Raw genomic sequence first — 56,291 nt, 5'->3', positions numbered from 1 at the left:
CGGGTGCCACGGCGATCTCCACGGCGTACGCGGTACCGCTGGACGCCGCCCAGCTCAGCGGGGCGCTCGGCGGCTCGTACGCGATGGCGGTGACCAGTACCGGGACCGACGCGCTGTGGCTGTGGTCGCGGCAGGCGCCGTCCTCGGCGAACGCGCCGAGGCTGGTGCTGACGTTCGGCTCCTAGCGGGGCAATCCGGAGACCCCGGCGGAAAGTACGCGCCGGGGTCTCCTCCGGGCCGCCCGGTACGGCGTACGCTGCCGTGCCAGGCGGTTCGTCGCTTCGCCGCCGGGGGTCGCGAGGGCTGGGGGGCTCATGCGCGCTGCGGGAACCACAAGAACGGCGAGAACGCTTTCGGCCGCGCTCGCACTGACGGCGGCGTCACTGGCCGGGGCGGGGGTCGCGACCGCGCCGCCCGCCGCGGCGCTCACGGCACCGGTCGCGATGACCGCCGACCCGCTGCCGACGTGGCAGACCAACGGGGTCGTGTGGGCGATGGCCCAGCAGGGCGGCACCGTCTTCGCGGGCGGCACCTTCTCCGTCGTCCGGTCCTCCGGTGCGGGCACGACCACGCAGCCCGCCGTCAACTTCGCCGCCTTCGACGCGGCGACCGGCGCGCCCACCGGCTGCCGGCTCTCCTTCACCATCGGCTCGGGCACCGCGACCGTGCGCGCGCTGGAGGTCTCGCCGGACGGGCGGACGCTGTACGCCGGCGGCTGGTTCAACGCCGTCAACGGCGTCACCGTCAGCAGCCTGGCCGCGATCGACATCGCCACCTGCACCCCGGTGGCCTCGTTCCGGCCGTCGTTCTCGGCCACGGTGCGGGCGCTGGCGGTCACCGGCGACACCGTCTACGCGGGCGGCGACTTCACCTCGGTCGCGGGCCAGTCCCGGTCGCGCTTCGCCGCCCTGTCCACGGCCGGGGCGCTGCGCGCCTGGAACCCGGACGCCGACAAGCCCGGCCGGGCGATCCAGCTCACCCCGGACGGCGCGCACGCCGTCATCGGCGGGGACTTCGACACCGTCGGCGGCACCGGCTCGCACGCGCTGGCCGTCGTCGACACCGCGGGCGGCGCCCTGACCCGCGCCTACCCGGTGGGCTTCATCCCGCCGACGTCGGTGGTCAAGGACCTCACCGCCGACGCGACGGCGGTCTTCACCGCCAACGAGGGCACCGGAGGCGGGGTGTTCGACGGCCGCATCGCCCTGAACACCTCCGACTTCGGGCAGCGCTGGCGGGACAACTGCCTGGGCGCCACCCAGTCCGTCGTCGTGTACCGCACGGTGCTCTACAGCGGCTCGCACGCGCACGACTGCAGCAGCATGGGCGAGTACCCCAACCAGCGGCGCAAGCACCTGCTGGCGGAGTCGGTGGACGACCCGGTGCTGCTGCCCTGGTTCCCCGACACCAACGACGGCATCGGCGAGGGCCTGGGGCCGCGGGTGATGACGGTGGCCTCCTCCGGCGGCACCGACTACCTGTGGGTGGGCGGCGAGTTCACCACCGTCGCCGGGGCCGCCCAGCAGGGCCTGACGCGCTTCGCCTCCGGCCCCGACACCGGGGCGCCGAGCGTGCCCGAGGTGAACGTCTCCAGCATCCGGGCCGGTGAGGTCGCGGTGCGCTGGCGGTCCAGCCTGGACCTGGACGACGGGCCGCTGACCTACCGCGTGTACCGCGACGGCTCGGGCACGCCGGTGTACACCACCACCGGCCCCTCGCTGCCGTGGTCCCGCCCGCAGTTCACCTTCACCGACACCTCGGTCACCCCGGGCACCTCGCACTCGTACCGGGTCAGCGCGAGCGACGGCACCAACACCAGTGCCCAGTCCGCCGCCCAGTCGGTGACGGCGGCGAGCGGCACGCAGGCGTACCCCGCGCGGGTCGTCGCCGACGGCGCGACGCTGTACTGGCGCTACGAGGAGGCCTCCGGCCAGTTCGGCGCCGACTCCTCGCCGGGCGGCGACAACGCGGTCTACCTCAACGGGCCGCTGTACCGGCAGAGTCCGGGCGCGGTGCCCGGCGGCGGTACGGCCATGGGCTTCAACGGCACCAACGACTACGCCTACAGCGACGCCCGGCACCCGCGCCCGGCCGCGTACAGCATCGAGACCTGGTTCCGGACGACGACCACTTCCGGCGGCCGGCTGATCGGCTTCGGCGACCGCAATGTCGACGACAACCTGAGCGCGAGCTACGACAAGCACCTCTACATGACCAACGACGGCCGGCTGGTCTTCGGCGCGTACTCCGGCGGCACCCGCACCGTCGCCACCGCCGGCGCCTGGAACGACGGCGCCTGGCACCACGTCGTCGCCACGCAGGGCGGCGACGGCATGAAGCTCTACGTCGACGGGGCCCTGTCGGCCTCCGGCACGACCACCACCAGCCAGGACTACGCGGGCTACTGGCGGGTCGGCGGCGACAACCTCGCCGGCTGGCCGTCGCAGCCGGCGAGCAACTTCTTCTCCGGTCAGCTGGACGAGACCGCCGTGTACCCGCACGTGCTGACCGCCGCCCAGGTCGCCGCCCACCACACCCTGGGCACCGGCGGGGGCGGCACACCGCCGCCGCAGGACACCCAGGTCACGGTGGCGGCCGCCGAGGACACGTACGTCAACGCCGGGGCGCCGTCGAGCAACTTCGGCACCTCCGGGTCGCTGGCCGTGCGCGGCAGTTCGGCGTACGTCAGCTATCTGCGGTTCGCGCTGCCGTCCGCGCCCGCCGGGACCGTGCTGAAGTCGGCGGCACTGCGGCTGCGCACCAACTCCGACCCCACCGCGGGCTCCGCCGACACCGTGAGCGTCGTCCCGGTCACCGGGGCCTGGACCGAGACGGGCGCGACGTACACCAACCGGCCGGCCCTGTCCGCCACGGTGCTGGGCACGCTCAGCGGCGCGACGGCCTCCCAGACCACGTACACGGCGGCGCTGAGCGCCTCGGGGCTGAGCGGGTCGCTGGGCGGCTCCTGCGACCTGGCGCTCACCAGCGCCGGTACGGACGCGCTGTGGCTGTGGTCGAGCGAAGCGGCGGGCACCGGGAACCGTCCGGAACTCGTTCTGACATTCGGCGCACCTTAGTGCTCACTTTTTCTTCAAACCACGTCCATCGGACGTATGCCACGCCCTACCCTGCCGTGCACGGGCACCGAAGGGGAGGCCCGGGTTCTGGGGGCCTTGGGGGGCACATGAGAAAGCTCAGATCCATATCCGCCGCCTTGACCGTGGCGGCGGGTTCGCTGGCGGCCGGCGCGGTGGCACCGCAGCCGGCCGGGGCGCTGACCGCACCGGTGTCGATCACCGCCGACGCGCTGCCGACCTGGCAGACCAACGGCATCGTCTTCGCGATGGCGGAGGCGAACGGGACGGTCTTCGCGGGCGGCACCTTCTCGTCGATCCGGCCGTCCGGGGAGGCGGCCGGCGGCGCGGGCGAGCAGGAGGCGGTCAACTTCGCCGCCTTCGACGCGGCGACCGGCGCACCGACGGGCTGCAAGCTGTCGTTCACCGTCGGCTCCGGGACGGCGACCGTGCGCGCGCTGGCCGTCTCGCCGGACGGCACCACCCTGTACGCCGGCGGCTTCTTCGGCGCGGTCAACGGGACGCCGGTCAGCAGCCTGGCGGCCGTCGACACCGCCACCTGCACCGTGAAGTCCGGCTTCGGGGTCGCGGTCAACGCCACCGTGCGCGCCCTCGCCGTCAGCGACGACACCGTCTACCTGGGCGGCGACTTCTCCTCCGTCGGCGGCCAGGCGCGCAGCAACTTCGCGGCCGTGAGCACGACCGGCGCGGTCACCCCCTTCACCGCCGACGGCGACGCGCCGGGCCGCGCGCTGACGCTGACCCCGGACGGGACCAGGGCGATCCTGGGCGGCGACTTCGACCGCGTCAACGGGACGGCCTCGCACGCGCTGGCCGTGGTCGACGCCGTCAGCGGCGCGGTGGTCAAGGGCTACGGCTCCTCCTTCATCCCGTCCACCTCGGTCGTCAAGGACATCGCCACCGACGCGACCGGCTTCTACACCGGCAACGAGGGCACCGGCGGCGGCGTCTTCGACGGGCGCATCGCGATCAACCTGAGCGACCTCAACCAGCGCTGGCGGGACACCTGCCTGGGCGCCACCCAGTCGGTCGAGGTCTACAAGGACGTGCTGTACAGCGGCTCGCACGCGCACGACTGCAGCACCATGGGTGAGTACCCCAACCAGCGGCGCAAGCACCTGCTCGCGCAAGGCGTGGACAACCCGGCGAAGCTGGGGTGGTTCCCCGACACCAACGACGGCCTGGGCGAGGGCATCGGCCCGCGCGCCATGAGCCTGGCCTCCGCCGGCGGCACCGACTACCTGTGGGTCGGCGGCGAGTTCACCACCGTCAACGGCGTCGCCCAGCAGGGTCTGACCCGCTTCTCCTCCGGTCCCGACACCGGGGTGCCGACCACGCCGAACGTCAACGCCTCCAGCGTGACACCGGGCTCGGTCGACGTCCGCATCCAGACCAGCCTGGACCTGGACGACAGCTCGCTGACCTACCGCGTGTACAAGAACGGCGGCACGACCCCGGTGTACACCACGACGGCCTCGTCGCTGCCCTGGGTGCGCCCGCAGCTCACCTGGACCGACACCGACGTGACCGCGGGCGCCACGTACACCTACCGCGTGACGGCGAGCGACGGCACCAACACCACCGTCAAGTCCCCGACCCAGACGGTGACCGCGGCGACCGTGCCCGAGGCGTACCCGACGCAGGTCCTCGCCGACGGGGCCACGCTGTACTGGCGCTACAACGAGACGGCCAACACCTTCGTCGCCGACAACTCCCCCGCGGACGACGGCGGCAACCACGTCGGCGGCCCGACCCGCGGCGTCAGCCCGGGCGCGCTGACCGGCTCGGCCAGCACGGCCGTCACCTACAACGGCACGACGCAGTGGTCGTACAGCGACGCCAAGCACAGCCGCCCGTCCGCGTACAGCATCGAGACCTGGTTCAGGACGACCACCACCTCCGGCGGGAAGCTCGTCGGCTTCGGCGACCGCACCTCCGAGATCAGCGCCACCACCGACAAGCACGTCTACATGACCAACGCGGGCCGGCTGATCTTCGGTGTGCGCAGCGGCAGCAACCGCACCGTCACCACCTCCGCGGCCTACAACGACGGCCAGTGGCACCACGTCGTCGCCACGCAGGGCTCGACGGGGATGCGGCTGTACGTCGACGGCGCGCTGCAGGCGTCCAGTTCCTTCACCACCGGGGGCACCGACTACACCGGCTACTGGCACGTCGGCGGGGACAACCTGTCGGGCTGGACCAGCCGCCCCACCAGCAACTACTTCGCGGGCTCCCTCGACGAGACCGCGATCTACCCGAGCGCCCTGTCGGCGGCGCAGATCGCCCGGCACTACACCCTGGGGAAGAACGGATGACCCGCGCACCCCGCCGGGTCCGCCTCGCCGCCGCCGTCCTCGTGACGGCGGCGGCGGTGCTGCTCACCGGCTGCTCGAGCGGCTCCGGCAGTTCCGGCACCTCCGCCGGCGACCGGGCCGCGCAGGGCGCACCGGCTCCCGCCGCGACCGCGACCGCTCCCGCCGCCCCGTCCGCACCCGCCACGGACACCGCCACCGCGCCTGCCGCGCCCGCGGACCCGGCCTCGGACGCCGTGCCCAGCGGGCCCAAGGTCCCCGAGGGCGAACTGACCCCGGTCACCGGCTCCTTCACCAAGAAGGAGAAGGCCTATCTGACCGGTCGGGTCCCCAAGGGCACCGACCCCGCCGCCGTGCTCCAGCTCGGCCAGGAGACCTGCGACCGCATCGCCTCGGTCGCCGCGATCGACAAGGACGCGGCCATCGGCGGCATCATCACCGGCCAGATCGGCGGCGCCCAGGGCGCGGTCACCCATCTGTGCCCGAAGCAGGAGTCCGTCCTCGCGGCCGCCGAGACGGGCTTCGCCGACGGTGCGTACAGGGTCGGTGCCAAGGCGGTGGCGGGCCGCGTCATCACGCCCGGCACGTACCGCGCGCTGACCCCCACCGCGGACTGCACCTGGACGGTGGGGACGAAGTCCGGCACCGCCCACCGGGTCACCGTCACCGCCGCGGCCGGGACCTTCGGCTCCCGCGGCTGCTTCGCGTGGGCCAAGGAGGCCTGATGACCGCACTTGTGAGCAGGCTGCCCCTGGTGGTGGCGATCCCGACCAAGAACGAGGCCGAGAACATCGCCTCGACCGTCGACGCGGTCGCCGGCCACGTCGAGGCCGTCGTGGTCGTCGACTCCGGCAGCACGGACGACACGTGCGCGATCGCCGCGGCGCACGGCGCGCAGGTCGTCCCGTACACCTGGGACGGCGGGTACCCGAAGAAGAAGCAGTGGTGCCTGGAGAACGTCCACCCGGACGTGCCCTGGCTGCTGTTCCTGGACGGCGACGAGGTGCCGACACCGGAACTGCTCGCCGAACTGCGGGAGGTCTTCTCCCGTCCGGTGACGGCCGCCGCCTTCGACATCCCGCTGCTGTACTGGTTCGCCGGACGCCCGCTGCGGCGCGGCCACACCGTCGTCAAGCGCTCGCTGCTGGACCGCACCCGGGTCCGCTACCCGGAGGTCGACGACCTGGCGGCGCCCGGCATGGGCGAGCAGGAGGGCCACTACCAGCCGACGGCGGACGGCCCGGTCGGGCAGCTCAGGGGGCGCATCGAGCACCGCGACCTGGACCCGGTGCGCACCTGGTTCGACCGGCACAACCGCTACTCCGACTGGGAGGCGTGGCTGGAGCACCACCCCGGCACCAAGGAGCAGGTGCGCGGGCTGAAGACCCGTCAGGGGCGGCTGTTCCAGAAGGTGCCGTTCAAGCCGCTGCTCTTCTTCGGCTACACCTATGTCGCCCGGCGGGGCTTCCTCGACGGCCGCGCCGGCTTCGACTACGCGCTGGCGCTCAGTTTCTACCGCTGGCAGATCGGGCTGAAGACCCGCGAGCGGGCGCCTTCCTAGCGTGCTCGTACACCTCCTGGAGGGTGTCGAGCACGGCGTCCAGCGACAGTTCGTCCCGGATGAGGCGCCAGGCGGCCCGCGAGGCCGCCTGGTTCGCCGCCGGCTCCAGCAGGCCCAGTACCGCCGCGGCGACGTCCTCGGGGCGGTGCACGACCCGTCCGGCGCCCGCCCGCTCGATGTCGGGGGCGAGGCCGTTGGACTCCCGTACGACGACGGGTGTGCCCACCGACATCGACTCCAGCAGTGACATCGCGAACGGCTCGTCCACGGAGGGCAGGACGTAGACGTCGGCGGCGCGGAAGGCCTCCAGCGCCTCGGCGTGGCTGAGCGGGCCGACGTGCCGCACCGCGTCCGTCACCCCCAGCGCGCGGACGGCGTCCAGGGTGCCGGCCAGTTCCCCCGAGTCGGGGCCGGCCAGGACGAAGCGGGCGCCGGGGTGCCGCTCCAGCACCGCGGGGATCGCGGCGGCGAAGTCGCGCGGGCGCTTGCGGGTCTGGAAGCGCGCCAGGTAGAGCACGGTCGGCGGGCCGCTGCGCGTCCGCGGCTGGTGCAGCGCGGTGCCGTTGGGCAGCCGTACGGGGCGGGCCAGCCTGCCGGGACCGGCGACGGCCTCCAGCTCGTCGCGCTCCCACGCGGTGAGGTGCAGGACGGCGTCGGCGCGGCGCAGCAGCCGCTTGGTGGCCAGCGCGTCCAGCACCTTGGCGAGCGGCTTGTCACTGGGGTCGATCATGCCGTGGGTCTGCAGCACCAGGGGGCGGCCGCATTGGAGTGCCGCCACCGCCACCGGCAGGGTGATCAGGTCCCGCATGAGATGGACGTGGACGACGTCGGCGGAGCGCACCAGGCGCCGGGCGCCGGCCAGGAGCGACGGCGAGGTGATGCCCGAGACCTCGAAGCGCGGCAGGACGTACCGGGCCTGGAAGACCCGTGCGGGCACGCCTTCCACCGCGCCGGGCAGCCGCCCCGGCGGGAACCCGTCGCCCAGGGTAACGAGTTCGGCGTCGACACCGCGCCCGCGCAGGCCCCCCGCCAGGTTGAGGGCGACCCGGGTGGGGCCGCCGAAGGCGTTGGTGGGCGTGTGCAGGGTGACGACGTGCAGCACCTTCATGGCTGGGGCTCCTTGAGCGGGCGCGCGCCGTCGGCCGTGTGCAGGGTGAGCTCGGGGAGGTCCCCGGCGAGCACGGTCCCTGCGGCGACGACCGCGTGCCGGCCGACGGTGACCCCGGCGAGCACGATCGCGCGGGCCGCGACCCAGGCGCCGTCCTCCACCGTGATGGGCGCGTTGCGGTAGCGGAAGTCGACGGCGCGGTGGTCGTGGCTGCCGGTGCACAGCAGCGCCTCCTGGGAGACGCAGACGTCGGCGCCGATGGTGATGGGCTCCAGGTTGAGCAGCCAGGCGCCCTCGCCGATCCAGCTGCGGTCGCCGACCGTCAGCTTCCAGGGCCACAGCACCCGTACCCGGTGGCGTACGAGCACGCCTTCGCCGATCGTGGCGCCGAAGGCGCGCAGCAGGGCGACCCGCAGCCGTGCCGGGCAGAACCAGGCGGCGAAGACCGTGTTCATCACGGCGAACCACAGGGCCTGGACCGCCTTGCCCCGCCCCTTGTCGTACCCGGCCAGTGTGAAGGCCGACAGATCACGTGCCGTCACGGCGCACCCCCCTGTGTCCCCCGCACCGATGCCCTCCCCGGCATCGTCCGCACAGATTATCGGCGCACACGGTTGCTGGGCAGCCGGATCTATAGACTGCCGGAGGGGAATCGTTGGGGGGCTGTTGCATGGCAGTTCAGACGCACGAAATCCGGCCGCGGGGCCTGCCGCCGGGGGAGGTGGAGGTCCCGGCCGTCTCGCCGCGGGCGCTGCTGTCCCGGGCGCTGGCGGTGCCGCTGATCCTGGGGCTGTCCCTGTTCCTGCCCGCGCTGGTCGCCGTGCAGCCGGGGCCCGGTGTCAAGGACAGCGTCTTCTGGCTTCAGGTGGTGTTGACCTGCTACGCGGGCATCCGCCTCGCGGTGATGGCGCTGACCGCCCATCGCAAGCTGATCCAGGGCTCGTTCTGGCTCTTCGTGTACGTGGCGATGGGCGTCGCCCCACTCGCCCAGGACGTGCTGGACCAGACGCCGACGCCGGTGGTCGGCACCCGGGCGGACCTGCTGGTGGCGGTCGCGCTGGTGCTCGTCGGGTGCGCCGCGTTCGACGTCGGCACGCTGCTGTCGCGGCACCGCCCCGTCCGGCGGGCCCGGCGGCGGGAGCGCTCGGCGTCCTTCCACCGCAGGCGGGTGTTCCTGCTGGCGGCGGTCGCCTTCGTCGGCAGCGCGCTGCTGGTGGTCAAACTCGGCGGTCCCGCGGTGTTCTTCAGCAGCCGGCAGGCGATCACCGACACCATCCGCGCCGACGGCGCCGCCTCCGCCGAGTCCAACGTGGGCTCCGCCTTCCTGCGCGGCTTCGGCACCGTGCCGGCGCTGGTGGCCCTGCTGATCTTCACACGCTGGCTGGTGACCTCCCGGCGGGCCCGGCGCCGGCCGCTGGTCATCGCCACGTGGGGCGCCCTGCTGCTGCTGAATGCGGTGGTCAACAACCCCGTCTCCAACCCCCGTTACTGGTTCCTGACGGTGCTGTTCTCCTTTCTGTTCACCGCCTTCCCGAGAAGTCCCGCGATGTACCGGGCGGCGCTGGCCCTCGGCGTCGCCGGCGCCCTGGTGGTCTTCCCCTTCGCCGACCGCTTCCGCTACGACGCCGGCGGCTACAAGCCGGTGGAGACCACGTCGGTCTTCGAGCCGCTGGCGGTCAAGGACTACGACCAGGTGGGCATGTTCGCCAACACCGTCACCTTCGCCGACAGCGGGCCCGGCCACTTCTACGGCCGGCAGATCGCCGGCTCCGCGTTCTTCTTCGTCCCGCGCTCGGTGTGGCCGGGCAAACCGCGCGACACCGGGGTCATGATCGGCCAGTGGATGGGCATGAAGAACGTCAACCTCTCCTCCCCGCTGTGGGCGGAGTTGTGGATCGACTTCGGCGCCGGGGGCGTCGTCGCGGGCTTCCTCGGCCTCGGCTACCTCTCGGCGCGCGGCGACCGCGCCTACGCCCGGCGGACCTCCGTCGACCGCCGCCCCGGCAATGTCATGGCGATCGTCATCCCGCTGATCGCCGGGTACTCCTTCATCCTGCTGCGCGGCCCGCTGCTCCAGGCCTCGGGCCGCATCGGTGTGGCACTGATCTGCTTCGCCCTGGTGACCACCCTGCGCGCCGACAGGCGACGGCTGCTGGGCTGACCGGTCGCGCCGCTTACTGCGCGGAGGCCCCCGCGGCGGACGGGGCCAGCGCGTCCAGCGCGCGGCGCAGCTGGGTGCTGGAGGTGTGCACGGTGTACGGGAAGTAGACGACCTCGACCCCGACGGTGGCGAAGTCCCGTTCCAGCCGCAGCCCCTTGTCGGTGCCGCGCCAGTCGTCGCCCTTGAAGATGACGTCGAAGCGGACCTGCTGCCAGGTCTCCAGCTTGTCGGGGACGGTCTCGACGAAGGCGGCGTCGACGAAGCGGACGCTGCGGACGATCTCCAGGCGCTCGATGAGCGGGACGACCGGCGTGCGGCCCTTGGCGAGGGCGGCCATCTCGTCCGAGACCACCCCGGCGACGAGGTAGTCGCACTGACTGCGGGCGTGCCGCAGGATGTTCAGATGTCCGACGTGGAAGAGGTCGTAGACCCCGGGCGCATAGCCCACTCGGTGCGACATGGTGTCAATCCCCCCACAGGAGCACAACCTTCTCGCGAGTTGCGGAGTCTCAGACATTAGCGTGAAGGCAGCATGTTTCTCTGGTGAACGGTTAAGGTGAGCTACTGGTCACTTCTGGGGGGAAGGGGTCCGTCTCGTGCCCGAGTTCCAGGGCCGCACTCTGCTGCTGGTCTCCACCAACTACGCACCCGAGCACGCGGGTATCGGCCCGTACGCCACGCAGATCGCCGAGCACTGGGCGGCGCCCGACGGCGGCGGGGCCGAGGTCCACGTGCTCGCCGGGATGCCGCACTACCCGTCGTGGCGGCTCGACCCCGCCTACCGGGGTGTCTGGCGCGCCGAGGAGCGGCGTGCCGGCGTCACCGTGCACCGGCGCCGGCACACGGTGCCGCCCCGTCAGACCGCGCTGCGGCGCGCCCTGTTCGAGGCATCGGTGCTGGCGCACGGGCTGGTGGCGGCGCCGCGGATCCGCCCCGACGCGGTGGTGGCGCAGATGCCGAGCCTGGCGGGCGGTGTGATCGGCGCCCGGGTCGCGGCCCGGCACCAGGTGCCGTACATACCCGTGGTGCAGGACCTCATGGGCGCGGCGGCGGCGCAGAGCGGGATCCGCGGCGGGGACCGGGCGGCGGCCGTCGCGGGCGCGGCGGAGGCGTACGCGCTGAAGCGGGCCACCCTGGTCGGCGTCATCCACGAGACCTTCGTCGACAAGGTCGCCGCGATGGGCGTCGACCGCGGCCGGATCCGCCTGGTGCCCAACTGGTCGCACGTGGCCCGTCCTTCGCGCCCGCGCGAGGAGACCCGGGCCCGGCTGGGCTGGACCCGGGAGCGGACGGTCGTGCTGCACTCCGGCAACATGGGCCTCAAACAGGGCCTGGACGTGCTGGTGGAGGCCGCCCGCCGGGACCCGTCGGTGCTGATCGTGCTCATGGGCGACGGCAACCAGCGCGAACGGCTGCGGCTGCTGGCCGCGGACGTGCCGAACCTGGAGTTCGCCCCGCCCGCCGGGGACGCGGAGTTCCCCGACGTGCTGGCCGCCGCCGACGTGCTGGCGGTCACGCAGCGCGCCTCGGTGCTGGACATGAGCATCCCCTCCAAGCTGACCTCGTACTTCGCCGCCGGGCGTCCGGTCGTCGCCTCCGTCGCCGCCGAGGGCGGCACCGCGCAGGAGGTGGTGCGCTCCGAGGCCGGGCTGCTGGTGGCACCGGAGGACCCGGAGGCGTTCCTCAAGGCCGTCAGGGCGCTGGCCCAGGACCCGGAGGCCGCCGATGAACTGGGCGCCCGCGGCCCGGCGTACGTGACGGCGCATCTCAGCCGCGAGGCGGGATTGTCACGGATGAGCGCACTGCTCGCCGAGGCACTGGACACGACGACGCGAGGTGCCGATCCTGTGGGGTCGGACGCATGGGGGGTTCCACGCACGTGAGCGATCAACCGCACGGTTCGCAGATGTCCGAGGCGCAGGACGAACCGGACCTGCTCCGGGACCAGTTCCGGCAGCTCGTCCGCTACCGCGCGCTGCTCGTGACCGGTGTGCTGCTCGGCCTGCTGGGCGGCGGCTACCTGGCGGTGACGGGCAGCGACAGCTATGTGGCCACCAGCGAGGTGGTGCTGCGCGCGGCCACCACCGACCCGTTCGCCGCCGGGGCGTCCTCGCCCGACAAGTCGATCAACATCGGCTCGGAGCGGCAGACCGCGATGAGCAACGAGGTCGCCAAGCGCGCCGCCCAGCAGCTCGGGCTCTCCTCCCGGGCGATCCCCGAGCTCCAGTCCGACCTCCAGGTCACCAACCCGCCCAACACCGTGGTGCTGCGCTTCGCGTACACCTACACCGACGCGGACGAGTCGGCCCGCCGCGCCAACGCCCTGGCCACCGCGTTCATGGACGCGCGCAAGGAGAGCACCGAGAACACCATCAAGAACACGGTGCACGGCCTGCAGAAGCAGCTGGACCCGGTCGTCAAGCAGCGCAAGGAGCTCGACGCCCAGATCGCGCACCTCGGCGAGGGGCCCACCCTCGACGCGGCCACCACGGTGCAGGCCACGCTCGTCGGCCGCATCTCCGAACTCAGCAGCCGCATCACCGAGTTGCAGTCGCTCGACACCACCCCCGGCAGCTGGAACCGCGTCGCGAGCCCGCCGTCCGCGCCCTCCGGCCCCGGGCTGCCGATGATGCTCGGTCTCGGCGCGCTCGTCGGCGTCGCCGTCGGACTGCTCGCCGCCTGGGTACGGCTGGTCTTCGACCCGACCGCGCGCTCCGAGGGCGACGTGGTCCGGGCGCTGCGCGCCCCGGTGCTGGGCACGCTGCCGCGCACCAGGAACGGGCCGCTGCTCGCCGTCGACCACGCCGACCCCCGGCTCGCCGAGGAGTACCGTTCCGTCGCCTTCCGGCTCGCCTACGACCAGCGCTTCGCCGACCGGCGGCGCCTGCTGGTGGTCGCCCCGCGCGGCACCGGCGAGACGGCCGCCGCGGTGGCGGTCAACCTCGCCGCGTCCTTCGCCGAGATGGGCATGGACGTCCTGCTGGTCGAGGCCGATCTGCGCACCCCCGGGCTGTCGGCCCGGCTGCGCGCGGCCGACGGCTCCCGGCCCGGCTGGGCCCGCTCCCCCCAGCTCAGCGAGGGCGGCTGGCCGGCCGGCATCCAAGTGCCCGTCGACGCGGGCGAGTCGGGCTCCTTCGACCTCGTGCCGGGGCGCCGCGTACGCAATGTGGCCCGCGCGCTCACCTCCGCCGCGGCCGGCCGGCTGTTCGCGGAGGCCGACGAGCCGGGGTCCGCCGTCGTCGTCCTGGCCCCCGCCGTCCTGACGTACGCGGACGCCCTGGCGCTGGCCGACCGCATCGACGGCGTCCTCGTCGTCGCCGACCCGCACGCCGTGCACCGCGCCGACCTGGACCGGGTGCGGCAGCTGATCAGCGGCGCGGGCAGCACCGTGCTGGGCTCCGTGCTGCACAGCTCCCCGGGCGGCGGCCGGTGGGCCAAGCGGCGGCACGCCCGGCGCGCCCGCAAGGCCGCCGCGGCGCGCACCGCGACCGCCGGCACGGGCACGGAGACCCCCGCGACAGCCGCGACCGCGGCCACGACCGCGCCCACCACAACGGGAGGCTCCACGGCTCCCGCCCTGCCGGCCGAGGACAAGACCACCGACACCATTCCGCTGCGCACGGTGATCCGGTGACGGCGCGGCCGGCGCCCGGCGCCAAGGCCGCCATCGTCTGCTCCGTCCTCGACCAGGGCGTCGCCGCGCTCACGAACATCCTGGTGCTCGTGGTCGCCGCCCGGCTGTCCAGCGCGGCCGGCTTCTCGGTCTTCTCGATGGTCTACGCCGTCTTCTCCGTGCTCCTCGGCATCAGCGTCTCCTACGTCGGCCAGGCGCTGGTGCTGGAACGCGGCGAGGACTCCGCGGTCCGCGCCGCCTGCCGCTCCGCGGCCGGCTTCGTCGCCGCCGCCTCGGCGGTCGCCGGCGCCACGATGGCGGCGGTGCTCGCCCTCGTCCCGGGCACGACGGCACGGGCGCTCGCGGTCCTCGGGCTGGTGCTGCCCCTGGTCCTCACCCAGGACGGGCTGCGCTACTGCTTCTCCACCCTGCGCCTGCCGCACCTCGCCCTCGTCGGCGACGTGCTGCGGCTCGCCGTCGCCCTGCCCGCGCTCGCCCTCCAGCCCCACGGCACCGGGCCCGCCCGCCTGGTGGCCGTGTGGGGGCTGTCGGCGGTGCCCGCCCTGCTCGCCGGCATCGCCCTGCTCGCGCCACGGCTGCGCGGCGCCCCGACGGACCTGCGGCGCTTCCTGCGCAAGGGGCACCTCGGGCGCCGCTTCGTGGTGGAGTACGGGGTCGGCAACGCCTCCAGCCAGCTCGCGGTCGTCGGACTCGGCCTGTTCGCCAGCCCGTTGGCGGTCGGTGCGCTGCGCGGTACGACAACCCTGTTCGGGCCGATGAACGTGCTCTTCAACTCCGCCACCGCCTTCGGGCCGCCCCTGCTCGGCCGCGTCCCCGGCATGCGCGGCCAGGTCCGCGCCACCGCCGTGCTCGCCGGGATCCTGGCCGCCGTCGCCGCCGCGTGGACGGGCGTGCTGACAGCCCTGCCCGACCGCTTCGGCCGCCAGCTCCTCGGCGCGACCTGGCAGGCCGCGGAAGGCCTGCTGGCCGCCACCGGCACCCAGTACGCGGCCATCGCGGCCGGCACCAGCGCCCTGCTCACGCTGCGCGTCCTCCAGCCGCGGGCGACCCTGCCCATCCAGGTCGTCTTCTCCCTCGCCTCCATCGCGTTCATGATCTCCGGCTACGCCCTGGCCGGGGTCCCGGGCGCCGCATGGGGCCTGGCCGTCGGCTCCGCCCTCAAGGCCACCGTCCTGTGGACCCGCGTCACCCTCCTCCGCCGCGCCCCCGCCACGGCGGGCCAGGACCCCCGCCCCGAACCGACCCCGGCAAGCGCGTAACCCGACGCCCGGGGCGATGCCGCCCACATGCCGTTGCCCGGCCGCGCTTTGGCCGCCACATAGGGCCTGCCCGGCCACGTGGGCCACCGCGACCCCACCACGCCTGCCACCGGCTGGTCGCCGTACGTCGCCGTACGGGTCCTGACCGTCAGCCAGGACCCCGCCCGGCGAGCGCCCGACCGGCACCCGGGCGAGCCCACCCCGACGCAAGGAGCGGCCACGTCGCGCATCGCGTCGTCCGGCCGCACCTTGGCCGCCGCACAGGGGCCTGGCGCCAGAACCCCCGCGCGTTCCCGACACTCGACGCGAAGTCGCAGAGTGCCTGACCGTCGGCCAGGCCCCACGCCCGAACGCCCACCCCGACGGCCGCGCAGCCGGTCCCGACACCGCCACCCGACGCGAGGACTGCCATGTCCTACGGCCTGGCCGCGCGCGCGACCCCACCACGCCTGCCACCGGCCGGGACCCTCGCCCCGAACCGACGCCGGCAGGCAGGTGACCCGGCGTCCGAGGCAAGGCCGCCCTCATCCGAGGAACGCCCACGCCCGGGCCGCCGGCCAATCTGCGGCACGCCCCCAGAACGGGCTCGGGCCAATGAGCCGCGCCCCCGGCGTTGTGGCAACTGGGCGGAGCGACTCTGGGCCTTCGCCGCTCTGCCGCCGTGGTCACGGCATGTCACCGAAACGGGCCGGACGTTGACGTTTCCCGCACCCTTGCCACTCAGGTCGCCTCCCGGAGCGACAACAGTCCCGCGCCGCCGCCACGTTCGCGTCGGGCAGGAGACGACAACGGCCGGAAGCGGTCACCGGGCCGGAGGCCCGCGGCGTCACGGCACCGGGGCGAGGCGGGGGAAGAGCGGGGTGGGGGGCGGGAGGGTGCCGTCGGGGGCGGCGGCGCACTGGGCGGCGATGCGGGAGGCGGCGTTCGGGAGGAAGGGGGCGAGTTCCTCGCCGAGGGTGCGGCAGGCGTCGAGGAGCGCGGCCAGGACCGCGTCCAGGCGCTCCCCCGCGGGGGCGTTGCGGTCGCGGCGTTCGGCGCGGGCGAGTTCCCAGGGCCGGGTCTCGTCGATGCAGCGGTTGGCCTCGTCGACGATCCGCCACACGGCGGCGGCCGCGCCGCGGAAGTCGACCTCGTCCAGTGCCCGCGCGACGTCCGCCGCGGCGTCGCGGCAGGCGGCGCGCAGGCCTTCCGTCCCCGGTTCCGGGACCCCGCCCGCGCCCGCGGGCTGCGTGCCGCCGCGGAAGCGGTGGACCATGGTGACGACCCGGTTGACCAGGTTGCCGAAGCCGCCCGCGAGGTCCGCGTCGGCGCGGGCGACGAGCCGTTCGCGGGTGAAGTCCGCGTCGCCGGTCCTGGGGACCTCGCGCAGCAGCCACCAGCGCACGGCGTCGGTGCCGCAGGCGGCGGCCAGTTCGACGGGGTCGACGGTGGTGCCCGCGGACTTGCTGATCTTCCGGCCGTCGACGGTGAGGTAGTCGTGGACCAGGATGTCCGTGGGCAGCGGCAGCCCGGCCGACAGCAGCATCGCCGGCCAGTAGACGGCGTGGAAGCGCAGCACGCCCTTGCCCACCAGGTGGACGCGGCGCCCTTCGCCCGCCCACCACCGCTCGTACTCCGGCGATCCCTGGCCGCCGTAGCCCAGGCTGGTGACGTAGTTGCCGAGCGCGTCCCACCAGACGTAGACGACCTGGCCGGGGTCCCCGGGCACGGGGATGCCCCAGCCGCGGGCGCGGTGCTGCGAGCGGGAGACGGAGAAGTCCCGCAGCCCGCGGGCGAGGAGGGCCAGCACCTCGTTGCGGCGGGCGGCGGGCTCGATGCGCAGCCGGCCGTCCTCGATCAGCTCGCGCAGCACGCCGGTCCAGCGCGACAGCCGGAAGAACCAGTTCTCCTCCGCGACAAGCTGCGGTTCGGTGCCGTGCTCGGCGCAGCGTCCGTCGACGAGTTCGCCCGGGGTCCAGAACTGCTCGCAGCCGACGCAGTACAGGCCCTCGTAGTGGGTCCGGTACAGGTCGCCGACCGCCGCGCACCGGTGCCACAGCCGCTCCACGCCCGCGCGGTGCCGGGGGTCGCGGCTGGTGCGGATGAAGTCGTCGAGCGACAGCGCGAGCGGCCCGTCGAGCGCGGCGAAGGCGGCGGCGTTGCGGTCGACGAACTCCTGCACGGGGACGCCCGCGGCCTCGGCGGCGAGCACGTTCTTCAAGGAGTTGTCGTCGGTGCCGCTCAGGAAACGCACGGGCTCGCCGGCGCGGCGGTGGTGCCGGGCCAGCACGTCGGCCTGCACGAGTTCCAGCGCGAAGCCCAGGTGGGGGCGGGAGTTGACGTACGGGATCGTCGTGGTGACGTAGAAGGGGGCGGGTGCGGGACCCGGGGGGTGCGTGGTCATCGGAACCTCCTGCGAAGGGGGCGGGGCTCCGACGCGCACAACAGCCGAGGCCCCGGTCCAGGGCCTCGGACAACGCGACGCGTCCGACTCAGCAGCCCCGGCAGCGGGGCATCATGCGGCGAGCGGATGCGGTCGCGATCATGCCGCGATGGTAGCCGAGCGCGGGCCGGGGGCGTCGGCCATTTCCCGCCGGGCGCGGCTCAGCGCAGTTCGCGGAACCACTTGACCAGGAAGGCGGCCAGGTAGAGCGCGTACACCGCGAACAGGGCGGTGTAGGCGGCCAGGAAGACCCGCGGCGCGCCCAGGGTGAGGAAGAGCAGGCAGAAGACGCCGTAGTCGACGGGCAGCAGGGCGACCGCGCGCAGCCGGGACGGCGCGGGGGCGGCCTGCGCACCGGCCGCGGGCGCGGCCTTGGGCTTGAGCTTGTCCGCGAGCAGGCCCCCGCAGAAGAGCAGGACGGCGGCGAGCTGGAACCCCAGCGGCACCAGCAGCCAGCCGTCGGAGGGCAGGTCGAAGAAGCGGTGGAAGGAGATGAGCACGGCGGAGTGGACCGCGGTGATCTTCGCGGCGTCCACGACGTGGTCCAGCCACTCCCCCGCCGGGCTGCCGCGGCCCAGCAGGCGGGCCAGTTGGCCGTCCGCGGAGTCGAAGGCGAAGCCGACGACCAGGCCCAGCCAGACGGCGACGGCCAGCGGCCAGGACGGCCCGGCCAGGGCGAGCGCGGCGACCGCGCCCAGGCTGAACGCGGCGCTCACCAACGTGACCTGATTGGGTGTCAGCCGCACCCGGTAGGCGCCCGCGGCGAGCACCCGCCCGGCCGGCCGGTTCACGTACCGCGAGTACAGCGACACGCCCTTGGCGGACTTCTGCGCGGTGCGCAGCTCGCGCAGCGCACCGGCCATCGTTAGCGTCACGTATCCCCCCGCGCCATGCCTCATTCGTGCGCTTCACATCATGGCAGGGTCCGGTCGGATCAGGGACCGGATGTCATGTCACGCGGGTGAGCAGCACGGCGATGTCGTCGCTGCGGGGGGCCGCGCGGCGGGCCTGTTCGACGAGGGTGTCGGCGAGTTCGTCCAGCGAGAGGTCGCCCGCGCGGTCGACGTGCTCGGCGAGGGCGGCGGTGGCCTCGTCGAGGTCGACGCCGCGGGCCTCGACCAGGCCGTCGGTGTAGAGGACGAGCAGGGTGCCCGGCGGCAGCGGGATCTCGATCGTCGGGTAGCGCGCGGCGCGGTCGACGCCGAGCAGCGGCCCCGGCGGCACCCGCAGCAGCTCCGTGCCGCCGCCGGGGTGCCGCAGCAGCACCGGGGGGTGGCCGGCGGTGGCGAGGTGGGCGCGGTTCCTGGCCAGGTCGAGGTGGGCGTAGAAGCAGCTGGTGAGCAGGCCGGGGTCGAGGTCGACCAGGAGGCGGTTGGATCGGGCCAGGACCTCGCTGGGGGACGCGCCCGCGGTGGCGCGGACGGCGGTGCGGACCTCTCCCATGAGGGCGGCGGCATTGACGTTGTGGCCCTGGACGTCGCCGATGGTCAGGGCGGTCATCTGCGCGCCGAGGCTGATGACGTCGTAGAAGTCGCCGCCGATGTCGATGCCCTGGGTGGCCGGGAGGTAGCGGGCGGCCACGTCCAGGCCGGCGATCTCGGGCAGCGCCCGGGGCAGCAGGCGGGCCTGGAGGGTGATGGCGAGGTCGTGCTCGGCGTCGTAGAGCCGGGCGCGGTCCAGCGCCTGCGCGATCAGGCCGGCGATGGAGGTGAGGACGCTGCGCTCCCCCGGCGGGAAGGGGTGCGGCCGGTCGTAGGCGAGCACCATCGTGCCGACGGGGCGGCCGGAGGCGATCAGCGGCAGGAAGGCCCAGGCCGCCTTCGTGTCGCGGACCTCGGCGGCGGGGTAGAACCGGCGCAGTTCGGCGACGGTGGCGAAGAAGCCGGGGACGCCGGTCCGCATGACCCGTACGGCGGGGTTGCCCATGCTCAGCGGGGCCATGTCGAGTTCGGCCATCAGTTCCTCGGTGTACCCGCGGTAGCCGATGATCCGCAGCCGGTCGCCCTCCGCGGTCAGCAGGGAGACGCCCTGCACGCCGAAGACGGCCAGCATCTGTTCCATGACCTGGTCGATGACGTCCTGCTCGCCGACGGCCTCGGTGAGCGTCGCGGCCAGGTGCAGGAGGTGGTACAGCGCCACCGCCCGGTCCTGCGCCCCGGTCTCGGGCAGGCGCGCGGCGGGGGTCTCGGCGTCCACGGGGGCGGGGGCCGCCGCCACGCGGGCGCTGATGCCGGAGGGGTCCGGGTAGAGCTCGAAGGAGAGCCAGGCGTCGGGCGGCCGCAGGGTGGTGAGGGCGGCGGGCCGCAGACTGATCAGCGCGCCGCGGCAGCTGTCCTCGAAGAGCGGGTCACCGAGCCAGGGCAGGACGTTCCAGGGCCGGTGCCCGAGCAGCGCGGGGATCTCCGCGCCCAGCAGGCGGGCGGCGGCCCGGGTGACGAAGGTGAAGCGTCCCTCCAGGTCCAGCGCGAAGGAAGCCTCCGGGAGCCGCTCCACGAGGCCGGCCGCCGCCAGCGCCTCACCGGGCCCGTGGACGCGGGTCCGGTGGGGCGACAACATCCTCGCCTCGTGCCCCCAGGGCGGCGGGGCCCCCTCGTCGGCGGCCTCCCGCAGCAGGACGCCGAGGTGGTGGCAGGCGGCCCGGACGGTGCTGCGCTCCCGCAGCGACATCTGCGGGGGGTGGGAGCCGGGCAGGAAGAGCACGAGCCCGCCCCAGGTCCTGCCGCCGGAGGTGATCGGGGCGGCGGCGAGCGCGAACTCGTACGGGAGCACCAGGGCGATCCGGGGGTACAGCCGTGCGGTCTCCTGGGGGCCGCCGAGCCAGACCAGCCGCTCGTCGCGCACCGCGTCGGAGACGGGGGTGCGGTGGGCCAGCCCGATGCGCGCCCACAGCCCGGCGAACGACTGCGGACCGCCGACCAGCGTCGCCAGGCACAGCGTCTCGCCGTCGGGGGCCAGCAGGTAGACCAGGCCGATGGACGCGCCGGTCTCGCGGGTCACCTGGAGCAGCGGGGGGTCGAGCAGCTCCGGTCCCGGGCGCTGGCCCACGGCCCCGGTGCCGTCGGCGTCGGTGGCGACTCCGGCGGGGTTCCGCATGCTGTCCCCTTCCGGCCGCGGACCTCACCCCCCGAACAATCGAACCGTCCCCTTAATGACGATATTCCACTTTCGCGAGGTCGGCGGCGCCACGCACGGCCGGACTCAGGCGACCCCGAGCGCCCGGGCGAACCGGGTCCCCACGGCCGCCCGGGGCGCACTCCCGTCGCGCCAAAGGCGGCACGGGTGCACCGAGTTGGCGAGCAGGACGAGGAACGAGTCGGTCGCCGGGTCGATCACCAGGCTGGTCCCGGTGAAACCGGTGTGCCCGGCCGCGCCGCGCCCGGCGAGGGCCCCCATGAACCAGGCAGCGTCCGTCTCGAAGCCCGGGTACGACCCCCCGGCGTCGAGGAGGGAGCGGCAGAGCAGTGCGAGGTCCCAGGCGGTGGAGAACAGGCCCGCGTGCCCGGCGACACCGCCCATGGCGTACGCGTTCTCGTCGTGCACGGAGCCGCGCAGCATGCCGCGGTCCAGCCGGCCCCAGGGACGGCGCTGGTCCTCGGTGGCGGCGATCCGGGGGAGCCAGGAGGCGGGCGGGTTGTAGCGGGTGTCGTGCATGCCGAGGGGGCCGGTGATCTCCTCGCGCACCAGGGCGTCGACGGACTCGCCGGTCTCGCGCTCCAGGGCGTGCTGGACGGCGATGAGGTTGAGGTCGGAGTAGACGCGCCCGGCGCCCGGCGCCGCGACCGGCTCCTCCTCCCACAGCAGGCGGGCCCGGGCCTCGGCGTCGGCCCGGTCGTAGAAGGGCAGTTCGGGACGGAGCCCGGAGGTGTGGTCGAGAAGCTGCCGCACGGTGATGCGCTGCTTGCCCGCGGCGGCGAACTCGGGCACGTAGAACGCCACCTCGCGGTCCGGCTCCAGCCGGCGCACGGCCACCACCGAGGTGAACAGCTTCGTCAGCGACGCCAGGTCGAAGACCGTGTCGGGCCGCATCGGCACCCACTGCTCCCGGGGCAACTCGACGCCGCCGCCCGACCCCTCGTCGTACCCGCGGTAGCGCACCGCCCAGCCCACGGCCTCGTGGAGGGCGACGGTGCCGCCGCGCCCGGCGAGCACGACGGCCCCCGCGCACCAGGGGTGGACCGAGGCGGGCGAGGGTTCCAGGAAGGGGGTGATCTCCCCGACGATCCGGTTCAGCTCGTCCGCGCGCAGCTCCGCGTCAGGGCAGGTACCTCTCGACAACCGCGGGGCCATGCTCCTCCAGCAACTTCCGGGCCTGTTCGAGCCGGGCGGGCGTCGGCTCGCGGCCGGAGGCCATGACCAGGTCCTCCGGATCGATCATGTGTTCGGACCCGGTGTGCAGGCAACTGTCCGCGGTCTTCCAGGCCCACTTGCTCTCGTCGATCGGCTCGGTCATCACTGCCTCCTGACTCGGCACGGCAATGATCGCAGGGATCACCGTGCATCCACAGTACGCCGCCAGGGGCGGCACAGCCCGGCGAAGCAGGCCGCCGCGGCCAGCACGCTGCCCAGCTGCACCAGCGCCATCGGCACGGCCGAGTCCTCGCCCGCGACACCCACGAGCGGCGAGGCCACGGCGCCCACGAGGAAGGAGGTCGTGCCCAGCAGCGCCGAGGCCGAACCGGCCGCGTGCCGGGTGCGCATCAGCGCCAGGGCGTTGGTGTTGGGCAGCACCAGGCTCATCGCCGACATCAGGACGAACAGGCCCGCGGCCACCGGCAGCAGCCCGGCCCTGCCGAACACGCCGGAGGTCATCGCCAGCAGCGCGAGCGCGGCCACCGTGATCACCACCAGGCCCGCGGCGACCACCTTGTCCATGCTGACCCGTCCCACCAGCAGCTTGCCGTTGACCTGGCCCAGCGCGACCAGGCCGACGGAGTTGACGCCGAAGAGCAGGCTGTAGGTCTGCGCGGAGGCCCCGTAGATCTCCTGCACCACGAACGAGGAGGCGGCGACGTAGGCGAAGAGCGCGGCGAAGGTGAAGCCGGCGGTGAGCATGTAGCCGGTGAACGCCCGGTCGGCGAGCAGCCCGCGCATCGTGTGCAGGGTCTCGGCGAGGCCGCCGCGGTGCCGGTCGGCCGGGTCCAGGGTCTCCGGGAGGCAGCGCCACACCAGGAGGATCAGCAGCACCCCGACCACGGTGAGCACGACGAAGACCCCCCGCCAGTCGGTGATCCGCAGCACCTGGCCGCCGATGAGGGGCGCCACGATCGGGGCCACCCCGGAGATCAGCATCAGCGTGGAGAAGAAGCGGGCCATGGCGACCCCGTCGTACAGGTCGCGGACGACGGCACGGGCGATGACGATGCCCGCGGCGCCGGTCAGGCCCTGGAGCAGCCGGAAGGCGATCAGCAGCCCGGCGCTCGGGGCGAACGCGCACACGGCGGTCGCCAGCACGTACAGGACCATGCCCGCGAGCAGCGGGCGGCGGCGGCCCCAGCGGTCGCTCATCGGGCCGACGGCCATCTGGCCGAGGGCCAGTCCGGCCAGGCACGCGGTCAACGTGAGCTGCACCGTGACGGCCGGGCTCCGCAGCGACTCCGTGACCTGCGGCAGCGCCGGCAGATACATGTCCATGGACAGCGCGGGGAGCGCGGTGAGGCCGCCGAGGACAAAAGTCACCAGCAGTCCGGTACGGCCTCCTGGGCGGTCTGCGGCGCGTCGTACCGGGGTTGACGGCCGCGGTGTGGATATCTGGTCGGGCGGGATCGGGCCGGCTTCCGGCATCTGCGTCTCCGTGGTCGGTGAATCGTTCTCTATGCTCTCAGCCATCACAAGGTGGGTGAGACCAGGTGGGGGCAGATCCGTGAGTGATTCAGTCGGTGGTTCCGTCGGCGGTGCCGGCGGTACCTCTTCCGCCGGCACCGGACGCAGGATCCGGTGGGGCATCCTCGCGACCGGCGGCATCGCGTCGGCGTTCGCGAGCGACCTGCGGGAGCTCAAGGACGACGCGGAGCTCGTCGCCGTCGGCTCGCGCAGTACGGAGGCGGCGCGCGCCTTCGCCGACCGCTTCGAGGTGCCGCGCGCGTACGGCAGCTGGACCGCGCTCGCCGACGACGAGGACCTGGACGTGGTGTACATCGCCACCCCGCACTCGGCGCACCGCGTCGCCGCGGGACTGTGCCTGCGGGCCGGGCGGGCGGTGCTGTGCGAGAAGCCGCTCACGGTCAACGCGGTGGAGGCGCGCGAGCTGGCCGAACTCGCGCGCGGGCACGGCCGCTTCCTGATGGAGGCGATGTGGATGTACTGCAGCCCGGTGATCCGCCGGCTCACCGGCCTGGTGGCCGACGGGGCGATCGGCGAGATCCGGGCGGTGCACGCGGACTTCGGCCTGGCCGGGCCCTTCGAGCCCAGCCACCGGCTGCGCGACCCCGCCCAGGCCGGCGGCGCGGTGCTCGACCTCGGCGTCTACCCGGTCTCCTTCGCCCATCTGCTGCTCGGCGAACCGGACGAGGTCCAGGCCTGGGGGCACCTCACCCCCGAGGGCGTCGACGACGCCACCGGCATGGTGCTGGGCTACGACAGCGGCGCGATGGCGGTGCTGAGCTGCTCGCTGGCGGCCGACACGGCCCGCACGGCGGTGGTCACCGGGACGACGGGCCGGATCGGGTTCCCGCGCGGCTTCTTCTACCCCGAGCACTTCGTGCTGCACCGCGAGGGCAGCGAGCCCGAGGTCTTCGGCCCGCTGCCCGCCGCCGCGGGCGGCCCGCGCGGGCTGCACGGCCTCCAGCACGAGGCCATGGAGGTCATGCGCTGCCTGCGGGCGGGCGAGACCGAGTCGCCGCTCGTACCGGTGGAGGGCAGCCTCGCGGTAATGCGGACGCTCGACACGGTCCGCGACCGCATCGGCGTCCACTACCCCGGCGAGGCCTGACCCGGCGAGCGGACCCCCTCGACGCCCCCGGCCGGCGGCGGATCCCCGTGCGGGACGCCGCGGGCCGGGGCCGGCCGCCGGCGGCGTGCGTCGTGACGGTGACGCCGACCGAGTTGCAGCCGAGGGTCAGATCGCCGTGGTGGTCGACGTAGCCGACGGGGTGCCGCGGGACCCGCTACGCGGCACCGTGCGCCGGGGCGATGTCCTCGATACGGCGGGCAAGGTCGAAGTCCTTGGCCGTGAGCCGCCCGCCCGCAGCGTGCGTGGTGACGGTGACGCCGACCGAGTTGTAGCCGAGCGTCAGATCGCTGTGATGGTTGACCTCGTCCTGGATCTGCGCGATGTGCACCACGAAGACCGCGCCCGGCAGATGCGGGAGCCGGTAGGTGCGCTGGAGGCTCACGCCGTCGTCGGCCAGCGACCAGCCGGGCAGCTCGGCCAGACGGTGCTCGATCTCCTCGTGCGGCAGGGGCTCTGCGTAGGGCGCCATGCGCCCATCGTCGCACCACCCGCCCCACGCGGCCACGGACGCCCGCGGGGCCACGCCGCGAGGACCAGCGCGACGGCGGCGGGAGAAGCCGCCGTCATCCCGACGGACGTCACCCGGCCGGAGGCGATGACGGCGTCCGCCGACACCGCCCCCCCCCGAGGCCGCAGGGGCCTGCCCCTCCGCGGGCCGGGGCACCCCGATCGTCCCGCCGAACGAGCCGTCAGCGGACGTGGACGCCACCGGCCGGAACCGCCACTGGGGAGACCGCCGCCGTCCCGACGGACATCGCCCGGCCGGAGGCGATGACGGCGTCCGCCGACACCCCCCGAGACCGCAGAGGCCTGCCCCTTCGCGGGCCGGGGCACCCCGACCGTCCCGCCGAACGCGCTGCCGTACAACGACGGGCGGGCGGGTCGTGCGGCCCGCATCGTGGGCTGTCGTGACCGGATTGATCACTTCCGTTTCGCCGGGCGGCCGCCCGGACCCGGCCGCGCGGGGGAGATCGACACAGGCGGTGCCGCTTCCGACACGACCGGACACGGGGCGGACGGATTCCCGCAGGCGAACGGCGGCCTCGTGCCCGAATCGCGCAGGGACGTGATCAGCGCGGCCCGTACAGCTCTCCCGCCCACCCGGGGCGAACGCGCAGTTCGCGACCATGATGGCGACGAAGGCGCCCCGCACCGGAGGCGGCTGAGCCTGGCAGAGAACGACCAATTCGCCTATGGAATCGGTCAAGTGCGAAATACGTCCCATAGGACCGCTTGCGTCGCGTTACGTTGCGGCATGCTCTCCAAGCACCACCGTGACGTATGGTCAGAACCACCACCCGTGGACGACCCGGAAGCCGGTACCGGGATCGACGATCCCGCGACCGAGGTCATATCGCTGCCCGGACCCGTCTTCGTCGATTCCAGCGGGCGACGGGCCCGCGTGGTCCGCAGGGCAGGCTGGGCCATCGGCGCCGCCTGTTCCCTCTACACGGCCGCCCTCGTACTCAGCCTCTCCGGCGCGACGCCGATCGCGCCGAAGACGCTGTTGCCGCTGCCTGGGGTACCGAGCACAGCGCCGGACGACGCCGGCTCCTCGGGGACGGGAGAAGTCGACGTACCGGCCGACCAGGCCGCTCCCCCGGCACCGGCGGGGCTGTTCCGGGCGGGGACGAACACGACTCCGTCCCCGTCCGGCGGCGCCCGGCCGCGGCCGACCGCCTCCGCCAGTCCGCGCACCACGCCCAGCGGCCACGCCACCGGCAGCACCGGCCCGAAGGCCAGCACGTCGCCCACACCGCGCGTGACCAGGAGCGGCCCGCCCCCGGCGTCGCCGACGCCCAGCGCGACGGCGAGTTCGTCCTCCGGTCCGTCGGCCTCGGCGTCCTCGCAGCCCTCCGTTCCCTCCTCCTCCGGGCCCGCGTTACCGCCCGCCGGGGGTACCGACCAGCAACCGCAGAGCGGCCCGTGATACCCCTGCGGCCACGGCTCGTCATTCCCGTCCTCGCCCTCGTCGTGCTCGTGTGCGTGCTGCTGCTCGGCGGCTACGTACGCGGCGACTTCGAGGCCGACCACCGGGTGCACCCGCCGGTGGCCACGGACAAGGTCCCCGAGGCGGTGCTGGACGGCGGTCCTGTGGTGGACCCCACCGGCGACCGCCCGCGCTCGTACCGCACGCCGGACCGCACGATCGCCCTCACCTTCGACGACGGACCGGACCCGGTCTGGACGCCGGAGGTGCTCGACGTGCTGCGGCGGCAGAAGGTGAAGGCCACCTTCTTCGTCACCGGCAGCAACGCCGCCCGCCACCCGGACCTGATCCGCCGGATGGTGCGGGAGGGGCACGAGATCGGTGTGCACACCTTCGCCCACCCGGACCTGGTGTACCAGTCCCCGGGGCGGATCGACCGCGAACTGTCGCAGACCCAGCTGGCGCTCGCGGGCGCGGCCGGCATCCACAGCTCGCTGTTCCGGCCGCCGTACTCCTCCACCGCCGACGCCCTGGACGACCTGTCCTGGCCGGTCGTCCAGCAGCTCGGCCGCAAGGGCTACGTCACCGCCTTCATCGACCAGGACGCCGAGGACTGGCGCCGGCCCGGTGTCCAGGCGATCGTCGACGGCTCCCTCCCCAAGAAGCCGGGCAAGGGCGCCATCGTGCTGATGCACGACGCGGGCGGCGACCGCTCGCAGACCGTGGCCGCGCTCGACCGGCTGATCCCGCTGCTCAAGGGGCGCGGCTACCGCTTCGAGACGGTCGGCGAGGCGGTCGGGGCCAGCTCCACCAACCACCCGGTCGCCGGGGCGGAGTTGTGGCAGGGGCGGATGTTCGTCGCCGCCGTGGAGCTGTCCGAGGCGGCCGTGCCGGCGCTCGCCGTCCTGCTGGCCGGGGTGGGCGTGCTCGTCCTGGCGCGGTTCGCCGCGATGCTGCTGCTGGCCCGCCGGCACGCCCGGCGCCGCCGTGCGCCCGGCTTCCGCTGGGGACCGGCCGTCACCGAGCCGGTCAGCGTCATCGTCCCCGCGTACAACGAGAAGGAGTGCATCGCCCACACGGTCAACTCGCTGGCCGCCGGGGAGCATCCGATCGAGATCGTGGTCGTCGACGACGGGTCGAGCGACGGCACCGCCGACATCGTGGAGGCCCTCGGTCTGCCCGGCGTCACGGTGGTGCGGCAGCCCAACAGCGGCAAGCCGGCCGCGCTCAACAACGGTGTCGCGCACGCCCGGAACGACCTGATCGTGATGATGGACGGCGACACGGTCTTCGAGCCGGCCACCGTCCGCGAACTCGTCCAGCCCTTCGCCGACCCGCGGGTCGGCGCGGTCGCCGGCAACGCCAAGGTCGGCAACCGCAACCGGATGATCGGCCGCTGGCAGCACATCGAGTACGTGATGGGCTTCAACCTCGACCGCCGCATGTACGACCTGATGCGCTGCATGCCGACCATCCCCGGGGCCTGCGGGGCCTTCCGGCGCGACGCGCTGCGCGACGTGGGCGGCATGAGCGACGAGACCCTCGCCGAGGACACCGACGTCACCATGGCCCTGCACCGGGCCGGCTGGCACGTCGTCTACCAGGAGCGGGCCCGCGCCTGGACCGAGGCGCCGTCCACGGTCCGGCAGTTGTGGAAGCAGCGGTACCGCTGGAGCTACGGCACCATGCAGGCGATGTGGAAGCACCGCGGCGCGGTGCTGGACCGCGGGCATTCCGGCCGGTTCGGCCGGGTGGGGCTGCCGCTGGTGGTGCTCTTCCAGGTGCTCGCCCCGCTGCTGGCGCCGCTGATCGACGTCTTCGCGGTGTACGGGCTGGTGTTCATGGATCCGTTTCGCACCGCGGTCGCGTGGGCCGCGGTGCTGGGTGTGCAGGCGGCGTGTGCCGCGTACGCGTTCCGGCTCGACGGGGAGCGGCTGCGGGACCTGTGGCCGCTGCCGCTCCAGCAGGTCCTGTACCGGCAGTTGATGTACCTGGTGCTGCTCCAGTCCTGCATCACCGCGATCAACGGAGGCCGGCTCGGCTGGCACAAGCTGCGCCGTACGGGCGAGGTCGGCACCCCGCCCGTGGCCGCCGGGAGCGAACGGTGACACCGCGTCCGCCCGACCGCCCCTTCCCGGAGGACCCCATGCACGCCCACGACCCCCGCGGCACCCGCCCGGCGGGACCGCCGCCGGTGCCCGGCCCCGGGGGCGGGCGGCGGCGGCGCACCCTGGTCACCGCGGAGCACGGCGCGACCGTCGTCGTCGACGCACCGGAGCGGGACGCGGCGCGGGCCGGGGCCCCGGCCTCGACCGCCGCCAAGGAGGCCCCCGCCGCGGGAGGCGGCGGGGGCCGGGACCGGTACCTCGACCTGCTCCGGGCACTGGCCCTGGTGCGGGTGGTGGTCTTCCACACCTTCAACTGGGCGTGGCTGACCTTCGCCTTCCCGTCCATCGGCGTGATGTTCGCGCTCGCCGGCTCGCTGATGGCGCACTCGCTCAAGCGCCCGGCGGGCTCGGTGCTGCGCAGCAGGGCGCGGCGGCTGCTCGTGCCGTACTGGCTCTTCGCGGCGGTCGTCGTGGGCGCCATGCTGGCGCACGGCTGGCGGATCCACTCCTGGCCGCGGATGCTGCTGTGGGTGCTGCCGCTGGCGGACCCGCCGCGCATCGCGTGGGCCGAGCAGGTGACGGACCCGCTGTGGTACATCCGCACCTACCTGTGGCTGGTCCTGCTCTCCCCGTGGCTGCTCAAGGCCTTTCGTGCCGCGCCCAGGGCGTGCCTGGCCGTGTGCGGGCTGCTGGTCGTGCTGGCCCAGTACGACCGGCTCCCGCTGACCGAGCCCGCGCTCACCCCCGCCGTCGACCTGGTCACCTTCACGGCGTGCTGGCTGCTGGGCTTCGCGCACCGGGACGGGCGGCTGGACGCGCTGCGGGCCCGCACCGTGCTGGGCCTGGCGGCGCTGTGCCTGGCGGGGGGCGGCTGGTTCGCCCTGACGCACCCCACGGACGAGGGCTTCGACCTCGGCGAGATCCCGCTCGCACAGGCGCTGTGGTCGGTCGGTTTTGTCCTCGTGCTGCTGCGCTTCCGTCCGCGCCGGCTGAGCCGTGTCCCGGTGGCGGACGGCGCGGTGGGGCTGCTCAACGCCCGTGCGGTGACGGTCTACCTGTGGCACGAGGTCGCGCTCGTGCTCAGCGTGCCGCTGATCGACCGCATGTGGGACGTGCCGTTCTTCGAGGCCCATCTGCCGCTGGACGCCTCCTGGTTCCAGTTCCTCATGGCCTGGCCGCTGATCGGCGCGGCCATCGTGCTGGCGGGCTGGGCCGAGGACGTCGCCGCGCGGCGCAGGCCGCACCCGTGGCCGACGGGGGGCGGAGGGCGCCGCGCACGCGCCCGCCGTCGCTTGTGAAGGATTCGTGCGCTGATCGCGTACGTCCTGTGTACGCTAACGCTTCTTGTTCGCAATGCCCTTGGGGGGGAACCCGCACCATGCGCACCCGTACCACGCTCACCTGCCTGCTCACGGCGATATCCGCGACCGCCACCGCGCTCGCCCTCGGCGCCCCCGCCGCGGAGGCGGCCGGCTCCGTCCACCTCGCCAAGATCTACTACGACAGCCCCGGCACCGACCGCGGCTCCGCCGCGAGCCTCAACGCCGAGTGGGTCACGATCACCAACTCCACGTCCCGCGCGGTCAGTCTGAAGGGCTGGACGCTCACCGACGCCTCCCGCCACACGTACACCTTCGGCACCTACTCCCTCGGCGCCGGCAAGACCGTCAAGGTCCACACCGGCCCGGGCCGCAACACCGCGGGCGACCGCTACCAGAACCGCGGCGCGTACGTCTGGAACAACGACAAGGACACCGCGACCCTGCGCAAGGCCGGCGGCGCGAAGGCCGACACCTGCAGCTACAACAGCACGCGCGCCGACTACAAGAACTGCTGATCTGCTCCCGCGCTGCCGGGACCTGTTCCCACCGTGCACAGCCGCGCCGTCGGGCCCGGCGTACGCGAAGCGGCAGACGAGCCGAGCCGTACGCCGGGTTCTGTGTCCCGGTCGGCCTCGCGGCCGGCCGGGCGACGGCCATCCATCTAGGACCGGCGTTGCCGCCGGCCTCGTGCGGTCTACCCGCGGACTCGGGCGGGCAGCCCTCGAACGTCCGCGCAGAGCGCCTGTGACAGCGCTCCTCTTGACCTTGCTCCAGGTGGGGTTTACCTAGCTGCCCAGGTCACCCTGGGCACTGGTGGTCTCTTACACCACCGTTTCACCCTTACCGGGGGCCTTGCGGCTCCCGGCGGTCTGTTTTCTGTGGCACTGTCCCGCGGGTCACCCCGGGTGGGCGTTACCCACCACCTTGCCCTGTGGAGCCCGGACGTTCCTCGGCAGGACCGGGGTCCTGACGCGGCCGTCCACTCGGCTCGTCTGCCGTCCCGCCATGTTACCCGGCGATCATGCGGGGGCGAAAAGCAGCGTGCGGCGCTCCATGTCGGCCTCGGCGAGCCGCACGCGCAGCGGCTCGCCGAGCGCGAGCGGGGCACTGCCGCCCCTGACGCGGGCGACGACGGCGGGCTCGCAGAGGTGGACCGTGCCGGCGGTGGGGTCGTTCTCGCGGACGTCGATGACGTAGGCGTCGAAGACCTCGCCCACCCGGTCCTTCAGGAGGGCGGCCTCCACGACGGAGAGGGAGGCGCTCTCGATGCGGGAGGCGAGCTGGGAGCCGGTGCGCATCCGGTGGGGCAGGTCGCGGTAGGCGTCGGTGACCCACTCCGGCGGGGTGCGGCCGGCGGAGGCGGCGAGGCAGAACTCCCCGGCGTAGCGGTCGACCAGCCGGCGCAGCGGCGCCGTGCAGTGGGTGTAGGCGTCGGCGACGGCGGCGTGCAGCAGCGGCGAGGCCGGGTGGCCGGGCCAGAACGGGGTGTAGTCGGCGCCGCGGAAGAGGCTGGTGGCCTCGTGCAGGAAGGCGGCGTGCCCGGTGCGGGCGGGGTCCAGGGAGCGGATCAGCTCCGCGTACGAGGTCATGTGCGGCCAGTCGATGTGCAGGGCCCGGGCGATCCTCCGCAGCCGGGCGACCTCGCCGTGCGGGGCGAGCGGGAGGGTGCGCAGGATGCCGGTGCCCGCGGCGATCATCAGATCGGCCGCGACCATGCCGGCCAGCAGCGAGATCTGGGCGTTCCAGGACTCGGCGGGCAACGGCGCGCGGTACTCCAGCGCGTAGCCGTCGCCCTGCTCGACGACCTCCTGCTCGGGCACGTCCAGCGAGATGCCGCCGCGGGCCCGCTCCTGTTCCTGGCGCAGCCGGCCGATGGTCCGCAGCAGGGCCGGCGATTCCTCGGCGGTGCCGTCGTCGAGGTCGCGCTGGACGCCCGCGTAGTCGAGCCGGGCGCGGCTGCGTACCCGGGCGCGGCGGACGTCGACGCCGGTGACGCCGCCGTCCGCGTCCAGGTCGATGCGCCACAGCACGGCGAGCCGGTCCCGGCCGGGCAGCAGGCTGGCGGCGTCCTCGCTCAGCACGGTGGGGTGCAGCGGGACGCGGGTGTCGGGGAAGTAGAGCGTGGTGACCCGGCGTTGGGCCTCCGTGTCGACCGCGCCCCCGGGGGCGACGAAGGCGGCGACGTCGGCGATCGCGTAGTGCACGCGGTAGCCGCCGTCGCGGCGGGCCAGGTGCATCGCCTGGTCCAGGTCGCGCGAGCCGGGCGGGTCGATGGTGAACAGCGGCAGGTCGGTGGCGTCCTCGTGGCCGTCGACGCCCGGTGCGCGGGCCGCCTGTTCGGCCTCGGCGAGCACGGCGGGCGGGAAGGCGGCGGGTACGTGGAGTTCGGTGCGCAGGGCGCTGAACGCGGTGCGCAGCGGCTCGCCGTCGGCGGCCTTCACACGCAGGGGGCGACGAGGCATGGGGCGAGCGTAGTTCCGGCGGCCGTAGGCTGCACGAACGCAAGCGAACGTGAAGGAGAACCACCGTGCTCGTCCTGCTGCCGCCGTCCGAGGGCAAGGCCGCTCCCGCCACCGGGAAGGCCGTGGACCTGGACAGTCTGTCGCTGCCGGGCCTCGCCGCCGCGCGGCGCACGGTGCTGGACGAGCTGGTGGGGCTGTGCGCGGGCGGCGACGCCGACGCCGTCGCGAAGGCCGCCGACGTGCTGGGGCTCAGCCCCGGCCTGCACGGCGAGGTGGCCCGCAACGCCGGGCTGCACAGCGCTCCCGCCCGCCCGGCCGGGCAGATCTACACCGGGGTGCTGTACGACGCGCTGGGCCTGGCGACGCTCAGCCCGGCGGCCAAGCGGCGGGCGGCGCGCTCGCTGCTGATCTTCTCCGGGCTGTGGGGCGCGGTCGGCGTCAAGGACGCGATCCCGGCCTACCGCTGCTCGATGGGCGTCAAGCTGCCGGCGACGGGTGCGCTCGGCGCGTTCTGGCGGGACGCGATGGCGGACGTCCTGCCGGAGGCGGCGGAGGCCGCGGGGGGCGGCCTGGTGCTGGACCTGCGGTCGGCGGCGTACGCGGCGGCGTGGAAGCCGAAGGGCGCGCCGGCCGGGAGGACGGCGACGGTGCGGGTCGTGCAGGCGGAGACGAGGAAGGTCGTCAGCCACTTCAACAAGGCGACCAAGGGGCGCATGGTGCGTGCCCTGCTGGAGTCGGGGGCCCGGCCGGGCGGTCCTGACGAACTGGCCGGTGTGCTGCGGGAGCTGGGCTTCCGGGTGGAGGTGCAGGGTCCGGGGCGGATCGATGTGCTGGTGACCGACGTCCACTGAGGCGGCGGCGTTGCACGTCGCGCAACGACCGTTGCGCACGCCGTGCCGCCCCGGCAGCATCCGGGGCATGCTGCTCGACCGAGCCCCCGTGATCCCCGTCGTCGTGCTGGAGGACGCCGCCGACGCGGTGCCGCTGGCCAGGGCACTGGTGGACGGCGGCCTGCCGGTCGTGGAGATCACGCTGCGCACTCCGGGCGCGCTGGACGGCATCCGGGCCGTCGCCCACGAGGTGCCGGAGGCCTTCGTCGGGGCCGGGACCGTGGTGCGGGAGGCGCAGGCCGCCGCGGCGGTGGAGGCCGGGGCGCGGTTCCTGGTCAGTCCGGGCTGGACCGAGCGGCTGCTCGGCGCGGCGCGGGCGACGGGGGTGCCCTATCTGCCGGGGGTGTCGACCGCGTCCGAGGTGGTGGCGCTGGCCGAACACGGCGTGACGGAGCTGAAGTTCTTCCCGGCCGAGGCGGCGGGCGGCGCGGCGTACCTCAGGGCGCTGGCCTCACCGCTGCCGGATGTGCGCTTCTGCCCGACCGGGGGCATCGACCAGGCCCGCGCGCCGGAGTACCTGGCGCTGCCGAACGTGGCCTGCGTCGGCGGGAGCTGGATGGTCCCGCGGGACGCGCTGCGGTCCCGGGACTGGCCCCGCGTCCGCGCGCTGGCGCGGACGGCGGCCGGTCTGCGGGGAGCCTGAACGTTCCGTCCGGCTCAGTCGTCGTCGCCGGACCCCTCCGGTCGGCGGTGCCGGCCGTGCGGGGCCGCGGGTGCTTCCTCGGAGGAGGCGGGGCCGCGGTGGCGACCGTGGAGATCCGCCGCGCTCTCGTGGGTCGCGGCGGGGTTCTCGGTTCGGGAGTCGGACATACGAGGACTCTCTGTCGGTGGCGTACGGGTCGCAGGAACCGTGCCGCCGACGTGCCGCCGTGCCAGCGCGCGCCGAAAAGGCGGCGCAGCCCCCGGCGGGATCTTACCGGTCATGCCCCGGCCGCCAGCGGCGCCTGCTGCAGAGGCAGCACCGGGCTGCCCCGGGACTCCTCAGGCGCGGGCTCCGGGACCGCCTCGGGAACGGCGGCCAGAGCGGACGGGAACGGCGCGGGGGCGTCGTACTCGACGATCCCGCAGGGGCAGTGCACACACGCGTACGGCAGTCGCAGCACCCCCTGCGGCGACCACATGCCCGTCCCCGCGAGCCAGCCCTCCGGGCCGCCGAGCCAGGTGGCACGGCGCTCCCCGGGCCGCCAGACCGCCAGCGACGTGCCGTGCGGGCCGTCGGCGCGCAGCGCCACCGCACAGGACTCGGGCATCAGCACCTGACCCGGCTGTGCGGCGAACGGGGTGAGGACGGCGTCGGGGACCCGCAGGCACTCGGCGAACCGCATCGGCTGCCTGCTGCCGAGCACACCCCAGCCGATGCGGTCCTCACCGGTGGCGTCGCTGCGGACTATGAGCAGCCCGCTGTCGGGTTCGGCGAGCAGCAGCCGGTCGTTGCTGTCGTCGGTGATCTGCAGCAGCGGGCTGACCGCGCCGCCGCCCCGCAGGTCCACGGCGACGGTCTTGACGGGCCCGTCGGCCTCGCGGTCCAGGGCGAGCACACCGCCGGCCCGGTCGAGCCACGCGCCGCCCCCGCAGCGGCCGTGGATCTCCGCGAGCCGGCGCGGCGCGCCGTCGTGGCCGTCGTGGACCAGCCACACCGTGGTGCGGGCGGCCACCGGGTCGTACGCGAGGGCGAACGCGAGCCCGGACGCGGGCGGCGGCAGCAGCCGCACCTCGGTACCGGAACCGCCCGGGCCGCCCGGGATCGAGCCGAGCAGCAGTTCGCCGGTGCCGGGACCGGTCGGGTAGAGCAGCGCGATGTCGTGCCGGTCGGCGACGCGGCGGCGGATGAGGACGCGGCCGTCGGGCAGCGGCAGTACCTCGGAGCACTCCTCCTCGGGCTGGTTGCCGGGCAGCGGCACGGTGTACGGCTCGGGGCCGCCGAGCGTCCAGCGCTCGGGGTACCAGCCGTCCCCGCCGTCCGGCGTCCGGGTCAGGCACGCGGCGTACGAGCCGTCCGCGGCGATCGTGAACCCGGCCCGCGGCACGGCGCCGGTCTCGGTGCCGGTGTCGGTGTCGGTGTGCGGGGCGGTCTCGGTTGCGCAGGCTGTCATCGGTGGGTCACCTCCTGGCCACGACGCTAGTTTTCGTACGCGCAACCGCCCGACACGAGTCGGTGTGCTTCACACATAAGGGTGGCTCTCGTCCCGTTCCGTCGGACTTCGTGCGGTCGGTGTGCTCATGACCAGGCGGGAATTCCAGCCGCCCGGTACCGGCGCGGTAACCTCGACCCCGTGCCGAAACTGTCCGACGTCATCGCCGCCCTCGAAGTCCTCTGGCCGCCGGAGTGGGCCGAGCAGTGGGACGCCGTCGGCCTGGTCTGCGGGGACCCGGACGCCGAGGTCCGGCAGGTGCTCTTCGCGGTCGACCCGGTGCAGGAGGTCGCTGACGAGGCGATCCGCCTGGGCGCCGACCTGCTGGTCACGCACCACCCGCTCTGGCTGCGCGGCACCACCACCGTGGCCGCGACCGGCTTCAAGGGCCGGGTGGCGCACTCCCTGATCAAGAACGACGTCGCGCTGCACGTCGCCCACACCAACGCCGACCGCGCCGACCCCGGGGTCTCCGACGCCCTCGCGGCCGCCGTCGGACTGCGCGTCACCGGCCCGCTGGTGCCGGACCCGACCGACCCGGCCGGACGCCGCGGCGCGGGCCGGCTCGGCGAACTGCCGGAGCCGATGACGCTGGCGGAGTTCGCCGACCGGGCGGCCCAGGGCCTGCCCGCGACGGCGACCGGGCTGCGCGTGGCCGGCGACCCCCAGCGGCAGGTGCGCACCGTCGCGGTGTGCGGCGGCAGCGGCGACAGCTTCCTCCACGACGTGCGCAGGGCCGGGGCCGATGTCTACCTGACCGCCGACCTGCGCCACCACCCGGTGTCGGAGGCGCAGCAGGCGGGGCCGCCGGCGCTCGTCGACGCCGCGCACTGGGCCACCGAGTGGCCCTGGTGCGCGCAGGCGGCGCGCCAACTCGACGAGGTCGCGGAACGCCATGGCTGGGACGTGCGCACCCAGGTGTCGCACACCGTCACCGACCCGTGGACGGCCCACGCCCACGCCCGCGCCGCCGCGCAGGCCCCGCGCACCCCGCATGTTTCGAACGTCCCCTTCGCACCCACGACCTCAGGAGCCCCCCGCTGAACGCCGCGCCCGCAGACCAGATCCGACTCCTCGAGGTCCAGGCACTCGACGCGCGCATCGCGCAGTTGGACCACAAGCGCCGGACCCTTCCCGAACACGCCGAGATCGAGCGCCTGTCCTCCGATGTGACGCAGCTGCGCGACCTGCTGGTCGCCGCCCAGACCGAGGAGAGCGACACCGCCCGGGAGCAGACCAAGGCCGAGCAGGACGTGGACCAGGTGCGCAAGCGCGCCGTCCGCGACCAGGAGCGGCTGGACTCCGGCGCCGTCTCCTCGCCGAGGGACCTGGAGAACCTCCAGCACGAGATCACCTCGCTGGCCAAGCGGCAGAGCGACCTGGAGGACGTCGTCCTGGAGGTCATGGAGCGCCGCGAGTCCCTGCAGGAGCGGGTGCAGGAGCTGTCCGGGCGCCTGGACTCGGTGCAGGGCAAGGCCACCGAGGCCGAGGTCCGGCGCGGCGAGGCCCTGCGCGGCATCGACGCCGAGGGCATGACGGTCACCAAGGAGCGGGAGATCATGGCCGGTTCGGTCCCGGCCGACCTGCTGAAGCTCTACGACAAGCTGCGGGCGCAGTCCGGCGGCGTCGGCGCGGCCCGGCTCTACCAGAAGCGCTGCGAGGGCTGCCGGCTGGAGCTGAACATCACCGAGCTGAACGAGGTGCGCGCGGCGGCGGCCGACGCGGTCGTGCGGTGCGAGAACTGCCGCCGCATCCTGGTCCGTACGCCCGAGTCGGGCCTGTAATGGCCCGGACGTTCACCGTCGAGGCCGACGGCGGGTCCCGGGGCAACCCGGGACCCGCCGGGTACGGCGCGGTGGTGTGCGACTCCGTCACCGGCGAAGTGCTCGCCGAGGCGGCCGAGTTCATCGGCACGCACACCAACAACGTCGCCGAGTACCGGGGGCTGATCGCGGGGCTGCGGGCCGCGCGGGCGCTGGACCCCGAGGCCCAGGTGCGGGTGCGGATGGACTCCAAGCTCGTCGTGGAGCAGATGTCGGGCCGCTGGAAGATCAAGCACCCGGACATGCGCCCACTGGCCGCCGAGGCCCGCGGGATCCTGCCGCCGGCGCAGGTGACCTACGAGTGGATCCCGCGCGAGAAGAACAAGCACGCCGACCGGCTGGCCAACGAGGCGATGGACGCGGGCAAGCGGGGCCGGCAGTGGGAGCCGAGCCGGTCCACGGCCGCCCTGGCCACGGCCGCGGCGCCCGCCGCCGAGGCCGCACCCGCCCCCGCCCCCGCGGCGGTGGACGAGGACCCCGAGCCGCTCGGGGAGTCCGGGACCGCGGTGGGCTGGGGCGACGCCGACATGGGCACCCCGACCACCTTCGTGCTGCTGCGGCACGGCGAGACCCCGCTCACCCCGGAGAAGCGGTTCTCCGGCAGCGGCGGCACCGATCCGGAGCTGTCGGAGAAGGGGCTGTGGCAGGCGCGCCGGGCGGCGGACCTGCTGGCCGAGCGCGGCAGCGTCCAGGCTGTCGTGTCCTCCCCGCTGAAGCGCACCCGCCAGACCGCGGAGATCGTCGCGCAGCGGCTCGGCCTCGACGTGCGCATCGAGGAGGGGGTGCGCGAGACGGACTTCGGCGCCTGGGAGGGGCTGACCTTCGGCGAGGTCAAGGAGCGCTTCCCGGAGGAGCTGACCGCCTGGCTGGCCTCGCCCAAGGTCGCGCCGCCCGGCGGCGAGAGCTTCGCCGCCACCGCGCGCCGGGTCGCCCTGGCCCGCGACAAGATGATCGCGCGCTATGCGGGCCGCACCGTCCTGGTGGTCACGCACGTCACGCCGGTCAAGACGCTCCTGCGGCTCGCGCTGGGCGCCCCGCCGGAGTCGCTGTTCCGCATGGAGCTGTCGGCGGCGGCGTTCTCCGCGGTGGCGTACTTCGCGGACGGCAACGCGTCGGTGCGGCTGTTCAACGACACCTCCCACCTGCGCTGACCGGCCGGCGCCGGGGCCTCCGCGAGGGTCTCGCGGAGGCCGCCCCGACGAGAAGCTGACGTTCCGTCAATCGCGCCGCCACCCATGACATTTGTCCCGGGGAACCGGGTACTTTCCCCACTGCCCCGGCCCGCCGTTCCCCCCGTACCGTCGTGGGCATGACGACGACTGTGAGCTTCACCCGGGCGGTCAAGACCTTCGGCGCGGTGCGCGCCGTGGACTCGGTGGACCTGGAGATCCGGCGGGGCGAGTCCGTGGCCCTGCTCGGTCGCAACGGGGCGGGCAAGTCCACCTCGATCAGCCTGCTGCTGGGGCTCGACAGCCCGGACAGCGGCGAGGTCCGGCTCTTCGGCGGCACCCCGCAGGAGGCGGTGCGGGCCGGGCGGGTCGGCGCGATGCTGCAGGACGGCCGCCCCATCCCCCGGGTCACCGTGCGGGAACTGCTCACCTTCGTGGCGCGCACCTACCCCGCCCCGCTGCCCGTCGCCACGTCCCTGGAACTGGCCGGGCTCACCGACTTCGCCGACCGCCGGGCCGACCGGCTCTCCGGCGGCCAGGCCCAGCGCGTGCGGTTCGCGGTCGCCCTGGCCGGCAACCCCGAACTGGTCGTGCTGGACGAGCCGACCGCCGCCCTCGACGTCGAGGCCCGGCGCGCCTTCTGGGACTCCATGCGGGCCTACGCCGCGCACGGCAACACCATCCTGTTCTCCACGCACTACCTGGAGGAGGCCGACGAGAACGCGGACCGCATCGTGGTCATCGACCGCGGCCGCATCGTCGCCGACGACACCGGCGAGCGCATCAAGCGCGCGGTCGGCGGCAACCTGGTCGCCTTCGACCTCGCCGGCACCGCCACCGAGGGCCTGCGGCAACTGCCCGGCGTGGTCTCGGTGGAAATCCGCGGCGACCGCGCCCACCTGCGCAGCTCCGACTCCGACGCCACCGTGGTCGCCCTCGCCGAACGCGGCATGATCCGCGGCCTGGAGGTCACCGCGGCCAGTCTGGAGGACGCGTTCCTCACCCTCACCTCGAAGGACGCCGACGGCACGCCCGCCCACTCCCCCGCCACCCCGGCCGCCCTGAAGAAGGAGAACGTCTGATGCTGCTCGCCTACGTCACCCTGGAGATCCGCCGCACCCTGCGGGACACCGGCTTCGTGATCTTCGGAATCGGCATGCCCGTCATGATGTACCTGCTCTTCACCAACCTCGGCGTCTCCGGCTCCGACGAGGACAAGGCCGCCGCCCTGGCCGCGATGATCGGCATGGCCGCGTACGGGGCACTGGGCTCGGCCCTGGCCGCCGGCACCGGCGTCGCCGAGGACAAGGGCCACGGCTGGCTGCGCCAGTTGCGCATCACCCCGATGTCGCCCTCCCAGGTGGTCGTCGGGCGCTGCCTCAGCGGCTCGGTCACCGTGCTCCCCTCCATCATCGCCGTGCTGCTGGCCGGCGGCCTCGTCAACGGCGTCCACCTGCGGGTGTGGCAGTGGGCGGCGATCGCCGGACTGCTCTGGGCCGGCACCGCGCCGTTCACCCTGCTCGGGCTCGGCAACGGCTACCGGCTCACCGCGCAGACCACCGGCGTGGTCAACGTCGCCTGCAACCTGGGCCTGTCCGTCGTCGGCGGCCTGTGGTTCCCCACCTCGCTCTTCCCCGACTGGCTGCGGGCCGTCTCCCGCTGGACCCCGTCCCACCGCTTCGGGGAGCTCGGCTGGAGCATCACCGGCGGGACGGCGCCGCACCCCGGCACCGTCGTGGTGCTCGCGGGCTGGACCGCGGTGTTCGGCGCCTACGCCGTCTACGCGTACCGGCGCTCGGCACGCACCGTGTGATGCACCCCCTGACGGACACGCACGAGAGAGGCGGGACGACCATGACGGTGACGGAGGAATGCGGGGCGGCACGGGCGCCATGGACGTCCCGCGCCCGGCGCGTGTGGGAACGGCGGCGCCCTCGCGGCCCGCGCGACATCGCGGAGGAGATCGAGGACCTCAAGGCCCCCACCCCCCTGAGCTTCCTGCCCTGGCTGCTCATGGGCGTGGGCGCGCTGTCCCACCTGCTCCAGGGACAGGCGTCCAACCCCTGGCTCGGCGGACTCGGCCTGCTGGCCTTCAACTCCCTCTACGTCGCCGTGGCGTTCACCGCCTTCAAACCGCGGGCGGTGGCGATCGGAGCACCGCGCCTGCTGCTGCTCCCGCTGGGCGCCGCCACGTACGCGCTGGCCATCGGCTACGGCGGCAGCTGGCTGCTGTTCTTCCCGCTGTTCTCGCTGGCCGTCGGGATCGTCGTACGCGGCCGGTACATGGGCCTCACATTGGTCGGCCTCGCCCTGTCCGCGGGCCTGGTCTCCGGCTGGCGCAGCGACGACCTGTGGAACGGCGTCTCCATGGGCTACGGCTCACTGATCTCCGGCCTGGTGACGGCGGCGATGCTCCGGCTCTTCGACGCCGTCGCCCAACTGCGCGCCACCCGGCAGGAACTGGCCCGGCACGCCGTCGCCGAGGAACGGCTGCGCTTCTCCCGCGACCTGCACGACCTGCTGGGCCACACCCTCTCGGTGGTCGTCGTGAAGTCCGAGGCGGCACGCCGGCTCGCCCCGCGCGACATCGACGCCGCGCTCGCCCAGGTCGCCGACATCGAGGCGGTCGGCCGGCAGGCCCTCACCGAGATCCGCGAGGCCGTCACCGGCTACCGCGAGGGCAGCCTCTCCACCGAGCTGGACCGCGCCCGCTCGGCGCTCACCGCGGCCGGCGTCGAGGCGGTCGTCGTGGAGACCGGCCCGCCCCTGCCGCCGCAGACCGAGGCACTGCTGGGCTGGGTCGTACGGGAAGGGGTCACCAACGTCGTACGGCACAGCGGCGCGGCCTCCTGCCGCATCGAACTGGCCAGCGGCGGCGGCCAGGTGCGGCTGGAGATCACCGACGACGGGCACGGCGTAGGCTCGGAGCCGACCACCTCCGGTTCCGGCCTGAAGGGCCTCACCGAGCGGCTGGCCGCGGCAGGCGGCTCCCTTCGGGCGGGACCCGCCGCACGCGCCGGGTTCCGGGTGGTCGCGGAGCTTCCGGTGGAGGAGGAACAGGCCGCATGAGCAGCCCCGACGGTGTCGTCAAGGTCCTGCTGGCGGAGGACCAGGGCATGATGCGCGGCGCCCTCGCGCTGCTGCTCGACCTGGAGGACGACATCCAGGTCGTCGCGCAGGTCGCCGCGGGCGACGAGATCGTGGCCGCCGCGCTGGAGGCCCGTCCGGACGTGGCGCTGCTCGACATCGAGCTGCCCGGCCGCAGCGGGCTCGACGCGGCGGCGGACCTGCGCGAGCGGCTGCCCTCCTGCAAGGTCCTCATCCTCACCACCTTCGGCCGCCCCGGCTACCTGCGCCGCGCGATGGACGCCGGCGCCGCGGGCTTCCTGGTCAAGGACGGCCCCGTCGAGGAGCTGGCCGCCGCCATCCGACGCGTCCTGGCCGGGCACCAGGTCATCGACGCCGCCCTCGCGGTCGCGGCCCTCAGCACGGGGCCGAGCCCGCTGACCGCGCGCGAGCGGGACGTGCTCAACGCGGCGGTCGACGGGGCGACGGTCGCGGACATCGCGACGCGGGTGCGGTTGTCGGAGTCGACGGTGCGGAACTATTTGTCGTCGGCGATCGGGAAGACGGGAACGCGGAACCGCACGGAGGCGGTGCGGACCGCCCGCCACAATGGTTGGCTCTAAGTTTTCCCCCGCCCTCCCTCCCGTGTGCCCGGCAAGGTCTGGGCGCCCCGACGCCAGTTGTTGGGGGGCCGGGTGCGGGCCCTCCGGGGCTGCCATTCTGGACAGCACATTTAGGTGCCTCAGGTACCCGTATTGATCACTCCGGGTTGTGCACCCAAATATGCTCCACAGTCCAGAACGCCACCCCTCCAGCCCCGCCCCCTAGGTTTCGTCATGCGCCTGATCCCCGGTGGGGGGTGTAGAGCGGCACCGTGCTCGGGCACCCGTAGGCGCCGCGCCAACAAAGTGCGCAGCCGTCACCGCCAACAGACACCCCACCGGCCGTAAGTCGCCCCAACGACCCCGGGAGGGGGTGCGCCGGGGTCCGCCCGCAGGCGACGAGCGGCGACCGCGGTACACGAATTGCAGGGGTAACCCGCGAGCCCCGAGGACGGACTCCGGAGCGGCGCCGACCCCACAACGCACGCAGCGGGGCCCGCACTTACCGCGCCGGGCTGGGGGCACCCCCGGCCGAAGGTTGGGGGAGGGTGGGAGGGTGGGGGAAGAACCCGGTGGAACGGTAGGGCACGATGGGGCGCATGCCCACCCCCCGACCCCGCCCGGACGCCCTCGCCGCGTTCACCGCCGCAAAGGGATTCATGCCCCCCCACGAGGGCCTCGCCCTCTACTCCGCTGCCGCGGACGCGGCCACCCGCCTGCCCGGGCTGCCCCTGCTGGAGGTCGGCACGTACTGCGGCCGGTCCACGATCCTGCTGGCCGCCGCGGCGCGGGAGGCGGGGACGGTCGCCGTCACCGTCGACCACCACCGCGGCAGCGAGGAGCAGCAGCCCGGCTGGGAGTACCACGACCCGACGCTGGTGGACCCCGAGGTGGGCCGGATGGACACACTGCCGGCGTTCCGGCGGACGCTGCACGCCGCCGGTCTGGAGGAGCACGTGATCGCGGTCGTGGGCCGCTCCCCGCAGGTCGCCGCAGTGTGGGGGAAGCCGCTGGGCCTGGTCTTCGTGGACGGCGGCCATACCGACGAGCACGCCACGAACGACTACGAGGGCTGGGTGCCGCATCTCGCCGAGGGCGGCCTGCTGGTGATCCACGACGTGTTCGAGGACCCGGCCGACGGCGGCCAGGCGCCGTGGCGGATCTACCGCCGGGCCCTGGAGTCGGGGGCGTTCACGGAGGTCTCCGTGACCGGTTCGCTGCATGTCCTGCGGCGTACGGGCCCCGGAATCCTGCCCGGCCGATAGCATCGCTGACGTGTTCAAAACGATGGGCAGCACCGCCGCGGTCGTGACCGCGGCCCTGGTGCCGACATGTGCGGCGGGGTGGCTGGTGTGGGGCGCGTCGAGCGGCTCCGCTGACCAGGGGCGCTACCGCGACGTCCCGCAGAGTGTGGCGGCCCTGCCGTCGGCCTATCCGCACGCGCCCGGGACGTCGGACGCCAAGCCTCTGACCACCAAGCCGCTGGCGTCCAAGCCGCTGGCGGGCCGGGTCGTCGTGCTCGACCCCGGTCACAACCCCACGAACAACCGGCACACCTCCGAGATCGCCCGCAAGGTCGACATCGGCACCGCCCGCAAGGAGTGCGACACCACCGGTACGGCGACCAATGCCGGGTACCCCGAGGCGTCGTACACGCTGGACGTGTCGCGCCGGGTGCGCACGATCCTGGCGGCGCGGGGAGCGACGGTGAAGTTCACCCAGGACGGCAACCGGCCGTACGGACCGTGCATCGACGAGCGGGCCCGGATCGGCAACAACGCGAAGGCGAACGCGGTGGTGTCGGTGCACGCCGACGGTTCGGCGGCCGGCAACCGCGGCTTCCACGTCATCCTGCCGGCTTCCGTGCACAAGGGCGTCGCGGACACCCGGGCGATCGTGAAGCCCTCGCGGCTGCTGGGCACCGCCCTCAAGAACCACTTCGCGTCGGCGACCGGCACCAAACCGTCCAACTACATCGGCGGCGGCACGGGCCTGGACGTCCGCGGCGACCTGGGCGGGCTCAACCTGAGCAGGGTGCCGAAGGTCTTCATCGAGTGCGGCAACATGCGCGACCCCAAGGACGCGGCCCTGCTCTCCAGCGCGGCCTGGCGTCAGAAGGCCGCGCAGGGCATCGCGGACGGCATCACGGCGTACTTGGAGGGCCGTGGGTGAGCGGCAGGTGAGCGTTGGGTCCCGATCCTGTCACCGGGCCGTACCGGGCGCATCTGCCGGCAACACCCCCCATACGATGGGGAACCACGTGGCTAGAGCGACGACGAGACGACTGAGAAGGACCCCTAGTGAATAACCGCTCCCTCACCCGAGGAGACGGCGCGGCGATCGGCGCGGCGCTTGTGCTGCTGATCGCCTCGTTCCTGAACTTCTACACGCTCAAGGGATGCAGCTCCGACGAGTGCGGGGCCGGCGCGTGGAAGAGCGAGCTGTTCCCGCTGCTGCCGTCGGTGCATCTGCTCGGCCTGATCGCCGCGGGGCTGTTCGTCGCCGCGCGCTTCCAGCCCGAGGGCCGCAAGGTGCTGGGCATCGGCCTGGAGCAGTGGGGCGCGGTGCTCGCGGTCGCCGCGGCCTGGGACGCCCTGTGGTCGCTGTTCAACGGCCAGGAGGCATGGGAGCTGGGCGCCGGCGCCTACCTGTCCTTCATCGCCGCCGCCGCGCTGGCCGCGGTGATCCTGCTCTCGCTGCGGGGCCTGCCGGCTCTCAAGGCGGGTCTGCTGCCGGCGCCGCGCCCGCAGCAGCCGCAGGCGTTCGGGCAGCAGCCGGGCCAGCCCTACCCGGGCGCCCAGCAGACGGGCCAGACCGGTTACGGCTACCCGGGGCAGCAGGCCGCCCAGGACCCGTCCTTCGGCGGCGGTGCGCCGCAGTACGGCTACCCGCAGCAGGGACAGCCGCAGCAGCCGCAACCGCAGGAGCAGCAGCCCGCGGCGGAGTTCGCGGCGTTCTGGTTCGCGGTGCCGGTGGCGCGCCCGCTGTACGCCGAGGACGGCTCGGGCGCCCCGATCGCCGAACTCACCCCGGGCACCTGGTACCTGGCGGTGGACCAGCACGGCCAGGCCCTCGTGGCCCAGACCCAGGACGGCCGCCGCGGCGTCCTCCAGGACACCGGCGGGATCCAGCGCGGCTGACCCGTACCGGCCCGTTCCACGCCTTCGCCCCACCGGCCGCGCCGGTGGGGCGAAGTGCTGTCGCGGGCGGGATCAGCCGGCCGCGAGCTGGCTCAGTGACGGGACCTGGTCGGTGACCTTGGCCCCGCCCTGCTCGCCCGCGGACTTCACGTTGGTGATGGCGTCCTGGAAGGTGCTGACGACGTCGTCCGTGCCCTCGCCCTTGCGGAGCTTGGACGGCAGGTTCTTCAGCGCGTCGATGCCGGACGTGAGCGGCGCGACCATCTTGGACAGGGTGGGGTCGGCCTTGGCGTTGTTGGAGGCGGCCTTGAGCCGGTTGTAGGCGAACGCACCGGCCAGTCCCGCCTTGACCAGTGCGGTCTTGCGGCCGTCGGCGCCCTTCTTGAACTTGCCCGCCCGGTAGGGCTTGACGATCCACTGGTAGGTGGCGCCGGCGGCGAGGCCGGCGTTGGCGACGAAGCGGGTCTTGGCCAGCTTCTGCTTCTGCACCGTGGAGGTCGGGCTCGCGGTGCCGGCGGAGCCGGTGGTGTCGGAGTCGCCGCCACAGGCGGGAACGAGGAGGAGCAGACCCGCCATCAGAAAGGCGGTCAGGACGCGGCGCAGGGGCATGAAGGACTCTCCGGTGGGGGATGCGGTGCGTGATCGCATCCTCACCCGGGGTGCGTGGACCGGCCAGCGCAGGGGGCCATACGGGGAGTCACGCCCTGGCCGGGGAACGACGTTTCAGTCACCCGATCGGGGCAAGACGGCAGCTATGTCCAGACGATATCGCGGCAATCTCGCCGCCACGGTCATCATGGTCGTGGCGGATGTGGCGGCATTCATCCTGATCCTGTGGATCGTGCTGTGGATGCTCGACGCCAACCGGGGGAACGATCTCGTGGAGTGGATCCACGACATGGCGACCTGGCTCGGCGGTTGGGCCCACAACATCTTCTCCCCCGACTCGGCGTGGGCGCGCACCCTGCTGAACTACGGTCTGCCGGCGGCGGTCTACCTCGTCGTCGGGCACGCCGTGGCGGGACGCGTCAACCGGGCCTGAGGCCCGGCCGGCTCAGCCCCCGGAGCAGCAGCCCGCGGCCTCCGGAACAAGCCCGAGCGGAAGCCGTTCGCCCCCGAAGACCGCCGTCGTCGCCTCGTCCCCTCCCAGGGCGGCGACGGCCAGCAGCACGGCGCCCGCGGTCCAGGTGGTCCGCTCCTCCGGCCAGAAGGCCGGGGCGTCGCCCGTTTCAGCGTCCCCTTCGAAGACGTACCCGGTCCAGTACATGCCGTCCTCGGTCCGCAGGTGCTGGATCGCGGCGAGGATCTCCACGGCGCGGTCGGACTCGCCCATCGCCCAGAGGGCGAGGGCGAGTTCGGCGCTCTCGCCGCCGGTCACCCACGGGTTGGGGACGACGCAGCGCACACCGAGGCCGGGCACGACGAAGTCGTCCCAGCGGGACTCCAGGCGGTCCTTGGCGGCCGCGCCGCGCAGCACTCCGCCGAGGATCGGGTAGTACCAGTCCATCGAGTAGTGGTCCTTGTCCAGGAACCGCTCGGGGTGGTTCAGCACGGCGTGCCCGAGCGCGCCGGCGGCCAGTTCCCAGTCGGGCTGCGGGTCCTCGCGGTGCTCGGCGACGGCCAGTGCGCAGCGCAGTGCCTGGTACATGGACGAGCAGCCGGTCAGCAGCGCCTCGCGGGGGTAGGTGCCGTCCTCCTCCCGCTTCCATGCGATCGGGCCGCCCGGCAGCCGGAGCTCCAGCACGTACTCGACCGCCGCGTACAGCACCGGCCACATCCGCTCCAGGAACGCGTCGTCCCCGGTGGACAGGTAGTGGTGCCAGATGCCGACCGCGACGTAGGCGCAGAAGTTGCTCTCCCGGCCCCGGTCGGTGGGCTCGCCCTCGGCGCCGTCGGCGTAGCCGTACGCCGCGTACCAGGAGCCGTCCTGGTTCTGCCGGCGGGCGAGCCAGGTGTAAGCCGCGTCGGCGCGGTCGTGCTCGCCGGCGGCGTCCAGCGCCATGGCGGCCTCGACGTGGTCCCACGGGTCGAGGTGGCCGCCGTCGAACCACGGCAGCGCGCCGTCGGGCCGCTGCGCCGCGAGGATGCCGGCGACGGTGGCCGCCGCCTGCTCCGAGGTCAGCACGCCGGGCAGGACGAGGTGTTCGGTCCGCCTCACGCGTCGACGCCCGCCTTCGGGGCGTGCGGCTTGGTGGCGTACGCGACGAAGCTCTTGCCGATCAGCGGGTTGAGCGCGTTCTCGGCGAGGCGGGTGGCCAGCGGCTTCTTCATGATGTCCCACACCAGCAGCTTGTGGTAGAGCTTCACCGGCAGGGCCTTGTCGTTGTCCACGCCGACCGCGCACTTGATCCACCAGTACGGGGAGTGCAGCGCGTGTGCGTGGTGGGTGCCGTAGGGGCGCAGGCCCGCCTCGCGGATCTTGCCGAGCAGTTCGTCGGCCCGGTAGATGCGGATGTGGCCGCCCTCGACCTCGTGGTAGGCGTCGGACAGCGCCCAGCAGACCTTCTCGGGACCGTAGCGCGGCACCGTCACGGCGAGCAGGCCGCCGGGCTTGAGGACCCGCACCATCTCGGCGAGCACGCCCTTGTCGTCCGGGATGTGCTCCATGACCTCGGAGATGATGACCCGGTCGAAGCTGTCGTCGGGGAACGGCAGGTTGAGCGCGTCGCCCTCCATGGCGGTGGCGGTCGCGCCCGCCGGGGCCTCACCGGCCTCCTTCATGGCGGCGAACCACTTGGCGACCTCGCGGATCTCCTCGCCGTTGCGGTCCAGGGCGACCACGTCCGCGCCGCGCCGGTAGCACTCGAAGGCGTGGCGGCCCGCGCCACACCCGAGGTCCAGGACGCGGTCCCCCGCGGCGAGGGGGAACCGGGAAAAATCGACGGTCAGCACGGAGCGTCGCCTCTCTCTTGCGGCGGTCGTGTGCGGCGCGGCATCAGATCCGCGCCGCCTGCGTGGCGGGAGTGCGTGCGGCGCCGGGCTCCGGGCCGCCGGCGGCGTCGATCACCGCGCGGTAGTGCTCGGCGGTGCCGATGGCGGCCCGTTCCCAGGTGAAGCGGGCCAGGACGCGCTCCCGGCCGGCGCGGCCGAGGCGGCGGCGCAGTCCGGAGTCGGCCAGCAGCCGGCCGAGCGCGGCGGCCAGCGCGCCGGGATCGCCGGGCGGTACGGCCAGGCAGGTCTCGCCGTCGGGCCCTGCCACCTCGGGGATGGCGCCGCCGGTGGTGGCGACCAGCGGTGTGCCGGTCGCCATGGCCTCGGCGGCCGGCAGCGCGAAGCCCTCGTACAGCGACGGCACGCAGGCGACCTGGGCGCTGCGGACCAGGTCGACGAGTTCCGCGTCGCTGATGCCCTTGACGAACCGCACGGCGCCGGACAGTCCGAGGCGTGCGATGGCGGCGGCGACCGGGCCGTCGTCGGAGCGCTTGCCGACCACGACCAGGTGCGCGTCGGGCTGCTCGGCGCGGACCTCGGCGAGCGCCTCCACGAGGTGGATCAGGCCCTTGAGCGGCACGTCGGCGCTGGAGGTGGTGACGATCCTGCCGGGCACCTCGGGCACCGAGGGGTCGGGCGAGAACAGCCGGGTGTCGGCGCCGATGTGCACCACGTGCACCCGGTCCTCGCGCACCCCGAGCTGGTCGACGATCTCCCGGCGGGAGGTGCCGGAGACGGTGAGCACCGACGGCAGCCGGCGCGAGACCCGCCGCTGCATCCGCGTGAAGCCGTACCAGCGGCGCACCGAGGCGCGGCGCTTCCAGCCCTGCGCGGCGTCCAGTTCCAGTTGCCGGTCGACGGTGATCGGGTGGTGGATGGTCGTCACCAGCGGTGCGCCGAGCACGCCGGGGCCGCCGAGCAGGCCGTAGCCGAGTGTCTGGTTGTCGTGGACGACGTCGAAGGCACCGCGCCGGGCGGCCAGATGGCGGCGGGCCCGCAGGCTGAAGGTGAGCGGTTCGGGGAAGCCGCCGGTCCACATCGTGGCGACCTCGAGGGCGTCGACCCAGTCGCGGTACTCGCCGCGACCCGGCGTGCGGAAGGGGTCCGGCTGGCGGTAGAGGTCCAGGCTCGGAAGTTCGGTGAGGGTCACTGAGCCATCGGGGTCGTCCAGGGCGTCCAGGACGGGGTAGGGCTGGGCGCCGATCACCTCGACGCTGTGGCCCAGCCGGGCGAGTTCGCGGGACAGATGGCGGACGTAGACGCCCTGGCCCCCGCAGAACGGGTTCCCTTTGTAGGTGAGCAGCGCGATCCGGAGCGGCCTGGCCTCTGCGGTCACTCACGGCCCCCTTCTCGCTGCGCTTCGGCCGGAGCGTAGTCGCCCGCCCCTTGCTAGAACAAGTTCCAGATTCGGTTACTCGGGAGTTGCCCGAGAGCTTGAAGATACCTGCCCCGGCGCGGGCGCCCTTTGCCGGGACAGGTGATTCGCGCCACTGTGCGCGAGCCTGCCCCGGCACGGGGGCGGCGGGGGCTGCTGACGGGGCTTCCGGCCGGCGGGCGGGGGCCCGGGACAGCCCGCCACGGATGGGAAGGGCGCGGTAATCTGGGGTGAATCCCCGCGCCGCACACCGGATTGGGCCAGATGACCGCAGCTCCCCACCCGTCCGCGGTGCCGCTGACCGAGCGTCAGGAAGCCCGTCGCCGCCGCATCCTGCGCGCCAGTGCGGCGCTCGCCGGCCGGGGCGGCTTCGACGCCGTGCAGATGCGCGAGGTCGCCGAGCGGTCGGACGTCGCCCTGGGGACGCTGTACCGCTACTTCCCGTCGAAGATCCACCTGCTCGTCGCCACGATGCAGGACCAGCTGGAACGCCTCCACGAGGCACTGCGCAAGCGCCCGCCCGCGGCCGCGGGGCCGGCGGACCGGGTGGCGGAGACGCTGATGCGCGCGTTCCGCGCGATGCAGCGGGATCCGTATCTCGCGGACGCGATGGTGCGCGCCCTGACCTTCGCCGACCGCTCGGTCAGCCCCGAGGTGGACGCGGTGTCACGGCTGACGACGGAGATCATCCTCGACGCGATGCGGCTGGAGGGGCCGCCGAGCGCGGAGTTGCTGTCCGCCATCCGGGTCATCGAGCACACCTGGCACTCGGCGCTCGTCACCTGGCTCTCGGGCCGCGCCTCGATCGCCCAGGTCAGGACCGACCTGGAGACCGTGTGCCGGCTGATCGACCTGACCGCCCCCGCGGAGCCGGCGGCCGGCTGAACGCGGCGTGCGCGCGAAGGCACCGCCGACACATCGCCGGAAATCGGCGCACTCCGGAACTGATACCCGTTCCAGTCCTGACGGTCCGCCGGTGGGCGGGGCCCGGTCGTTTACGCGGCGGTATGAGCCGTTCCGGTAAGGGCATTGTGAGGGCCGTGTGAGCATCGCCGCACGGGGTGGCCACAACCGGGTACCGGCACCTGGTTAAAGTGTGGCCGAACAACCCTCCGGTGCCGTGTCCCGCGCTTCCCCCCACCGCGCTCGACCGCTCGACCGAAAGGCACCCGCCGATGCTTCTGCGCCGCACCGCGGCGGCGGCCCTGGCCGCCTTCAGCACCCTGGCGACCGCCGCCTCGCCGGCCCCCTCGACGCACCCCGCCGCGCTGTACGGCGCGGCGGACCCCACGTACGACGGCGTGTGGCGCCAGTCGTACGCGCTGCTCGCGCTCCACGCGGCGGACACCGAGCCGGCCGAGGGCGCCGTGGACTGGCTGGCCGGACAGCAGTGCGCCGACGGCGGCTTCGCCTCGTACCGCGCGGACCCGACCGTGCCCTGCGACGCCGCGACGGAGGACACCAACGCCACCGGCATAGCCGTGCAGGCCCTCGCCGCCCACGGCGACGACTTCGCCGCCAAGCGGGGCGCCGACTGGCTCGCCAAGGTGCAGAACCCGGACGGCGGCTGGTCCTACAACCCCGGGGGCACCACCGACGCGGGCTCCACCGGCGTCGCGATCGGCGCCCTCAAGGCCGCCGGGACCGACGTGAAGTCCGTGACCACCGACGGCATGAACCCGTACGACGCGCTGCGCGCCCTGCAACTGCCCTGCGGGCACACGGACGGTGGCGCCTTCGTGCGCCTGCGCGACGGCGGCACCGGCGCACCGGCGGCGAACGCCAAGGCCACCGCGGACGCGGTGCGCGCTGCCGAGGGCGCCGGATTCGTCGTGGAGGCCCCCGCCCAGGACATGCCGCCGCGCACGGGCTGCGAGGGCAGTGCCGCCGACGCGGGCGCGGCCTGGCTGGTCCGGCAACTCGACCAGGGCGGCGGCTACTTCAGCTCCGGTCCGCAGATGCCGGACTACGGGACCACCGCCGACGCGGTCGTCGCCCTCGCGGCCGGCGGCCACCTCGACGCCGCCCGCGGCGTCTACAACTGGCTGGCGACCCACGCCGCGGGATGGTCGCAGGACAACCCCGCCGCCCTGGCCCAACTGGCCCTGGCCGCCTACGCGACCGACAACCCGACCCGGGACCCCGTCACCCGGCTCGGCGCACTGGTGCCCCCGCCGCAGCAGCAGGCCGAGTCCTCCGGTTCGGGCTCCGTCTGGTGGCTGGCCGGTACGGGGCTGGTCGTCGCGCTCTGCCTCGGTGTGCTGCTCGCGGGACGCAAGACCCGTATCTGACGCGCGGTTCCGCGGCCGCGCTCAGATCCGCTGGATGATCGTGGCGGTCGCCTGCGCGCCGCCCGCGCTCATGGCGATGAGGGCGAACTCCTGGTCCCTGCGCTCCAGTTCGTGCAGGGCGGTGACGATCAGGCGGGCGCCGGCCGCGCCCACCGGATGACCCAGCGCGATGGCCCCGCCGTTGACGTTGACCTTCTCCAGGTCCTGGCCGAAGACCCGCGCCCAGGACAGCACCACGGAGGCGAACGCCTCGTTGATCTCGACCAGGTCGATGTCGTCCAGGGTCATGCCCGCCCGGCCGAGCACGGCACGCGTCGCGTCGATCGGCCCGTCGAGGTGGAAGCGGGGATCAGCGCCGACCAGCGCCTGGGCCACGATGCGGGCCCGCGGGCGCAGCCGCAGCGCCCGCGCCGTCCGCTTGGACGCCCACATCACGGCCGCGGCGCCGTCGGAGTCCTGCGCGCAGGTCCCGGCGGTGTGCACGGCCGCCGGCACGACCGGCCGCAGCCCGGCCAGTTCCTCCATGCCGGTGTCGCGCGGGCCCTCGTCCCGGTCGACCGGCCGCGCGAGGCCCTGCCCGGCGAGCCGCTCCTCCTCGGTGGTGGGCACCTGCACCGCGAAGGTCTCCCGCTTGAAACGCTCCTCGGCCCAGGCGCCCGCCGCCCGCTCCTGCGAGATCAGCCCGAGCCCGTCCACGTACTCCCGGGTCAGCCCGCGGCGCCGGGCGATGCGCTCGGCGGCCTCGAACGGGTCCGGCAGGTCCACGTTCCAGTCGTCGGGGAGGGGCCCGCCCGGTCCGTGCCGGGAGTCGCTGCCCGGCGGCACCCGCGACGACATGGCCTCCACGCCGCAGCCGATGCCGATGTCGATCACCCCGGCCGCGATCATGTTGGCGACCAGGTGGTTGGCCTGCTGCGAGGAGCCGCACTGGCAGTCGACGGTCGTCGCGGCGGTCTCGTACGGCAGGCCGGCGGCCAGCCACGCGGTGCGCGCGGGGTTCGCCGACTGCTCGCCGGCCCGTGTGGCCGTACCGCCGACGATCTGCTCGACGGCATCGGGCTGGACACCGGTGCGGGCGAGCAGTTCCCGGTACGTCTGGCCGAGCAGGTGCGCGGGGTGCAGACCGGCGAGCGCGCCGCCGCTCCGGCCGATGGGGGTGCGTACGGCTTCGACGATCACGGGTTGAGCGGCCATGTACCTCGCCCTTTCACGGCGGCGGCTAGTACGCGTTCTATTTCATTCGCCAGGCAGTCTGCTTACCGCCGGTAGAGCGGCGCAAGAGGTGTGCACGAGGACGCGCGGACGGTCCTTGCCTCGCGGCGGGGCGGCAACTACCGTCTCACGGTGTAACTGACGTATCGTCAGTTCTCAGGTCTCCCCCACCTGCCGGGAGGCAGCCTCCGATGACCGCCGCCACCGGCCGCACCCGCCCCTCCTGCCCCGCCCTCCCCGACGGCTTCGACCCCACCGACCCCGGCCTCCACCAGGAGCGCGTCCCGCTCCCGGAGTTCGCCGCCCTCAGGGAGACCGCGCCCGTCGCCTGGATCCCGCAGCCGCACGGCCTCGCCGGCTTCGGCGACAACGGCTACTGGGCCGTCACCCGGCACGCCGACGTCCGGACGGTGTCCACCAGCCCCGAGACCTTCTCCTCCCGGGCCAACACCGCGATCATCCGCTTCCACGAGCGCATGCCGCGCGACCGCATCGACGCCCAGCGGCTGATCCTGCTCAACATGGACCCGCCCGAGCACACCCGGCTGCGCCGGATCGTGCAGCGCGGCTTCACCCCGCGCGCGGTCCGCGCCCTGGAGGACGCCCTGCGCGAGCGCGCCGGCCGCATCGTCGCCGAGGCCGCAGCGCGGGGCAGCGGCGACTTCGTCACCGACATCGCGAGCGAACTGCCCCTGCAGGCCATCGCCGAACTCATCGGCGTGCCCCAGGAGGACCGGACCAGGATCTTCGCGTGGTCCAACAGGATGACCGGCTACGACGACCCCGACAGCGCCGTCACGGAGGAGACCGCCGCCCAGGCATCCGTCGAGCTCATCGCGTACGCCATGGGGATGGCGGAGGAACGCAAGGCCCGCCCCGCGCGGGACATCGTCAGCACGCTCGTCGCCGCGGAGGACGAGGGCAGTCTGACCGGGGACGAGTTCGGCTTCTTCGTCCTGCTGCTGGCGGTCGCGGGCAGCGAGACCACGCGCAACGCCATCACCCACGGGATGCACGCCTTCCTCACCCACCCGGAGCAGTGGAGGCTCTTCCGGGCGGAGCGCCCCCGTACCGCCGCGGACGAGATCGTCCGCTGGGCGACCCCGGTCACGTCCTTCCAGCGCACCGCGACCCGGGACACGGAACTCGGCGGCGTCAGGATCGCCGCCGGCGACCGTGTGGGCCTGTTCTACGCCTCCGCCAACCACGACCCGGAGGTCTTCACCGACCCCGGGACGTTCGACATCACCCGCGACCCCAACCCCCACCTCGGCTTCGGCGGCGGAGGCCCCCACTTCTGCCTGGGCGCCGGCCTCGCCCGCCTCGAGATCGACCTGATCTTCGCCGCCCTCGCCGACACCGCCCCCGCCATCCGCCTCGCCGGCACCCCCCGCCGCCTCCGCTCCCCCTGGCTGAACGGCGTGAAGGAACTCCGCGTGACGTACGCCTGACCGCCCGCGCGTGCGATTGCTGGGCAGGGGGTATGGCAGGGTAGGGTGTGCTTTCGCATGTCAGCGGGCGTGTAGCTCAGCGGTAGAGCGCTGCCCTTACAAGGCAGATGTCGGCGGTTCGAAACCGTCCACGCCCACCAGCCCCAGCGCATGACAAAGGCCCAGGTCGTCCGGTGTGAGTCCGGATGCCTGGGCCTTGATCTTTTGCCGCCCGTGAGGGCCGCCGTGCCACTTACGTGCCAGATGGATCGGCGTCGGTCCCCTTCACCCGCCCGATCTGGTCGTCCACGTGCCCGGCGATCTCGTGGTCACGGCCGTTGACGAGGTGCTGACAGATCAGCGCGGCCCGCACCGACGAGTGCCCCATGCGGTGCATCAGCTCTCGTGTGGAGGCCCCGCCCGTCGCGGCGAGGGTGTTGCCGGTGTGCCGCAGATCGTGGAAGTGGACGTCCCCGAGGCCGGCCTCGGCGATGGCCCGCAGCCAGATCCGCCGGAAGTTGTTCCGCCGAAGCACTCCCCCACGGGGCCCGACGAAGACCCGACCCGTGCGGCCGGGCTCGGCGTACTCGGCGAGATGCGCCGCCAGCTCCGCGGTGAGCGAGGCCGGGAACGCCACGGTGCGCACGCCGGCCGCGGACTTGGGAGCCTTGACCGTCAGTCCGTCCGACCGGGTCTCGGCGACCGACCGGCGGACCGAGATGGTGCGGCGTTCCAGGTCAACGTCCCACCGCTGGAGAGGTCTTCGCAGTCCGGCTCCTAGACGCCCTGGACAGCGCCGGCACGCATGTCCGCAGCCACGACGGCAAGCGCCTCACCGCGGTCCAGTGAACGTCGAGCGCAGCCGAAGGATGAGCCGCGACGAGGCAATGCCCCTCGTCCAACGCCTCCTACGCGGCGATACAGCCGACGAGGCACAAACCTCTGAGCTCCTGGCAGCCTTGGAGCACGGACTGAGGTGCCCACACATCTCGGACTACATCTTCTGGGACTTCGACGCCGCACTCACCGCCGAGAAGGTCGTCGACCGAGCCATGGCGTACAAGCCCATCCCTCTTTGAAGTCTGCCGGGTCTCGATCGAGGCGTTACGCCGCGGGATGCCCGACCATCGACCAAGACGATCTTCCGGATAGGGACCGGGCTACCACCCGAACTCAGGCGGTCCGACAACGTCGGCACCGACCTGCGCGGCCAGCCAAGCAGCCCGGTCGTCATCCCCAGGACGTGAATGGATGAAGACCGTGTGCTCGGCAGCCCAGTCAAAGCAGTGGATATCACTGCTGTGGCACGCGATCTCCAACTCCGCGTACTTGTACTCCACGTCCAGCCCAAGCACGGGCACGGCAGGCCATTTCATGTCAGACCAGAGGAGGTAGCACTGGGTGACGTCTACCCAGGTACGCAGCGCTTCGCTGGCCTCTGTAAATGTCCTGGCATACCCCAGGAAGCTGACTGGCAGACCGACGCCGCCCTTCCCGCGAGACTCAATCTCGGCTCCGGGCAGAGCTGCGGTAAGCCGCAGCAGATCATCATCACTACTCGCCGAGGCGTGCAGGAAGCTGCTGGGATTGTGCCAGGACGCAACCGACAGCAGCCTTTCAGCGAGACTCAGCGCCTCCCCGAGGTTCGTGGTCCGCAAGACAGGCCACGCACGTGTGTTCCCCATGGCGGCATCCTGCCAGAGCCATCCTCCCTGCGGCACGCGCGACGAAACCGAGACAGGACAACAGGCACCGATCCCAGCGCGGTAAGACTTTCTCTACTTCATCAAGGCGCTCCCGCCGCGCAGAGCGCGGCGGCGCGCGGCCCGGCGCCTCGGGCCGCCGCTCCTGTCTGCGCCCCGCTCCGGCCCGGCCGCCGGCCGCCCGCCAGACGGCGAAGGTTG

General features: G+C 73.7%; 50 protein-coding genes, 1 tRNA gene, 1 other RNA gene and 2 pseudogenes (1 of these 54 running past the window's edge). 32 read left to right on the top strand and 22 right to left on the bottom strand.

Translation table 11 applies throughout. The features are described from left to right. The 5 genes from ABZ883_RS35035 to ABZ883_RS35015 form a co-directional block, all read left to right on the top strand. Positions 1-185 carry the end of a LamG-like jellyroll fold domain-containing protein gene (locus ABZ883_RS35035; RefSeq protein WP_360913529.1) on the top strand. The gene continues 2,524 nt to the left of window position 1, outside the view, so only the last 185 of its 2,709 coding nucleotides appear in the window; its start codon lies off the left edge, out of view; its stop codon occupies positions 183-185. Positions 186-314: 129 nt separating this feature from the next. Then, positions 315-3,077 carry a LamG-like jellyroll fold domain-containing protein gene (locus tag ABZ883_RS35030; protein ID WP_360913527.1) on the top strand — a complete coding sequence of 921 codons (2,763 nt, stop codon included), beginning with the start codon at positions 315-317 and terminating at the stop codon, positions 3,075-3,077. 107 nt (positions 3,078-3,184) lie between these two features. Continuing rightward, positions 3,185-5,413 carry a LamG-like jellyroll fold domain-containing protein gene (locus ABZ883_RS35025; RefSeq protein WP_360913525.1) on the top strand — a complete coding sequence of 743 codons (2,229 nt, stop codon included), beginning with the start codon at positions 3,185-3,187 and terminating at the stop codon, positions 5,411-5,413. Next, positions 5,410-6,135 (top strand): hypothetical protein, encoded by a 726-nt coding sequence (locus ABZ883_RS35020; RefSeq protein ID WP_360913523.1) that lies wholly within the window; start codon positions 5,410-5,412, stop codon positions 6,133-6,135. The genes ABZ883_RS35025 and ABZ883_RS35020 overlap by 4 nt, the downstream gene beginning before the upstream one ends. Continuing rightward, complete coding sequence (locus tag ABZ883_RS35015) at positions 6,135-6,971, top strand: glycosyltransferase family 2 protein (protein WP_360913521.1); 837 nt, start codon at positions 6,135-6,137, stop codon at positions 6,969-6,971. Before ABZ883_RS35020 ends, ABZ883_RS35015 begins: the two co-directional genes overlap by 1 nt. Here the strand turns inward: ABZ883_RS35015 and ABZ883_RS35010 are convergent. Next, positions 6,916-8,079, bottom strand: coding sequence for a glycosyltransferase (locus tag ABZ883_RS35010; protein ID WP_360913519.1), 1,164 nt, complete (start codon positions 8,077-8,079; stop codon positions 6,916-6,918). The two genes, ABZ883_RS35015 and ABZ883_RS35010, sit on opposite strands and share 56 nt — an antisense overlap. Continuing rightward, a complete protein-coding gene (locus ABZ883_RS35005; protein ID WP_360913517.1) occupies positions 8,076-8,621 on the bottom strand; it encodes a WcaF family extracellular polysaccharide biosynthesis acetyltransferase in 546 nt (181 codons plus the stop codon). The genes ABZ883_RS35010 and ABZ883_RS35005 overlap by 4 nt, the downstream gene beginning before the upstream one ends. Positions 8,622-8,749: 128 nt before the next feature. Here ABZ883_RS35005 and ABZ883_RS35000 point away from each other — a divergent pair, with 128 nt between their 5' ends. After that, a complete protein-coding gene (locus ABZ883_RS35000; protein ID WP_360913515.1) occupies positions 8,750-10,240 on the top strand; it encodes a hypothetical protein in 1,491 nt (496 codons plus the stop codon). 13 nt (positions 10,241-10,253) lie between these two features. Here ABZ883_RS35000 and ABZ883_RS34995 read toward each other — a convergent pair whose 3' ends face one another. Further along, on the bottom strand, positions 10,254-10,700 hold the full coding sequence (locus ABZ883_RS34995; RefSeq protein WP_360913513.1) for an adenylyltransferase/cytidyltransferase family protein: 447 nt from the start codon (positions 10,698-10,700) through the stop codon (positions 10,254-10,256). A gap of 166 nt (positions 10,701-10,866) precedes the next feature. On the opposite strand from ABZ883_RS34995, the gene ABZ883_RS34990 reads away from it, so the two are divergent. The 3 genes from ABZ883_RS34990 to ABZ883_RS34980 are packed head-to-tail and all read left to right on the top strand — an operon-like array spanning position 10,867 to position 15,133. Next, positions 10,867-12,123: a glycosyltransferase family 4 protein gene (locus ABZ883_RS34990; RefSeq protein WP_360913614.1), complete on the top strand. Its 1,257-nt coding sequence runs from the start codon at positions 10,867-10,869 to the stop codon at positions 12,121-12,123. Positions 12,124-12,146: 23 nt separating this feature from the next. After that, on the top strand, positions 12,147-13,874 hold the full coding sequence (locus ABZ883_RS34985) for a lipopolysaccharide biosynthesis protein (RefSeq protein WP_360913511.1): 1,728 nt from the start codon (positions 12,147-12,149) through the stop codon (positions 13,872-13,874). Then, entirely contained in the window at positions 13,871-15,133 is a 1,263-nt protein-coding gene (locus tag ABZ883_RS34980) for a hypothetical protein (protein ID WP_360913509.1), read from the top strand. Before ABZ883_RS34985 ends, ABZ883_RS34980 begins: the two co-directional genes overlap by 4 nt. Positions 15,134-15,959: 826 nt before the next feature. Here ABZ883_RS34980 and metG read toward each other — a convergent pair. From metG to ABZ883_RS34950, 6 genes and pseudogenes are all read right to left on the bottom strand, one after another. Next, positions 15,960-17,516, bottom strand: coding sequence for a methionine--tRNA ligase (gene metG / locus ABZ883_RS34975; RefSeq protein WP_360913507.1), 1,557 nt, complete (start codon positions 17,514-17,516; stop codon positions 15,960-15,962). A 200-nt stretch (positions 17,517-17,716) separates the two neighbouring features. After that, positions 17,717-18,418 (bottom strand): CDP-alcohol phosphatidyltransferase family protein, encoded by a 702-nt coding sequence (locus ABZ883_RS34970; protein ID WP_360913612.1) that lies wholly within the window; start codon positions 18,416-18,418, stop codon positions 17,717-17,719. A gap of 85 nt (positions 18,419-18,503) precedes the next feature. Next, entirely contained in the window at positions 18,504-20,648 is a 2,145-nt protein-coding gene (locus ABZ883_RS34965) for a SpoIIE family protein phosphatase (RefSeq protein ID WP_360913505.1), read from the bottom strand. 89 nt (positions 20,649-20,737) lie between these two features. Continuing rightward, positions 20,738-21,842 (bottom strand): annotated as a pseudogene (locus ABZ883_RS34960) (serine hydrolase domain-containing protein); the annotation flags it as partial. Next, entirely contained in the window at positions 21,808-22,005 is a 198-nt protein-coding gene (locus tag ABZ883_RS34955) for a hypothetical protein (RefSeq protein WP_360913503.1), read from the bottom strand. The gene ABZ883_RS34955 and the pseudogene ABZ883_RS34960, both read right to left, overlap by 35 nt. 38 nt (positions 22,006-22,043) lie before the next feature. After that, the gene (locus ABZ883_RS34950) at positions 22,044-23,498 is read right to left on the bottom strand and encodes a multidrug effflux MFS transporter (protein ID WP_360913501.1); all 1,455 of its coding nucleotides are present in this window, start codon (positions 23,496-23,498) and stop codon (positions 22,044-22,046) included. On the opposite strand from ABZ883_RS34950, the gene ABZ883_RS34945 reads away from it, so the two are divergent. After that, a complete protein-coding gene (locus ABZ883_RS34945) occupies positions 23,485-24,483 on the top strand; it encodes a Gfo/Idh/MocA family oxidoreductase (protein WP_360913610.1) in 999 nt (332 codons plus the stop codon). The two genes, ABZ883_RS34950 and ABZ883_RS34945, sit on opposite strands and share 14 nt — an antisense overlap. Positions 24,484-24,658: 175 nt before the next feature. Here the strand turns inward: ABZ883_RS34945 and ABZ883_RS34940 are convergent, their stop codons facing one another. Further along, positions 24,659-24,973, bottom strand: a complete 315-nt coding sequence (locus tag ABZ883_RS34940; RefSeq protein WP_360913499.1) for a 4a-hydroxytetrahydrobiopterin dehydratase — start codon at positions 24,971-24,973, stop codon at positions 24,659-24,661. A 977-nt stretch (positions 24,974-25,950) separates the two neighbouring features. Continuing rightward, positions 25,951-26,538 carry a hypothetical protein gene (locus ABZ883_RS34935; protein WP_360913497.1) on the bottom strand — a complete coding sequence of 196 codons (588 nt, stop codon included), beginning with the start codon at positions 26,536-26,538 and terminating at the stop codon, positions 25,951-25,953. On the opposite strand from ABZ883_RS34935, the gene ABZ883_RS34930 reads away from it, so the two are divergent. The 3 genes from ABZ883_RS34930 (at position 26,431) to ABZ883_RS34920 (ending at position 30,379) form a co-directional block, all read left to right on the top strand. Continuing rightward, a complete protein-coding gene (locus ABZ883_RS34930; protein WP_360913495.1) occupies positions 26,431-28,542 on the top strand; it encodes a bifunctional polysaccharide deacetylase/glycosyltransferase family 2 protein in 2,112 nt (703 codons plus the stop codon). The two genes, ABZ883_RS34935 and ABZ883_RS34930, sit on opposite strands and share 108 nt — an antisense overlap. Further along, entirely contained in the window at positions 28,539-29,840 is a 1,302-nt protein-coding gene (locus ABZ883_RS34925) for an acyltransferase (RefSeq protein WP_360913493.1), read from the top strand. The genes ABZ883_RS34930 and ABZ883_RS34925 overlap by 4 nt, the downstream gene beginning before the upstream one ends. 80 nt (positions 29,841-29,920) lie before the next feature. Beyond that, positions 29,921-30,379: a lamin tail domain-containing protein gene (locus tag ABZ883_RS34920; protein WP_360913491.1), complete on the top strand. Its 459-nt coding sequence runs from the start codon at positions 29,921-29,923 to the stop codon at positions 30,377-30,379. Positions 30,380-30,452: 73 nt separating this feature from the next. On the opposite strand, the gene rnpB is transcribed toward ABZ883_RS34920, so the two are convergent. Both rnpB and ABZ883_RS34910 read right to left on the bottom strand, forming a co-directional pair. Then, positions 30,453-30,855: RNase P RNA component class A (gene rnpB, locus ABZ883_RS34915), an RNA gene on the bottom strand. 28 nt (positions 30,856-30,883) lie between these two features. Further along, positions 30,884-32,326, bottom strand: a complete 1,443-nt coding sequence (locus ABZ883_RS34910; RefSeq protein WP_360913489.1) for an RNB domain-containing ribonuclease — start codon at positions 32,324-32,326, stop codon at positions 30,884-30,886. A 65-nt stretch (positions 32,327-32,391) separates the two neighbouring features. Here ABZ883_RS34910 and yaaA point away from each other — a divergent pair, with 65 nt between their 5' ends. After that, positions 32,392-33,177, top strand: coding sequence for a peroxide stress protein YaaA (gene yaaA / locus ABZ883_RS34905; RefSeq protein WP_360913487.1), 786 nt, complete (start codon positions 32,392-32,394; stop codon positions 33,175-33,177). Between the two features lie 67 nt (positions 33,178-33,244). Continuing rightward, positions 33,245-33,859 carry a bifunctional 4-hydroxy-2-oxoglutarate aldolase/2-dehydro-3-deoxy-phosphogluconate aldolase gene (eda, locus tag ABZ883_RS34900; protein ID WP_360913485.1) on the top strand — a complete coding sequence of 205 codons (615 nt, stop codon included), beginning with the start codon at positions 33,245-33,247 and terminating at the stop codon, positions 33,857-33,859. Between the two features lie 14 nt (positions 33,860-33,873). Here the strand turns inward: eda and ABZ883_RS34895 are convergent, their stop codons facing one another. Further along, positions 33,874-34,026 (bottom strand): hypothetical protein, encoded by a 153-nt coding sequence (locus ABZ883_RS34895; RefSeq protein ID WP_360913483.1) that lies wholly within the window; start codon positions 34,024-34,026, stop codon positions 33,874-33,876. 110 nt (positions 34,027-34,136) lie between these two features. Further along, on the bottom strand, positions 34,137-35,309 hold the full coding sequence (locus tag ABZ883_RS34890) for a hypothetical protein (RefSeq protein ID WP_360913481.1): 1,173 nt from the start codon (positions 35,307-35,309) through the stop codon (positions 34,137-34,139). A 180-nt stretch (positions 35,310-35,489) separates the two neighbouring features. Here ABZ883_RS34890 and ABZ883_RS34885 point away from each other — a divergent pair, with 180 nt between their 5' ends. From ABZ883_RS34885 to ABZ883_RS34840, 10 genes are all read left to right on the top strand, one after another. Then, a complete protein-coding gene (locus ABZ883_RS34885; protein ID WP_360913479.1) occupies positions 35,490-36,392 on the top strand; it encodes a Nif3-like dinuclear metal center hexameric protein in 903 nt (300 codons plus the stop codon). Further along, positions 36,389-37,132 carry a C4-type zinc ribbon domain-containing protein gene (locus ABZ883_RS34880; RefSeq protein ID WP_360913608.1) on the top strand — a complete coding sequence of 248 codons (744 nt, stop codon included), beginning with the start codon at positions 36,389-36,391 and terminating at the stop codon, positions 37,130-37,132. Before ABZ883_RS34885 ends, ABZ883_RS34880 begins: the two co-directional genes overlap by 4 nt. Then, positions 37,132-38,322 carry a bifunctional RNase H/acid phosphatase gene (locus ABZ883_RS34875; RefSeq protein WP_360913477.1) on the top strand — a complete coding sequence of 397 codons (1,191 nt, stop codon included), beginning with the start codon at positions 37,132-37,134 and terminating at the stop codon, positions 38,320-38,322. Before ABZ883_RS34880 ends, ABZ883_RS34875 begins: the two co-directional genes overlap by 1 nt. Positions 38,323-38,480: 158 nt before the next feature. Then, positions 38,481-39,422 carry an ABC transporter ATP-binding protein gene (locus ABZ883_RS34870; RefSeq protein ID WP_360913475.1) on the top strand — a complete coding sequence of 314 codons (942 nt, stop codon included), beginning with the start codon at positions 38,481-38,483 and terminating at the stop codon, positions 39,420-39,422. 2 nt (positions 39,423-39,424) lie between these two features. Further along, positions 39,425-40,153: an ABC transporter permease gene (locus ABZ883_RS34865; protein WP_360913606.1), complete on the top strand. Its 729-nt coding sequence runs from the start codon at positions 39,425-39,427 to the stop codon at positions 40,151-40,153. Positions 40,154-40,194: 41 nt separating this feature from the next. Continuing rightward, the gene (locus tag ABZ883_RS34860; RefSeq protein WP_360913473.1) at positions 40,195-41,409 is read left to right on the top strand and encodes a sensor histidine kinase; all 1,215 of its coding nucleotides are present in this window, start codon (positions 40,195-40,197) and stop codon (positions 41,407-41,409) included. Then, positions 41,406-42,029 (top strand): response regulator transcription factor, encoded by a 624-nt coding sequence (locus tag ABZ883_RS34855; protein ID WP_360913471.1) that lies wholly within the window; start codon positions 41,406-41,408, stop codon positions 42,027-42,029. The genes ABZ883_RS34860 and ABZ883_RS34855 overlap by 4 nt, the downstream gene beginning before the upstream one ends. Before the next feature lie 569 nt (positions 42,030-42,598). After that, positions 42,599-43,273 (top strand): class I SAM-dependent methyltransferase, encoded by a 675-nt coding sequence (locus ABZ883_RS34850; protein WP_360913469.1) that lies wholly within the window; start codon positions 42,599-42,601, stop codon positions 43,271-43,273. A gap of 22 nt (positions 43,274-43,295) precedes the next feature. Continuing rightward, positions 43,296-44,180, top strand: coding sequence for an N-acetylmuramoyl-L-alanine amidase (locus tag ABZ883_RS34845; protein WP_360913604.1), 885 nt, complete (start codon positions 43,296-43,298; stop codon positions 44,178-44,180). 128 nt (positions 44,181-44,308) lie between these two features. Continuing rightward, positions 44,309-45,148, top strand: coding sequence for a hypothetical protein (locus ABZ883_RS34840; RefSeq protein ID WP_360913467.1), 840 nt, complete (start codon positions 44,309-44,311; stop codon positions 45,146-45,148). A 72-nt stretch (positions 45,149-45,220) separates the two neighbouring features. Here ABZ883_RS34840 and ABZ883_RS34835 read toward each other — a convergent pair whose 3' ends face one another. Next, positions 45,221-45,757 carry a hypothetical protein gene (locus ABZ883_RS34835; RefSeq protein ID WP_360913465.1) on the bottom strand — a complete coding sequence of 179 codons (537 nt, stop codon included), beginning with the start codon at positions 45,755-45,757 and terminating at the stop codon, positions 45,221-45,223. Positions 45,758-45,902: 145 nt separating this feature from the next. Between ABZ883_RS34835 and ABZ883_RS34830 the strand changes: the two genes are divergently transcribed. Next, complete coding sequence (locus tag ABZ883_RS34830) at positions 45,903-46,190, top strand: hypothetical protein (protein ID WP_360913463.1); 288 nt, start codon at positions 45,903-45,905, stop codon at positions 46,188-46,190. Positions 46,191-46,202: 12 nt separating this feature from the next. Here the strand turns inward: ABZ883_RS34830 and ABZ883_RS34825 are convergent, their stop codons facing one another. The 3 genes from ABZ883_RS34825 to ABZ883_RS34815 are packed head-to-tail and all read right to left on the bottom strand — an operon-like array spanning position 46,203 to position 49,415. Next, positions 46,203-47,306, bottom strand: a complete 1,104-nt coding sequence (locus ABZ883_RS34825) for a prenyltransferase (RefSeq protein ID WP_360913461.1) — start codon at positions 47,304-47,306, stop codon at positions 46,203-46,205. Continuing rightward, on the bottom strand, positions 47,303-48,040 hold the full coding sequence (locus tag ABZ883_RS34820; RefSeq protein ID WP_360913459.1) for a class I SAM-dependent methyltransferase: 738 nt from the start codon (positions 48,038-48,040) through the stop codon (positions 47,303-47,305). Before ABZ883_RS34820 ends, ABZ883_RS34825 begins: the two co-directional genes overlap by 4 nt. 43 nt (positions 48,041-48,083) lie before the next feature. Then, positions 48,084-49,415 (bottom strand): glycosyltransferase family 4 protein, encoded by a 1,332-nt coding sequence (locus tag ABZ883_RS34815; protein WP_360913457.1) that lies wholly within the window; start codon positions 49,413-49,415, stop codon positions 48,084-48,086. Positions 49,416-49,718: 303 nt separating this feature from the next. Between ABZ883_RS34815 and ABZ883_RS34810 the strand changes: the two genes are divergently transcribed. After that, positions 49,719-50,339 (top strand): TetR family transcriptional regulator, encoded by a 621-nt coding sequence (locus ABZ883_RS34810; protein ID WP_360913455.1) that lies wholly within the window; start codon positions 49,719-49,721, stop codon positions 50,337-50,339. Between the two features lie 290 nt (positions 50,340-50,629). After that, positions 50,630-51,745: a prenyltransferase/squalene oxidase repeat-containing protein gene (locus tag ABZ883_RS34805; RefSeq protein WP_360913453.1), complete on the top strand. Its 1,116-nt coding sequence runs from the start codon at positions 50,630-50,632 to the stop codon at positions 51,743-51,745. 21 nt (positions 51,746-51,766) lie between these two features. Here ABZ883_RS34805 and ABZ883_RS34800 read toward each other — a convergent pair whose 3' ends face one another. Beyond that, positions 51,767-52,939, bottom strand: a complete 1,173-nt coding sequence (locus ABZ883_RS34800; RefSeq protein ID WP_360913451.1) for a steroid 3-ketoacyl-CoA thiolase — start codon at positions 52,937-52,939, stop codon at positions 51,767-51,769. Between the two features lie 209 nt (positions 52,940-53,148). Here ABZ883_RS34800 and ABZ883_RS34795 point away from each other — a divergent pair, with 209 nt between their 5' ends. Both ABZ883_RS34795 and ABZ883_RS34790 read left to right on the top strand, forming a co-directional pair. Further along, positions 53,149-54,408: a cytochrome P450 gene (locus ABZ883_RS34795; RefSeq protein ID WP_360913449.1), complete on the top strand. Its 1,260-nt coding sequence runs from the start codon at positions 53,149-53,151 to the stop codon at positions 54,406-54,408. 65 nt (positions 54,409-54,473) lie between these two features. Further along, positions 54,474-54,548: transfer RNA gene (locus ABZ883_RS34790), tRNA-Val, on the top strand. A gap of 92 nt (positions 54,549-54,640) precedes the next feature. Here the strand turns inward: ABZ883_RS34790 and ABZ883_RS34785 are convergent. After that, positions 54,641-55,156 carry a tyrosine-type recombinase/integrase gene (locus ABZ883_RS34785; protein WP_360913602.1) on the bottom strand — a complete coding sequence of 172 codons (516 nt, stop codon included), beginning with the start codon at positions 55,154-55,156 and terminating at the stop codon, positions 54,641-54,643. Between ABZ883_RS34785 and ABZ883_RS34780 the strand changes: the two are divergent. Then, positions 55,144-55,236, top strand: a pseudogene (locus ABZ883_RS34780) (NUDIX hydrolase); the annotation flags it as partial. The gene ABZ883_RS34785 and the pseudogene ABZ883_RS34780 overlap by 13 nt on opposite strands. Next, positions 55,233-55,466, top strand: coding sequence for an e9imm peptide (locus tag ABZ883_RS34775; protein ID WP_360913447.1), 234 nt, complete (start codon positions 55,233-55,235; stop codon positions 55,464-55,466). The pseudogene ABZ883_RS34780 and the gene ABZ883_RS34775, both read left to right, overlap by 4 nt. A gap of 81 nt (positions 55,467-55,547) precedes the next feature. On the opposite strand, the gene ABZ883_RS34770 is transcribed toward ABZ883_RS34775, so the two are convergent. Then, complete coding sequence (locus ABZ883_RS34770) at positions 55,548-56,072, bottom strand: hypothetical protein (protein WP_360913445.1); 525 nt, start codon at positions 56,070-56,072, stop codon at positions 55,548-55,550. Between the last annotated feature and the right edge of the window lie 219 nt (positions 56,073-56,291).

Source organism: Streptomyces sp. NPDC046977, assembly GCF_040644455.1.
Lineage (GTDB): Bacteria > Actinomycetota > Actinomycetes > Streptomycetales > Streptomycetaceae > Actinacidiphila.
Note: the sequence above shows the minus strand (reverse complement) of the source record. Positions and strands in the feature narration are given on the sequence as shown.

Excerpts from the sequence above, each read along its gene's own strand:
- ABZ883_RS34870 (WP_360913475.1), top strand. The coding sequence starts at position 38,481 with ATGACGACGACTGTGAGCTTCACCCGGGCGGTCAAGACCTTCGGCGCG.
- ABZ883_RS35020 (WP_360913523.1), top strand. The coding sequence starts at position 5,410 with ATGACCCGCGCACCCCGCCGGGTCCGCCTCGCCGCCGCCGTCCTCGTG.
- ABZ883_RS34995 (WP_360913513.1), bottom strand. The coding sequence starts at position 10,700 with ATGTCGCACCGAGTGGGCTATGCGCCCGGGGTCTACGACCTCTTCCAC.
- ABZ883_RS35030 (WP_360913527.1), top strand. The coding sequence starts at position 315 with ATGCGCGCTGCGGGAACCACAAGAACGGCGAGAACGCTTTCGGCCGCG.
- ABZ883_RS34835 (WP_360913465.1), bottom strand. The coding sequence starts at position 45,757 with ATGCCCCTGCGCCGCGTCCTGACCGCCTTTCTGATGGCGGGTCTGCTC.
- ABZ883_RS34845 (WP_360913604.1), top strand. The coding sequence starts at position 43,296 with ATGGGCAGCACCGCCGCGGTCGTGACCGCGGCCCTGGTGCCGACATGT.
- metG (WP_360913507.1), bottom strand. The coding sequence starts at position 17,516 with ATGACCACGCACCCCCCGGGTCCCGCACCCGCCCCCTTCTACGTCACC.
- ABZ883_RS34810 (WP_360913455.1), top strand. The coding sequence starts at position 49,719 with ATGACCGCAGCTCCCCACCCGTCCGCGGTGCCGCTGACCGAGCGTCAG.
- eda (WP_360913485.1), top strand. The coding sequence starts at position 33,245 with ATGCTGCTCGACCGAGCCCCCGTGATCCCCGTCGTCGTGCTGGAGGAC.
- ABZ883_RS34830 (WP_360913463.1), top strand. The coding sequence starts at position 45,903 with ATGTCCAGACGATATCGCGGCAATCTCGCCGCCACGGTCATCATGGTC.
- ABZ883_RS34770 (WP_360913445.1), bottom strand. The coding sequence starts at position 56,072 with ATGGGGAACACACGTGCGTGGCCTGTCTTGCGGACCACGAACCTCGGG.
- ABZ883_RS34955 (WP_360913503.1), bottom strand. The coding sequence starts at position 22,005 with ATGACCGAGCCGATCGACGAGAGCAAGTGGGCCTGGAAGACCGCGGAC.
- ABZ883_RS34950 (WP_360913501.1), bottom strand. The coding sequence starts at position 23,498 with ATGCCCCACCGGATCCTGCGTCCGGTGCCGGCGGAAGAGGTACCGCCG.
- ABZ883_RS35010 (WP_360913519.1), bottom strand. The coding sequence starts at position 8,079 with ATGAAGGTGCTGCACGTCGTCACCCTGCACACGCCCACCAACGCCTTC.
- ABZ883_RS34795 (WP_360913449.1), top strand. The coding sequence starts at position 53,149 with ATGACCGCCGCCACCGGCCGCACCCGCCCCTCCTGCCCCGCCCTCCCC.
- ABZ883_RS34890 (WP_360913481.1), bottom strand. The coding sequence starts at position 35,309 with ATGACAGCCTGCGCAACCGAGACCGCCCCGCACACCGACACCGACACC.
- ABZ883_RS34855 (WP_360913471.1), top strand. The coding sequence starts at position 41,406 with ATGAGCAGCCCCGACGGTGTCGTCAAGGTCCTGCTGGCGGAGGACCAG.
- ABZ883_RS34805 (WP_360913453.1), top strand. The coding sequence starts at position 50,630 with ATGCTTCTGCGCCGCACCGCGGCGGCGGCCCTGGCCGCCTTCAGCACC.
- ABZ883_RS34800 (WP_360913451.1), bottom strand. The coding sequence starts at position 52,939 with ATGGCCGCTCAACCCGTGATCGTCGAAGCCGTACGCACCCCCATCGGC.
- ABZ883_RS35015 (WP_360913521.1), top strand. The coding sequence starts at position 6,135 with ATGACCGCACTTGTGAGCAGGCTGCCCCTGGTGGTGGCGATCCCGACC.
- ABZ883_RS34970 (WP_360913612.1), bottom strand. The coding sequence starts at position 18,418 with ATGGCCGGTGCGCTGCGCGAGCTGCGCACCGCGCAGAAGTCCGCCAAG.
- ABZ883_RS34850 (WP_360913469.1), top strand. The coding sequence starts at position 42,599 with ATGGGGCGCATGCCCACCCCCCGACCCCGCCCGGACGCCCTCGCCGCG.
- ABZ883_RS34860 (WP_360913473.1), top strand. The coding sequence starts at position 40,195 with ATGACGGTGACGGAGGAATGCGGGGCGGCACGGGCGCCATGGACGTCC.
- ABZ883_RS35025 (WP_360913525.1), top strand. The coding sequence starts at position 3,185 with ATGAGAAAGCTCAGATCCATATCCGCCGCCTTGACCGTGGCGGCGGGT.
- ABZ883_RS34965 (WP_360913505.1), bottom strand. The coding sequence starts at position 20,648 with ATGCGGAACCCCGCCGGAGTCGCCACCGACGCCGACGGCACCGGGGCC.
- ABZ883_RS34940 (WP_360913499.1), bottom strand. The coding sequence starts at position 24,973 with ATGGCGCCCTACGCAGAGCCCCTGCCGCACGAGGAGATCGAGCACCGT.
- ABZ883_RS35000 (WP_360913515.1), top strand. The coding sequence starts at position 8,750 with ATGGCAGTTCAGACGCACGAAATCCGGCCGCGGGGCCTGCCGCCGGGG.
- ABZ883_RS34920 (WP_360913491.1), top strand. The coding sequence starts at position 29,921 with ATGCGCACCCGTACCACGCTCACCTGCCTGCTCACGGCGATATCCGCG.
- ABZ883_RS34875 (WP_360913477.1), top strand. The coding sequence starts at position 37,132 with ATGGCCCGGACGTTCACCGTCGAGGCCGACGGCGGGTCCCGGGGCAAC.
- ABZ883_RS34985 (WP_360913511.1), top strand. The coding sequence starts at position 12,147 with ATGTCCGAGGCGCAGGACGAACCGGACCTGCTCCGGGACCAGTTCCGG.
- ABZ883_RS34910 (WP_360913489.1), bottom strand. The coding sequence starts at position 32,326 with ATGCCTCGTCGCCCCCTGCGTGTGAAGGCCGCCGACGGCGAGCCGCTG.
- ABZ883_RS34895 (WP_360913483.1), bottom strand. The coding sequence starts at position 34,026 with ATGTCCGACTCCCGAACCGAGAACCCCGCCGCGACCCACGAGAGCGCG.